39 protein-coding genes (1 of these 39 cut by a window edge) are annotated in these 45479 nt (G+C 73.8%); 20 read left to right on the top strand and 19 right to left on the bottom strand.

Annotated elements, in window-relative coordinates:
- Nucleotides 1–453 precede the first annotated feature (453 nt).
- On the top strand, nt 454–903 hold the full coding sequence (locus ACZ4TV_RS15800; protein WP_468134852.1) for a PTS sugar transporter subunit IIA: 450 nt from the start codon (nt 454–456) through the stop codon (nt 901–903).
- Nucleotides 904–977: 74 nt separating this feature from the next.
- Nucleotides 978–2648 carry a phosphoenolpyruvate--protein phosphotransferase gene (ptsP, locus tag ACZ4TV_RS15795; protein WP_468134850.1) on the top strand — a complete coding sequence of 557 codons (1671 nt, stop codon included), beginning with the start codon at nt 978–980 and terminating at the stop codon, nt 2646–2648.
- Nucleotides 2649–2706: 58 nt separating this feature from the next.
- Here ptsP and ACZ4TV_RS15790 read toward each other — a convergent pair whose 3' ends face one another.
- On the bottom strand, nt 2707–3627 hold the full coding sequence (locus ACZ4TV_RS15790; RefSeq protein ID WP_468134848.1) for a hypothetical protein: 921 nt from the start codon (nt 3625–3627) through the stop codon (nt 2707–2709).
- Between the two features lie 74 nt (nt 3628–3701).
- On the bottom strand, nt 3702–5678 hold the full coding sequence (locus ACZ4TV_RS15785; protein WP_468134846.1) for an acetoacetate--CoA ligase: 1977 nt from the start codon (nt 5676–5678) through the stop codon (nt 3702–3704).
- A gap of 241 nt (nt 5679–5919) precedes the next feature.
- Between ACZ4TV_RS15785 and ACZ4TV_RS15780 the strand changes: the two genes are divergently transcribed.
- Entirely contained in the window at nt 5920–8271 is a 2352-nt protein-coding gene (locus tag ACZ4TV_RS15780) for a glycoside hydrolase family 31 protein (protein ID WP_468134844.1), read from the top strand.
- Between the two features lie 132 nt (nt 8272–8403).
- Here ACZ4TV_RS15780 and ACZ4TV_RS15775 read toward each other — a convergent pair whose 3' ends face one another.
- Complete coding sequence (locus ACZ4TV_RS15775; RefSeq protein ID WP_468134842.1) at nt 8404–8913, bottom strand: NUDIX domain-containing protein; 510 nt, start codon at nt 8911–8913, stop codon at nt 8404–8406.
- A gap of 29 nt (nt 8914–8942) precedes the next feature.
- Between ACZ4TV_RS15775 and ACZ4TV_RS15770 the strand changes: the two genes are divergently transcribed.
- From ACZ4TV_RS15770 to ACZ4TV_RS15755, 4 genes are all read left to right on the top strand, one after another.
- Entirely contained in the window at nt 8943–9623 is a 681-nt protein-coding gene (locus ACZ4TV_RS15770; RefSeq protein WP_468134840.1) for a M15 family metallopeptidase, read from the top strand.
- A 13-nt stretch (nt 9624–9636) separates the two neighbouring features.
- Nucleotides 9637–9975 carry an Mpo1-like protein gene (locus ACZ4TV_RS15765; protein WP_468134838.1) on the top strand — a complete coding sequence of 113 codons (339 nt, stop codon included), beginning with the start codon at nt 9637–9639 and terminating at the stop codon, nt 9973–9975.
- 62 nt (nt 9976–10037) lie between these two features.
- The gene (locus ACZ4TV_RS15760) at nt 10038–10493 is read left to right on the top strand and encodes a Zn-ribbon domain-containing OB-fold protein (RefSeq protein ID WP_468134836.1); all 456 of its coding nucleotides are present in this window, start codon (nt 10038–10040) and stop codon (nt 10491–10493) included.
- Entirely contained in the window at nt 10490–11680 is a 1191-nt protein-coding gene (locus tag ACZ4TV_RS15755) for a lipid-transfer protein (RefSeq protein ID WP_468134834.1), read from the top strand. Before ACZ4TV_RS15760 ends, ACZ4TV_RS15755 begins: the two co-directional genes overlap by 4 nt.
- 200 nt (nt 11681–11880) lie before the next feature.
- Here ACZ4TV_RS15755 and ACZ4TV_RS15750 read toward each other — a convergent pair whose 3' ends face one another.
- From ACZ4TV_RS15750 to ACZ4TV_RS15735, 4 genes are all read right to left on the bottom strand, one after another.
- Nucleotides 11881–12513 (bottom strand): GTP-binding protein, encoded by a 633-nt coding sequence (locus tag ACZ4TV_RS15750; protein ID WP_468134832.1) that lies wholly within the window; start codon nt 12511–12513, stop codon nt 11881–11883.
- Nucleotides 12494–12901, bottom strand: coding sequence for a DUF742 domain-containing protein (locus ACZ4TV_RS15745; protein ID WP_468134866.1), 408 nt, complete (start codon nt 12899–12901; stop codon nt 12494–12496). The genes ACZ4TV_RS15750 and ACZ4TV_RS15745 overlap by 20 nt, the downstream gene beginning before the upstream one ends.
- Nucleotides 12902–12968: 67 nt before the next feature.
- On the bottom strand, nt 12969–13406 hold the full coding sequence (locus ACZ4TV_RS15740) for a roadblock/LC7 domain-containing protein (protein ID WP_030016314.1): 438 nt from the start codon (nt 13404–13406) through the stop codon (nt 12969–12971).
- Nucleotides 13403–16237 (bottom strand): sensor histidine kinase, encoded by a 2835-nt coding sequence (locus tag ACZ4TV_RS15735; protein ID WP_468134830.1) that lies wholly within the window; start codon nt 16235–16237, stop codon nt 13403–13405. Before ACZ4TV_RS15735 ends, ACZ4TV_RS15740 begins: the two co-directional genes overlap by 4 nt.
- A 402-nt stretch (nt 16238–16639) precedes the next feature.
- Here ACZ4TV_RS15735 and ACZ4TV_RS15730 point away from each other — a divergent pair, with 402 nt between their 5' ends.
- On the top strand, nt 16640–17140 hold the full coding sequence (locus tag ACZ4TV_RS15730) for a hypothetical protein (protein ID WP_468134828.1): 501 nt from the start codon (nt 16640–16642) through the stop codon (nt 17138–17140).
- A gap of 45 nt (nt 17141–17185) precedes the next feature.
- Here the strand turns inward: ACZ4TV_RS15730 and ACZ4TV_RS15725 are convergent, their stop codons facing one another.
- The 3 genes from ACZ4TV_RS15725 to ACZ4TV_RS15715 form a co-directional block, all read right to left on the bottom strand.
- A complete protein-coding gene (locus ACZ4TV_RS15725; RefSeq protein WP_468134826.1) occupies nt 17186–22093 on the bottom strand; it encodes a hypothetical protein in 4908 nt (1635 codons plus the stop codon).
- Nucleotides 22094–22165: 72 nt separating this feature from the next.
- On the bottom strand, nt 22166–23068 hold the full coding sequence (locus ACZ4TV_RS15720; RefSeq protein WP_468134824.1) for a hypothetical protein: 903 nt from the start codon (nt 23066–23068) through the stop codon (nt 22166–22168).
- Between the two features lie 214 nt (nt 23069–23282).
- Entirely contained in the window at nt 23283–24788 is a 1506-nt protein-coding gene (locus ACZ4TV_RS15715) for a hypothetical protein (protein WP_468134822.1), read from the bottom strand.
- 127 nt (nt 24789–24915) lie between these two features.
- Here ACZ4TV_RS15715 and ACZ4TV_RS15710 point away from each other — a divergent pair, with 127 nt between their 5' ends.
- The 5 genes from ACZ4TV_RS15710 (at nt 24916) to ACZ4TV_RS15690 (ending at nt 28511) form a co-directional block, all read left to right on the top strand.
- A complete protein-coding gene (locus tag ACZ4TV_RS15710; RefSeq protein WP_468134864.1) occupies nt 24916–25683 on the top strand; it encodes a LamB/YcsF family protein in 768 nt (255 codons plus the stop codon).
- Nucleotides 25680–26318, top strand: coding sequence for a 5-oxoprolinase subunit B family protein (locus ACZ4TV_RS15705; RefSeq protein WP_468134820.1), 639 nt, complete (start codon nt 25680–25682; stop codon nt 26316–26318). Before ACZ4TV_RS15710 ends, ACZ4TV_RS15705 begins: the two co-directional genes overlap by 4 nt.
- Nucleotides 26311–27189, top strand: coding sequence for a 5-oxoprolinase subunit C family protein (locus tag ACZ4TV_RS15700; RefSeq protein ID WP_468134818.1), 879 nt, complete (start codon nt 26311–26313; stop codon nt 27187–27189). Before ACZ4TV_RS15705 ends, ACZ4TV_RS15700 begins: the two co-directional genes overlap by 8 nt.
- Before the next feature lie 72 nt (nt 27190–27261).
- Entirely contained in the window at nt 27262–27834 is a 573-nt protein-coding gene (locus tag ACZ4TV_RS15695; RefSeq protein WP_468134816.1) for an RNA polymerase sigma factor, read from the top strand.
- Nucleotides 27831–28511, top strand: coding sequence for a hypothetical protein (locus tag ACZ4TV_RS15690; protein WP_468134814.1), 681 nt, complete (start codon nt 27831–27833; stop codon nt 28509–28511). Before ACZ4TV_RS15695 ends, ACZ4TV_RS15690 begins: the two co-directional genes overlap by 4 nt.
- 139 nt (nt 28512–28650) lie before the next feature.
- On the opposite strand, the gene ACZ4TV_RS15685 is transcribed toward ACZ4TV_RS15690, so the two are convergent.
- On the bottom strand, nt 28651–30048 hold the full coding sequence (locus ACZ4TV_RS15685; protein ID WP_468134812.1) for a HEAT repeat domain-containing protein: 1398 nt from the start codon (nt 30046–30048) through the stop codon (nt 28651–28653).
- A 336-nt stretch (nt 30049–30384) separates the two neighbouring features.
- Complete coding sequence (locus ACZ4TV_RS15680) at nt 30385–30807, bottom strand: ankyrin repeat domain-containing protein (protein WP_468134810.1); 423 nt, start codon at nt 30805–30807, stop codon at nt 30385–30387.
- Nucleotides 30808–31086: 279 nt separating this feature from the next.
- On the opposite strand from ACZ4TV_RS15680, the gene ACZ4TV_RS15675 reads away from it, so the two are divergent.
- Entirely contained in the window at nt 31087–31281 is a 195-nt protein-coding gene (locus tag ACZ4TV_RS15675; RefSeq protein ID WP_030706611.1) for a hypothetical protein, read from the top strand.
- 71 nt (nt 31282–31352) lie between these two features.
- Nucleotides 31353–32975: a hypothetical protein gene (locus ACZ4TV_RS15670; protein WP_468134808.1), complete on the top strand. Its 1623-nt coding sequence runs from the start codon at nt 31353–31355 to the stop codon at nt 32973–32975.
- A 270-nt stretch (nt 32976–33245) separates the two neighbouring features.
- On the opposite strand, the gene ACZ4TV_RS15665 is transcribed toward ACZ4TV_RS15670, so the two are convergent.
- A complete protein-coding gene (locus ACZ4TV_RS15665) occupies nt 33246–34748 on the bottom strand; it encodes an SCO1417 family PLP biosynthesis transcription factor (RefSeq protein ID WP_468134806.1) in 1503 nt (500 codons plus the stop codon).
- A gap of 238 nt (nt 34749–34986) precedes the next feature.
- Here ACZ4TV_RS15665 and ACZ4TV_RS15660 point away from each other — a divergent pair, with 238 nt between their 5' ends.
- The 3 genes from ACZ4TV_RS15660 (at nt 34987) to ACZ4TV_RS15650 (ending at nt 37939) form a co-directional block, all read left to right on the top strand.
- On the top strand, nt 34987–35757 hold the full coding sequence (locus ACZ4TV_RS15660; protein WP_468134804.1) for a glycerophosphodiester phosphodiesterase family protein: 771 nt from the start codon (nt 34987–34989) through the stop codon (nt 35755–35757).
- Nucleotides 35758–35827: 70 nt separating this feature from the next.
- A complete protein-coding gene (locus tag ACZ4TV_RS15655; RefSeq protein ID WP_468134802.1) occupies nt 35828–37240 on the top strand; it encodes an MFS transporter in 1413 nt (470 codons plus the stop codon).
- Between the two features lie 324 nt (nt 37241–37564).
- Nucleotides 37565–37939, top strand: a complete 375-nt coding sequence (locus ACZ4TV_RS15650; protein WP_007262928.1) for an RNA polymerase-binding protein RbpA — start codon at nt 37565–37567, stop codon at nt 37937–37939.
- A 96-nt stretch (nt 37940–38035) separates the two neighbouring features.
- Here ACZ4TV_RS15650 and fxsA read toward each other — a convergent pair whose 3' ends face one another.
- From fxsA to ACZ4TV_RS15630, 4 genes are all read right to left on the bottom strand, one after another.
- Nucleotides 38036–38632 carry an FxsA family membrane protein gene (gene fxsA, locus ACZ4TV_RS15645; protein ID WP_468134800.1) on the bottom strand — a complete coding sequence of 199 codons (597 nt, stop codon included), beginning with the start codon at nt 38630–38632 and terminating at the stop codon, nt 38036–38038.
- Between the two features lie 67 nt (nt 38633–38699).
- A complete protein-coding gene (locus tag ACZ4TV_RS15640) occupies nt 38700–39557 on the bottom strand; it encodes a polyprenol monophosphomannose synthase (RefSeq protein WP_468134798.1) in 858 nt (285 codons plus the stop codon).
- Nucleotides 39558–39861: 304 nt separating this feature from the next.
- Entirely contained in the window at nt 39862–41481 is a 1620-nt protein-coding gene (locus tag ACZ4TV_RS15635) for an amidohydrolase (protein ID WP_468134796.1), read from the bottom strand.
- A gap of 160 nt (nt 41482–41641) precedes the next feature.
- Nucleotides 41642–42082, bottom strand: coding sequence for an Lrp/AsnC family transcriptional regulator (locus ACZ4TV_RS15630; RefSeq protein ID WP_030011705.1), 441 nt, complete (start codon nt 42080–42082; stop codon nt 41642–41644).
- A gap of 217 nt (nt 42083–42299) precedes the next feature.
- Between ACZ4TV_RS15630 and ACZ4TV_RS15625 the strand changes: the two genes are divergently transcribed.
- Nucleotides 42300–42833 carry a hypothetical protein gene (locus ACZ4TV_RS15625; RefSeq protein WP_468134794.1) on the top strand — a complete coding sequence of 178 codons (534 nt, stop codon included), beginning with the start codon at nt 42300–42302 and terminating at the stop codon, nt 42831–42833.
- A 58-nt stretch (nt 42834–42891) separates the two neighbouring features.
- Here the strand turns inward: ACZ4TV_RS15625 and ACZ4TV_RS15620 are convergent, their stop codons facing one another.
- Together ACZ4TV_RS15620 and ACZ4TV_RS15615 are read right to left on the bottom strand one after the other, a co-directional pair.
- Complete coding sequence (locus ACZ4TV_RS15620) at nt 42892–43983, bottom strand: phosphotransferase family protein (RefSeq protein ID WP_468134792.1); 1092 nt, start codon at nt 43981–43983, stop codon at nt 42892–42894.
- A 15-nt stretch (nt 43984–43998) separates the two neighbouring features.
- Nucleotides 43999–45132: an Rv3169 family protein gene (locus ACZ4TV_RS15615; protein ID WP_468134790.1), complete on the bottom strand. Its 1134-nt coding sequence runs from the start codon at nt 45130–45132 to the stop codon at nt 43999–44001.
- A gap of 312 nt (nt 45133–45444) precedes the next feature.
- Here ACZ4TV_RS15615 and ACZ4TV_RS15610 point away from each other — a divergent pair, with 312 nt between their 5' ends.
- Nucleotides 45445–45479: the start of a hypothetical protein gene (locus tag ACZ4TV_RS15610; protein ID WP_351157425.1), read on the top strand. 106 nt of this gene lie beyond the right edge of the window; the window shows 35 of its 141 coding nt (coding positions 1–35); the start codon lies at nt 45445–45447; the stop codon falls past the right edge of the window.

Genomic DNA, 45479 nt, shown 5'->3' with positions numbered 1-45479 from the left:
TCCGACTCTATCAGACTCTTTCGTGTCCGACTTCCTCGGCGCTTTCCAGGTTTCCGCTTTCGCGTTTCCCTTTCCGGCGATTCCGACTCTATCAGCAACTTTCCGTCTGCCTGACCACTCACCGCATTACCGAAAAGGCCATACGGAAGAAGGGTTGGGATCAAGATCGATACTCAAGAGGGAGGTCCCGTCCATCGGCCGTTCGCGAGAAGTTCACACGATGCGTCCTGGCGGGAGTCACGACAGTACAACGCCGGGGGTGCCCAAGCAAATCGATTCAGCGTATGGTCTAGTCCACCGGTCTAGTCCACTAGTCTCCGTGCCGAAGGGCCAGCCCGGATCGGCACCAACATCGGGCGAACCCGAACATCTTGTGACTTATCCTTCTGACGAGTACGCCGTTCGCGACAGATAGTGACGGCGACACGAAGAGCTCCATCCCTGGGAGGCCCCATGACCAGCGTGACGTCCCCACTCGCCGGGCGCGCCATCGGACTCGCGGCAGTGCCCGATCCGGTGTTCTCCGGCGCGATGGTGGGACCCGGCACCGCTATCGACCCCGTGCGCGAGCCCTCGGAGGCGGTGTCCCCCGTCGATGGTGTGGTCGTCTCCCTGCACCCGCACGCGTATGTAGTCGTCGACGGCGAGGGCCACGGCGTACTCACGCACCTCGGGATCGACACGGTCCAGCTCAATGGCGAGGGCTTCGAGCTGCTCGTGAACAAGGGCGACACCGTGACCCGCGGCCAGGCCGTCATCCGCTGGAACCCCGCTGCGGTCGAGGTCGCCGGCAAGTCTCCGATCTGCCCCGTCGTGGCGCTCGAGGCGACGGCCGAGTCCCTCTCCGACCTCGTCGAGTCGGGCGATGTGAAGGCCGACGACGCGCTCTTCAGCTGGCAGTGACGCTTCCGCCCGCAGGGGCGAGTGGGACATCCATCGCGGCGGCTCGGCCCGCCGCTCAATCGGAGACGGGTGAAATGGAGACAACGCTGCGAGGCGTCGGCGTGAGCCACGGTGTGGCGATCGGCGAGGTGCGGCACATGGGTACGGCGGTTCTGGAGCCGCCGGCCAGGCAGATCACCGCGGACGAGGCGGAGCGCGAGCAGGGGCGCGCCCGTCAGGCCGTGAGTGCCGTGGCGGCCGATCTGATCGCGCGTGGCCAGCTGGCCGGCGGCGAGGCCCAGCACGTGCTCGAGGCCCAGGCGATGATCGCCGAGGACCCCGAGCTGATGGCGGACGTCGACCGGCGGATCGCGGTCGGCAGCACCGCCGAGCGTGGGGTGTACGACGCGTTCGCCGCCTACCGGGACCTGCTCGCGGGAGCCGGGGAGTACATGGCCGGCCGGGTGGCCGACCTGGACGACGTGCGCAACCGCATCGTCGCGCGGCTGCTCGGCGTGCCGATGCCCGGTGTGCCCGACAGCGACGAGCCGTACGTCCTGATCGCGCGGGACCTGGCCCCCGCCGACACGGCTCTGCTCGACCCGGCGCTCGTCCTCGGTTTCGTGACCGAGGAGGGCGGGCCGACCAGCCACAGCGCGATCCTCGCGCGGGCGCTGGGCGTGCCGGCGATCGTGGCGCTGCCGGGTGCCGGTGAGATCGCCGAGGGCACCCTGATCGCCGTGGACGGCAGCACGGGCGACCTGTTCGTCGAGCCCTCGCCGGAGAAGCGGGCCGAGCTGGCGGCCGCGGCCGCCGAGCGCAAGGCGGCTCTGGCCGCCTCGTCCGGCCCGGGTGCGACCTCCGACGGTCACAAGGTGCCGCTGCTGGCCAACATCGGCGGTCCCGCGGACGTGCCGGCGGCCGTCGAGGCGGGGGCCGAGGGTGTGGGTCTGTTCCGCACCGAGTTCCTGTTCCTGGACGACAGCAAGAAGGCGCCGTCCGAGGAGAAGCAGATCGAGTCCTACCGCAAGGTGCTCGAAGCCTTTCCCGAGGGTCGTGTCGTCGTGCGCGTGCTCGACGCCGGCGCCGACAAGCCGCTGGACTTCCTGACTCCGGCCGATGAGCCGAACCCGGCGCTGGGCGTCCGCGGGCTGCGCTCGCTCCTGGACCACCCGGACGTGCTGCGCACGCAGCTGACCGCGCTGGCGAAGGCGGCCGAGGGCCTGCCGGTCTACCTGGAGGTCATGGCCCCGATGGTGGCGGACCGGACGGACGCCCGGGCCTTCGCCGAGGCCTGCCGGGAGGCCGGGCTGCGGGCGAAGTTCGGAGCGATGGTGGAGATCCCCTCCGCCGCGCTGCGGGCACGTTCGATCCTGCAGGAGGTCGAGTTCCTGTCGCTGGGGACGAACGACCTCGCGCAGTACGCCTTCGCCGCCGACCGGCAGGTGGGCGCGGTCTCGCGGCTGCAGGACCCGTGGCAGCCCGCGCTGCTCGACCTCATCGCCATGTCGGCGGACGCCGCCAGGGCCGAGGGCAAGAGCTGCGGCGTCTGCGGTGAGGCTGCTTCCGATCCGCTGCTGGCCTGTGTGCTGGCGGGTCTGGGTGTCACCTCCCTGTCGATGGGTGCCGCTTCGATTCCTTACGTGCGGGCGACGCTCGCCAAGTACACGCTGGCCCAGTGCGAGCGCGCCGCGGCGGCCGCTCGTGCGGCGGACAGCGCGGAAGAGGCGCGCTTGGCCGCCCAGGCGGTGCTCTCCGGCGAGTAGCCGGGGGTGTGGTGTGGATCGAGGGGCCTTCGCCGGTGGCGAGGGCCCCTCGGTCTTTTCAGTGGTGCGGGCCCGGTGCGTCGACCTCGTACCCGGGGCAGTATTCGACGCCCGGTTCGGGGGCTACGGGGTCTCCGGTGTCGGCGTCGGTGCAGTAGGCGTTGAAGACGGCCGCGGCCGAGAGTGCGGTGAGGCGGCCGCGGTCCAGGCGCCAGCCGTGGACCCGGTCCCGGTGGCCCTCGGTGGTGCTGCGCACCACCAGTCCCCCGGGTCCGCCGAGGGCGAGGCCCGCGGCCAGGACCGTCACGAAGTCGAGGCGGTCGCGGCCCTCGATGCGGGGCGGGGTGTCCGGGTCGTCGGTGGAGTCGGCGTGAAGGACGGTGACGAGCTGCTGCGTCTCGGTCGGGATGCTGCAGACGAAGTGGTGGTGGCCCGGGCCGGCGCCGGCCACGAGCCGTTCGAGCGCGTCGGCGGCTCGGTCGAAGGAGGCCTGGCCGATGTCCTCGCCGCAGTCCGCGCAGTGGCCGACTTCGGCGAGGAGGCTGGTGGCGTACTCCCAGGTGGCCTGGCGGACGGCCTCGTCGACGAGGAGCGGGAGAAGCTCGTCGACGGGTTGGCCGGTGTAGGGCAGGACGGCGCCGCTGCCGGCCAGCTCCGCGGTGAAGCGGCTTCGCGTTTCGGCCGTGTCCGGGTCGAGGTCGTTCTCCCCGCAGTACTCGGCGTACTCCTCTGGATCGAAGAGGGCGACGGTGGTGTGGATGCCCTGGGCCGCGAGGGACCGGAGCAGGCCTTCGACGTGGCGGAGGTAGTCGGCGTAGTCGGCGTGGTGGTCGAAGGTGAAGCTGCGGTAGCCGCACATGGCCGCGAAGTCCCCGGCGTCGGCCAGCAGGCCGACGGTGCTGGGGACTTCGCGGCGCAGGATGCGGCGCCTGTCGGTGGTGCGGGTGCGGTGCGTACCGGTGTCGTTCTTGCGTGGCATGGCTGGCTCCCCCTGAGTGCTGCGATCACTTACTCACTCAGAGTAGTCGCGGCCACTGACAGTGACCGTAGGCCTCAGCCGCGGGTGCGGGCCAGCTCCTCGTAGAAGTGGAGGAGGTCGAGGTTGTCGACGGAGCCGGGGTTGACCGCCTTGGCCAGGGGGGCGCCCTGGAGGAGTCGCTTGACCGGGACCTCGATGCGCTTGCCGGTGAGGGTGTGCGGGATGCCCGGGACCTCGATGATCTCGTCGGGGACGTGCCGCGGGGAGAGTTCCTCGCGGATCGTCGCCTTGATCCGGGCGCGCAGGTCGTCGTCGAGGGTGGCGCCGGGGGCGAGGTGGACGAAGAGCGGCATCCAGTAGCCGCCGTTCGGCTCCTCCAGGCCGATGACCAGGGACTCCTTGATCTCGGGGAGGCGTTCGACGGCCTCGTAGATGTCGGCGGAGCCCATCCGGACGCCCTGGCGGTTGAGCGTCGAGTCGGAGCGGCCGTGGATGATCACCGAGCCGTGGTCGGTGATCGTGATCCAGTCCCCGTGGCGCCAGACCCCGGGGAACATCTCGAAGTAGCTGTCGCGGTAGCGGCTGCCGTCGGGGTCGTTCCAGAAGTGGATCGGCATGGACGGCATGGGGTTGGTGACGACGAGCTCGCCGACCTCGCCGATGACCGGCTTGCCGGACGGGTCCCAGGACTGGAGGTCCGTACCGAGGCAGGCGGCCTGGAGCTCGCCGATGTGGACCGGGAGGGTGGGGACGGCGCCGGCGAAGCAGCTGCACACGTCGGTGCCGCCGCTGACCGAGGCGATCCAGAGGTCCTCCGCGACCTCCTCATGGAGCCAGCGGAAGCCGTCGGGCGGGAGCGGAGAGCCGGTGGTGGCCACGCACCTCACGGCGGAGAGGTCGAAGTCGCGGGCCGGGTGGACCCCGGCCTTGCGGCAGGCCATGACGTAGGCAGCGGAAGTGCCGTACAGGGTGGCGCCGGTGCGCTCGGCGATGCGCCACTGGGCGCCGGTGTCGGGGTGGCCGGGGCTGCCGTCGTAGAGGACGACGGTCGTACCGGTGAGCAGCCCGGAGATGAGGAAGTTCCACATCATCCAGCCGGTGGAGGTGTACCAGAAGAACCGGTCCTCGGGGCCGAGGTCGCAGTGCAGGCCGAGCTGCTTGAGGTGTTCGAGGAGGATGCCGCCCTGGGACTGGACGATGGCCTTGGGGAGGCCGGTCGTGCCGGAGGAGTAGAGGACCCAGAGGGGGTGGTCGAAGGGGACCGGCTCGAAGACGGGCTCGGTGGCCGCCGCGGTGAGGGCGGACCAGTCGAGGGCGCCCTCGGGGGCGGGCGTGCCGAGGAGGGGGATGTGCACGACGGCGCGCAGGGTGGGCAGCTCGGCGCGGAGCTCGGCGACGGTGTCGCGGCGGTCGTGCTCCTTGCCGCCGTAGCGGTAGCCGTCGACGGTGAACAGGACGACGGGCTCGACCTGCTGGAAGCGGTCGAGGACGCTGCGGGCGCCGAAGTCGGGGGCGCAGGAGGTCCAGACGCCGCCGACGGCGGCGGTGGCGAGGAGGGCGACGGCGGCTTCGGGGATGTTGGGGAGGTAGCCGCTGACGCGGTCGCCGGGGCGTACGCCGAGGGCGCGCAGTTCGGCGGCGAGCGACCCGACCTGGCGGCGGAGCTCGGCCCAGGTGACGGGGACGGGCTCGTGGGTCTCGTCCACGTACAGCAGGGCGGGGTCGTCGGCGCGGGCCGGGTCCTCCGCGGCGCGCAGGGCGTGCTCGGCGTAGTTGAGGGTGGCTCCGGTGAACCAGCGTGCGCCGGGCATGGACCGGTCGGCGAGGACGGACTCGTACGGGGTGGTGAACCGGACGTCGAACCACTCGGCGACGGCCTGCCAGAAGGTGTCGAGCTCGTCGACGGACCAGCGGTGCAGGGCGGGGTAGCCACCGTCGGCGGGGGCTGCGAAGCGGATCGAGGCCCAGGCCTGGAAGGCGGTGATCCGGGCCGCGGCGATCCGGTCGGGGCCCGGTGCCCAGAGGGGTTCCGGCTGCGTGGCTGAGGTCATGGATCGGCTCCCGGTCAAGTCTGCGGCTCGCGCTTCGTGTGCGTACGGTGCCATCGCGCGGGGGGTGTGCGCGCGGCGGCTCACAGGGACCATGCCATGTGATCGACCGCTGCACCAGGGCCGTCCTGGCCGGTGGGGATGCGTAGGGAGATCTCGCGGAGATCCGTCGGGGGTGCCGCTGCGGGTGAACGGCAGTTGAACGCCGCCCCTGCGGCCGGGGGCCGGTGGCAGGGTGAGCGGCATGGACGGTCGTGATCTGGTGCGTGCGGTGAAGGACATCGGTACGGAGCGCGGTCGGCGCGCCTGGCTGTCGGCCTGGCGCCACCGGCGCGCGGACGCGGTGGGGCTCCCGCGCCGGGGCGCGGAGCGGGCGCGTGTGCCGGGGCTGCTGACCGGTACGGAGCCCCGGCCGGGCGGGGGTGTGCTGCGGTTCGCGCGCTCGGAGCTGCTGGTACGGGTCATGGCGGGCGGGGCGGTGTTCTGGGGCTGGGACGGGGCAGGACCGGCGCCCTCGTACGCGGTGGTGGGCGGCGGGCCGGAACCGGATCCGCGGGCCGTGCTGGAGCCGGATACCGGGGGCGGCTGGCGGGTGGTGTCGGAGCGGGTGACGGTGGCGGTGTCCCGGCACGGGGCGGTGGAGGTGCGCACCCCGGGCGGGACGGTGCTGCGGCGGGAGGCGCCGCCGCGGTGGTGGGAGCCGGTGGATCCCCGGATGGGCGGGGCACGGTGGCTCCAGCGGAGCGAGGTGCCCGCGGACGCGCGGTTCTTCGGGCTGGGCGGGCGGGCCGCGGGGCCGAGGCTGCGCGACGGTGCGTACCGGTTGTGGAACACGGACCCGAAGGGCGGTTTCGCGCCGGGTGTCGATCCGCTGTACCTCACGATGCCGGTGCAGATGGTGGTCGCGGACGCCGGGACGCACCTGGTGTTCCACGACAACTCCTGGGACGGCCGGGTGGTGCTGCGCGAGGGTGAGGAGGGCGCGGGTTCGGGGGCGGACCGTCCGGGGGCGAGTGAGCTGCGCGTGGAGGGCGGGCCGCTGCGGTGCTGGGTGCTGGTGGGGACGCCGGCGCGGGTGCTGCAGGGCTGGTCGGGGCTGACGGGCGCGGCCGCGGTGCCGCCGGAGTGGGCCCTGGGGTACCAGCACGCGCGGTGGGGGTTCGGGAGCGCGGAGGAGGTGCGGCGGGTGGTCGCGGAGTACGGGTCGCGCGGGCTCGCGCTGTCGGCCGTACATCTGGACATCGACCACTACGACGGGCACCGGGTGTTCACGGTGGACGAGGGGCGGTTCCCCGATCTGCCGGGGCTGGCGCGGGAGTTGCGGCAGCAGGGGGTGCGGCTCGTCTCGATCGTGGATCCGGCGGTGAAGGCGGGCGACGCGGTGCACGCGTCGGGGCTGGCGGTGGGGACGGGGGGCGCCTTCGTGCGGGACGCGCGGGGCCGGGAGGTGCGCGGTGAGGTGTGGCCGGGCGAGTGCGCGTACCCGGACTTCACCGATCCGGCGGTGCGGGAGTGGTGGGGCGGGCTGTACGAGGAGCGGCTCGCGCGGGGTTTCGCCGGTTTCTGGCACGACATGAACGAGCCGGTGTCCTTCACGCCGTTCGGGGATGCCACGCTGCCGCGGTCGGCGCGGCACGCGCTGGACGGGGCGGGGGGTGACCACCGCGAGGGGCACAACGTGTACGCGCTCGGGATGGCGCGGGCGGGGTGGGAGGGGCTGGTGCGGTTGCGGCCCACCGAGCGGCCGTTCCTGTTCTCCCGGTCGGGGTGGGCGGGGATGCAGAGGTACGGGGGCAGTTGGTCGGGGGACGTGGAGACCAGCTGGGAGGGGCTGCGGGCCTCGCTGGCGCTGGTCCTGGGGCTCGGGCTGTGCGGGGTTCCGTACTCGGGCCCGGACGTCGGCGGCTTCGGCGGTTCCCCGTCGCCGGAGTTGTACGTGCGGTGGCTGCAACTGGGGGCGTACCTCCCGCTGTTCCGGACGCACTCGGCGATCTGGGCGGGGCGGCGGGAACCGTGGGAGTTCGGGGCCGAGGCGGAGGAGCAGGCGCGGGCGGTGATGGCGGAGCGGGAGCGGCTGCGGCCGTATTTCGTGACGCTGGCCCATCTGGCGCGGCGGACGGGCGCCCCGTACGTGCGGCCGGTGTGGTGGGGGGCTCCGGAGGACCGGCGGCTGCGGGACTGCGAGGACGCGTTCCTGCTGGGGGATGCGCTGCTGGTCGCCCCGGTGCTGGAGTGCGGGGCGGACCGGCGGGCGGTACGGCTGCCACGGGGCCGGTGGTACGACACCGCGACCGGGGCGGCGTACGAGGGTCCGGGCCAGATCCTGCTGGACGCTCCGCGGGGCCGGATCCCGGTGCTGGCGCGGGCGGGCGCGCTCCTGCCGGTGCGCTCGGCCGCGGGTGACGGGGTGGCGCTGGAGGTTTGGGCGCCGGCGCGGGGGCGTACGGGCGGCGGGGTGGTGATCCGGGATCCGGGGCCGGGCTTCGAGCCGGGGGAGGTCGAGCGGTACACCGTGCGGTGGGTCGGCGACGCGGTGGTGGTGGAGGACGAGGCCGGGGCCGCGGTGGAGGGTGTGGTGGTGCGGGGGCTGGGCTGAGTGGGTACGTTCGGCTGCACGAACGGGGCCCCGCCCCGGACCCCGCGCCTCAAACGCCGGCGCGGCTGAAGATGGGGGCTCTGCCCCCGGGCCCCCGCTCCTCAAACGCCGGAGGGGCTGGGAGGGGCGGCGTCAGCTGTACTTGCCCGCGAACCAGGAGGCGACCGCTCGGGTGTGGAGGGGGAAGGCCAGTTGCTCCGGGGCGCGCAGGATGTGCCAGCCCGTGGTTTCGTCCGTCGGCCGTGAAGCGGGGAGGTCGGCGGCCGGGCGGGGTGGGAGGAGGCCGAAGACGAGGAGGTGGCCTGCGGGGGAGCTCATCGCGTCGGCCAGGGTGACCTGCGAGGAGGGGACCGTGATGCCGGTTTCCTCGCGGAGTTCGCGGACGGCCGCGTCGCGCCAGTCCTCGCCGAAGTCGATGAAGCCGCCGGGGAGGGCGATGCCGCCGAGGGCCGGTTCGATGGTGCGGGTGATCACCACGAGGCCGGTGCCGTCCGCGTCCTCGACGGGCAGGAGGGTGACGGCCACCGGCAGCGGGTTGCGGTAGGCCGTCGCTCCACAGGCGGCGCAGGTGCGGGGCCACGTATGAGTGGAGTATGGCGTTCCGCAGGTGGAGCAGTGCGAGTCCTTCAGCTGTGCCGGCATCCGGCGATGGTATGCCAAGGGGTATGCGGATGACGGCTGTTGTGGGTCTGCTCGCGGTGCTGGCCGGCGGGGCGGCGGCTCCGCCCGGGTTCGTGGTCCTGCGCGAGGTGGATCCCAGCATCGGGCAGGACATGCGGTACGCCGGTGCGCGGAACTTCACCGGCGGGGTGGTGGACGGGTACGAGGAGCCGCAGTGCCTGCTGGCCCGGCCCGCCGCCGAGGCGTTGCGGCGGGCGCAGCGGCAGCTGCTGCGGCGCGGCTATTCGCTGCGGGTGTACGACTGCTACCGGCCGCAGCGGGCGGTCGACCGGTTCGTGCGGTGGGCGCGGGAGGAGGACGGGCCCGAGGACCGGGAGGCGAAGGCGGAGTTCTATCCGCACGTGGAGCGCGGTCGGCTCATTCCCGACGGGTACATCGCGGAGAGGTCCGGGCACAGCCGTGGGAGCACGGTCGACGTGACCCTGGAGGAACTCCCGGGCCGGGAAGTCGACATGGGGACCGCCTTCGACTTCTTCGATCCGCTCTCGCACACCGATGATCCGCGGGTCGTGGGAGCCGCCCGCGCCAACCGGCAGTTGCTGAAGCGGGTGCTGGCCGGGCAGGGGTTCGTGAATCTTCCCGAGGAGTGGTGGCACTTCACCTACAAACCCGAGGCGTATCCCGATTTCTACTTCGACTTCCCCGTCGCTGTCGCCTCCGTCCGGCCGTGAGTACCGTGCCCGCATGACTTTCAGCTCGTACGAGGAATTCTGGCCGTACTACGTCGCGATGCACTCCCGCGCCGCCACCCGCTGGGTCCACCTCACCGGCACCCTCACCGGTCTGGCCGTGGCCGCCTACGGCCTGGCGCGCGGGCGCAAGCGCTACCTCGCCGCGCTTCCCCTCATCGGGTACGGGACCGCCTGGCCCGCCCACTTCGTGATCGAGGGGAACAATCCGGCCACCTTCGGCAATCCGGGGTGGTCGCTGCGCGGGGACGCCCAGATGATCCGGATGATGCTGGCCGGACGGGACGCGGAGCTGGGCGAGATCGCCAGGAAGTGGCTCGCCGAGAACGGGTGACCCGGCCGCCCGCCCGTGACAGACTTCTGACGAACCGTCAGTTCTTTGGCATGGGAGGGGTCTTGGCACACACACGTACGCCCGTGGTGAGCGGGTGGTTCACCGGCGGGGCGTCGGTCGGCGGCTTCCGGCTGCTCGGCACCCGGTGCTCGGCCTGCACCGCGGTGTTCTTCCCGCGCGAGGACGCGTACTGCCGCAATCCGCACTGTCCCGGCGGTGGCGAGCTCGCCGAGGTGCCGCTGTCCCCGCGCGGCCGGGTCTGGTCCTACACCGACGGGCGCTACCGGCCGCCCGCGCCGTACGTGTCCGACCCGGCCGCGCCCTGGGAGCCGTACACGCTGGTCGCGGTGGAGCTGGAGGCCGAGGGGATGGTCGTGCTGGGGCAGGCGGCGCCGGGGGTGGGGATCGCCGATCTGGCGGTCGGGATGGAGGTCGAGGTGGTGGGCGGCGTGCTGAACGAGGACGCCGGGACCGTCTGGACCACCTGGCAGTTCAAGCCGGTGGGAGGGGCGCGGTGAGCGCCGACATCGCCGTCCTCGGGGCCGGGATGCATCCCTGGGGCAAGTGGGGCCGCAGCTTCGTCGAGTACGGGCGGGTCGCCGCGCGGGCGGCGCTGGCCGACGCCGGGCTGGACTGGACGGACGTGCGGTCGATCGTCGGGGCCGACACGGTGCGCTCCGGATACCCGGGCTACGTGGCCGGCGCCACCTTCGCCCGGGCCCTCGGCTGGCAGGGCGCACGGGTGACCAGCGTGTACGCGGCCTGCGCGTCCGGGGCCCAGGCGATCGGGGCGGCCCGCGCGCAGATCCTGGCGGGCCTGGCCGACGTGGTCCTCGTGGTCGGCGCGGACGCGGCGCCCAAGGGGTTCTTCGCACCGGCCGGAGGCGACCGGCCGGACGATCCGGACTGGCTGCGCTTCCGCGTGCTGGGCGCCACCAACCCGGCGTACTTCGCGCTGTACGCCCGTCGCCGGATGGCCCTCCACGGGGACACCCCGGAGGACTTCGCGCAGGTCAAAGTGAAGAACGCGGCGGCCGGGGTGCTCAATCCGTACGCCCGCTACCGCAAGGGCGTCAGCGCCGAGGAGGTCGCGGCTTCGGCCGTCGTCGCCGATCCGCTGCGGCTGCTCGACATCTGCGCCACCTCTGACGGGGGCGCGGCGCTGGTGCTGAGCAGCATGGACTTCGCGCGCTCGCGCGGGGTCGCCGATCCGGTGCGGATCCGGGCCGTGTCGACGGTGACGCCCACCTATCCGCGGACGGTGCTGGACCTGCCGGACATCGCCACCGACTCGGCGGTGGCCGTGGAGCCGGCGGCCGGCTCCTTCCGGTCATCGATCGCGCGCGCCGCCTACGAGGAGGCGGGGATCGGCCCGGACGACCTCTCGCTCGCCGAGGTGTACGACCTCTCCACCGCCCTCGAACTGGAGTGGTACGAGGACATCGGCCTGTGCGGGGAGGGCGAGGGGGCCAAGCTCGTACGCGAGGGGGCGACCGCCCTCGGCGGACGGATCCCGGTCAACGCCAGCGGCGGGCTGGCCTCCTTCGGGGAGGCGGTCCCGGCGCAGGCCATCGCGCAGGTGTGCGAGCTGACGTGGCAGTTGCGCGGTACGGCCGGGGACCGGCAGGTGCCCGGTGCGCGGGTCGGGATCACCGCCAATCAGGGGCTGTTCGGGCACGGGTCGGCCGTCGTCGCCGTGCGCTGAACAGCTCCTGCTGTCGGAACGCTTGACGGCCTCCGGCGGCAGGTTCACACTCGCTCCACAGTCCCCCGCCGCGACCGGGACCCCTCATCCCCCCGTGAGAGCTGCGGCCCGTACCCCAGTCGGCGGGGGTACGGGCCGCCTCCATGTCGGGCCCGGCTCCCATGTCAGACCCGGCTCCCGTCTCAGACCCGGCTCCCCTCTCAGGCCCCGGCCTCCGCCGTGAGGCTCAGGCGCCGGGCGCGCGCCAGGGACATCGCGTGCTCCACGACCCCGACCAGCACGTCCTTCACGGATTCCCGGTCCCGTGCGTCGCACAGCAGCACGGGCACCTCGGGATCGAGGTCGAGTGCCGTGCGTACGGTCACCACGGGGTGCCGGTCCGCGCCGTCGAAGCAGTTGACCGCGACCACGAACGGGATCGCGCGCCGCTCGAAGTAGTCGATGGCGGCGAAACAGTCCGCGAGGCGGCGGGTGTCCGCGAGGACGACGGCGCCGAGCGAGCCCTGGGCCAGCTCGTCCCACAGGAACCAGAAGCGGTCCTGTCCGGGCGTGCCGAACAGGTACAGCACCAGGTCCTCGCGGAGCGTGATGCGCCCGAAGTCCATGGCCACGGTCGTGGTGTTCTTGCCCTCCACTCCCCCGGTGTCGTCGACACCGACGCCCGGCTCGGAGAGCCGTTCCTCGGTCCGGAGCGGTCTGATCTCGCTCACCGCACTGACCAGGGTGGTTTTGCCCACCCCGAAGCCGCCCGCGACCAGGATCTTCAAGGTCAGCGGTTCGACCGGCGACACCGCGTGCATGGCACCGGTGCGGCTAAAGCGCCCGAAGGCCATCGATCACCTCACGCAGAATGGATTCATCGGGCAGTTCGGCCGGTGGCACCGGCCGGGTCACATGGACCAGTTCCTCGTCGACCAGGTCGCCGATGAGGACGCGGACGACCCCGACCGCGAGGTCGAGATCGGCCGCGAGTTCGGCGACCGACTGCGGTCGGCCCCGGCACAGCCCGAGGATGTGGGCGTGTTCCGGGGAGAGGGTCATGTCCCAGACCGGATCGTCGGCCGCCGGTTCGGCGACGACGAGCGCGATCAGGTCGAGGCGGTGCTGACCCGCGTGGCTGGTCCGGCCGCGGGTCATGGCGTACGGGCGGACGACGGGGCCCGCGTCGTCGTCGAACCAGTGCGCGTGGTCGGGCGCGGGGTCGAAGGGGTCGGGGGGCATGCCGGCGGACGTGCCGGCGGACGTGTCGGCGGGGTGGTCCTGGCCTGAATCGCTCATGCCGTACGACTCACCCTCCGGCTGGCAGCCCGGTGCGTGGGGCGGTCGCCAGGTGGTCGCCCACTCGCTTGACCATCAACGTCATCTCGTACGCGACCTGTCCGACGTCGGAGTCGGCATCGGCCAGTACGGCCAGGCAGCTGCCGTCGCCCGCGGCCATGACGAAGAGGAAGGCCTCGTCGAGCTCGACCACGGTCTGGCGGACCCGGCCGGAGTCGAAGTGGCGGCCGACACCCTTGGCCAGGCTGTGGAAGCCGGAGGCCACGGCCGCCAGGTGCTCGCTGTCCTCGCGGGTCAGGTCCTTGGAGCTGCCGGTGGGCAGGCCGTCGCCGGAGAGGACCACCGCCTTGCGGATGGATCCGACCCGGTCGACGAGCTCGTCGAGGAGCCAGTTGAGCGGGCCGGAGCCGCGGCCCCTGGTGTCGTTGCCGGTCTGCGGTGCGGTCATCGACCGTCCCCTTCGTTCTCGTATCCGCGACCGCCGGCGGCGGATGTGCCTGCCTCGGTCTCGGACTGCTGCGGTGCGTGCTGGTTGCGGCCCGCCGTCCAGCCACGCTGGAGTGCGGACATGCGCGTACGTACGTCTTCCGCGTCCCGGTCGGCCACCTGGTCAGCGGTGGCTTGGGCGGGGGCGGCGGACGGGGCGTTCTTGAGCTGGGGCGCCAGGCTGGCCTGACGGACCCGGCGGGGCAGCCCGCCGGTACCCGGGCCGGTTGCGGCGGCGTCCGTGTCACCGGATCCGGCCGTGGAGGCGGGGGCGGGCTGCGGGACCACGGAGACCGGGCGGGGTTCCACTCGGCGGCCGTGCTCGGCGACCAGGGTCGGGGTGGGTCGGCGGCGCGGCAGCGGTACGGCTCCCGGGGAGCGGGGGCCGTCGGGGCGCGAGCTCCCCACGCGCTGGGTGTCCACGCGCTGGGACTCCGGGCGCTGGGTCTCCAAGCGCTGCGTCTCCAGCCGGACGGGGCCGGTGGGCGCGAGGGACTCGCGGTCGCGGTCGCTCGTGCGGGCGCCGCTGAGCTCCGCGTGCCGGTCGGTGTGCGGCCGGTCCGCGGGACGCAGGCCCAGCAGGGCGCTGCGCGGGGTGCCGTTGGGCGGGGTCTCGTCGTCGAGCGTCGCCATGGCCGGGCGGCCCGGGGCGCCGGCCCGGCCCGTGATCGCGGTGGCGGCGTCCAGGACGGCGGGGTCTTCGAGGGCGTCCAGCGCGTGCAGGCCGTCCAGGCCGCGGCCGACGAGCGGAGCCTCCAGCTCGACCGGGCCGCGCAGGTCGGCGGCGGCCAGCGGGCGGCCGGACGCGGCACGCTCCACGGCGGCGGCCGCGGGCCGCTCGGAGGGCCCCCTGCCGACCTGGCCGGGCTTCGCGGGCCGTCCGGGCCTGGCGGCCCGGGGGCCGTCCAGCCGGACGCCCGTGCCGTCGGTCTCGGGGGCCTCGGTGAGCAGGGCCACCGGGAGGAAGACGACCGCGGTGGTGCCCCCGTACGGGCTGGGCTGGAGGACGACCTTGACGCTGTGACGCTGCGCGAGGCGGCTGACGACGAACAGGCCGAGGCGGTCGGTGTCGGAGAGTTCGAACTCGGGGGTCTCGGCGAGCCGGAGGTTCGCGTCGAGCAGGGCCTCCGGGGTCATGCCGAGGCCGCGGTCGTGGATCTCCAGGGTGAAACCGTTCGCCACGCGCTCGCCGTGCACCTGGACCGCGGTGTGCGGCGGCGAGAACACGGTGGCGTTCTCCAGGAGTTCGGCGATGAGGTGGGTGATGTCGGCGACGGCGGGGCCGACGATGCCGAGGCGGGTGAGCCGGCGCACCTCGATGCGTTCGTAGTCCTCGACCTCGGCGACGGCGGCCCGTACGACGTCCATCAGCTGGACGGGCTTGCGCCACTGGCGGGAGGGCGCGGCGCCGGAGAGGATCACCAGACCCTCGGCGTGGCGGCGCATGCGGGTGGTCATGTGGTCGAGGCGGAAGAGGTCGGCCAGCTCCTCGGTGTCCTCGGTACGGCGTTCCATGGTGTCGAGGAGGGTCAGCTGGCGGTGCAGCAGCACCTGGTTGCGGCGGGCCAGGTTGACGAACACCTCGGAGACACCGCGGCGCAGGTCGGCCTGCTTGACGGCGGCCTCGACGGCGGCGCGCTGGAGGGTGTTGAGGGCCTGGCCGACCTGGCCGACCTCGTCCTTCTCGTACTCGAGGTGGGGTGCCTCGGTCTCCACGTCCACCTGTTCTCCGGCGGCGAGGCGGCGCATCACGCTCGGCAGCCGGACGCCGGAGGCCTCGTGGGCCTCCTTGCGCAGCCGGGACAGGTCGCGGACCAGGTCGCGGCCGATGCGGACGGAGAGGATCAGGGACACGATCAGGGCGATGAAGCCGAGGATGCCGGCGGCGGCGGCCTGGATCATGACGTCCATGGCGACGGGCTCGATGCGCTGCTGGTAGCGGTCGCCGGCGTCGGTGTTCATGGCCGCCAGGTCCTCCAGGACCTTGGCCGCGGCCTCGTCCCACTGGGCGGCGGTGACGCTGCGCGGCTTGTTGACCGCGCCGCCGGCGATGAACCGCTCCTCGGCGTCGCGCAGGGGCTTGGTCCCGGGGTCCTTCCAGTACTGCTCGAAGCGCTCCCGGTCGTCGGCGGGCAGGGTCACGAGGTTGAACTCGTAGAGCAGCGTGCGGTTGGCGGCGAAGTCGGAGACGTGGCGGACGTCGGACGCGGTGACGTTGCGCGCGGCGAGGGCGGAGGCGACGACGGCGTCCTCGCGGGAGAGCAGCTCGCGGGCACGGCTGATGCCGACGAGGGCGCGGCCCTCCTTGTCGACCTCCACGTTGTCCAGGCCGTGGAGGTTCATGAGGAAGTCGTAGCAGGGGTCGACGAGCCGGTTGTAGAGCTCCAGGGCCTGGCTGGGGTCGAGGGCGTTCTGGTCGACGGAGCGGCGCATGGAGCCGATGCCGTGGAAGGCGCTGACGATCGAGCGCAGGCGCTGGGCACTCTGACCGCTGAGCTGCTCGATGACCTTGGGGTCGCGGGCGCTCACGCTGATCTGCTCGACGGCCTGGTCGGTCTCGGCGCGGCTCTTGGCGAGTTCGGCGGTGGCGGCGGCGGCCCGGGGGTCGCCGAGGACGACGAGGGTCTGGCGCCGTTCCTTCTGGATGACGCGGACGACGTCCTCGACGGGGTAGCCGACCTTGTCGATGACGTAGGCCACGTCGAAGAGCTGGACGGCCTGACGGCCGGTGATGACCGTGGCGAAGCCCCAGAGGGCGGTCAGGGAGACGAGCGGCACAAGGAGCAACGCCACGATCTTCCGGCGGATGGATTTCCCGCGAAAGCGCATGGCCTCCCCAGCCTCCCCCAGGTCAACCCCGTTACCGGGGGTCGGTGTTCCGTCATTTAAACGGCGTGAGCCTACTACTGCTGTGGGGCAGGTTCGAAGGCGTGTCCGGACGTTTTCGGCCTGACCCCTGGACGAAGATCACCAGTTGTCCGATACTTCCGGTCAAGAGCGGCCCGATATGTGGCAGATGACACTTGGTGGGGCGTCAGTTCCCGCACCCTGATGGATGGCTGGAATTATTCGTTCCGCGATCGTTCGGTGCCGGAGAAGGTATCCGCGATTCGGGAATCTCCCGACGCCGCCGAACGTCTTCTGTTCGAGGGGGCACGTCGGGGTAGACGTGGTGGGTAGACGTGGTGGGTAGACATGACCGACGGCATGACGGACCGCGCGGTGGGGAGGGAGCGGACCATGAGCGGATACGAGGGCGGCGGCGCGGGTGCGGAGGCCCGTGCCGGTGGCCGGGCGGCGGGGCGGGGGCTGTGGGTGGAGGAGCCGGCCCGCCGGCGCCGGATGCCGGACCCGGTGCGGACGTCCGCGGTGCGGGCGGTGTTGATCGTGTCCGTGACCCTGACCCAGGCGACGATCACGTTCTTCCTCACGCTGACCGGTTCCTGGCTCGCCTTCCCGATGGCGCTCGGCGCGGTCGCGGGGACGATCGTGGCCACGTGGGGCGTGCTGGACGTGTTGATCACCCGGCAGGCGTGGAACCAGCGGTACGGGGTCCTGTCGGAGCCGAGCAGCACGGCGCGGGCCCGCCGCCGTGAGGCCCGCCAGGCCGCCAGGGCCGCCCGTACGGCGCGCAAGGCCGCCCCGGCCCGAATACCGCGCGAGGACGGCCCCCTCGCGGGGTTCGGCCGCCGCTGACGGAGCCCGGGAGGCGCCCCGGCGCCGGGCGGTGCGAGGGGCGTGTCAGGAGGGGGCGGTGGTGCTGCGGCGGAACATGCGCGTCGCCGTGATTTCGCCGTGGATGGTCTCCTCCTCCGGGGACTGCTGCGGGAGGCCCGGGCGGAGGTGTTCTTCGACGCTGATGTACTTCAGGCCCGCCCTCAGGTCGGCGTCATTGCGCAGGCGGATCACCAGCGGGAATTCGGCGAGGGCCGTGGTGTCGAACAGGCCGGTCGTGTAGAGCAGTTGGACGCCGAGCGCGTCGGAGACGGCCCGCTGGAGCTCCAGCAGGTACGTGGCGTTCGCGCGGCCGATCGGGTTGTCGAGGAACAGCGTGCCCGCGTGGCGGTGCTTGTCGCGGCCCCGGTCGTTGCTGCGCAGCGCCGCCATCGTGCAGTACAGCGCGATCGCGGCGGTCAGGAGCTGCCCGCCGGAGAACACGTCGCCCATCTGCCCGACCGGTACCCGCTCGGCGCGCAGGACCGCGTCCGGCTTGAGGATCTCCACGGAGATGCCCTTGGGTTCGAGGGCCGCCTGGACGCCCCTCAGCAGCAGGGACATGCCGTCGCGGCGGCCTTCGCCGAAGGAGGCGGTGCTGTTCTTCTTCACGGCCGCGCGGGTCGCCTCGTCGATGACCTCGCCGAGCCGCTCGGTGAGGGTCGCCTGGTCGGGCTCCTCGAAGCGGATCCGGAGGAACTCCTGGCCCGACCACTCCCCCAGGCCCTCCGGGAGCTGCGAGAGGCGCTGTGCGGAGCGGAGGGTGGCCAGGGCCGATTCGACGAGGCCGCGCAGGCGGTCGACGATGCTGTCGCGGTTGCGCTCCAGCTGCGCCAGTTCGTCGGTGAGGACGCGCAGCCGGGGGGCGAAGGCCGCGGCCCAGGCCGCCGCGTGCTCGGGCAGTGCGGAGGCGGGCAGTTCGCGGATCTGCTGGCGGGCGGGGGTGCGTACCTGCTCGTAGCGGGTGGCGTTGGCGTGCCGGACGAGGATGTCGCTCGCCTCGCGCACCGCGGACTCGGCGGCCGAGAGGTCGGCCGCGCAGCCGCGCAGGGAGCGGCGGGCCTCGGTGGCCGACTGGCGGGCCTCCTCCAGGGTGCCCGGGTGGGCCACCGGCTCCTGCTCGTCGTCCTGGTGGCCGTGGTCGCGGAGCAGGTCCCGCAGCAGCGCCGCGGTCTCGTCGAAGCCGCCCGCGCCGTCCTCGGCGGTGCGGTGGGCGCGCAGCAGGTCCGCGTGGGCGGCCCGGGCGCTCTCCACGGCCGCGGTGTGGGCGGCGAGCTGGGCCGTGGCCGTGCGCAGCAGGGCCTGGGCGTGTTCCACGTGCTCGGGGATCAGTTCCTCGGGCAGTTCGGTGTGCGCCTCGCCCTCGGTGGGGGCGTGCCGTTCGGCCTCGCCGCGCAGGCGGCCGAGCTGCTCGCTGGCGGTGGACGCCCGGGTCTCCAGCATCTGCACGAGGGACTCGGCGCGGGCGGCCGCGGCCTGCCGGGAGGGGCCGTCGGCGCCGTCGGTGCCTTCGAGGAGCTGGGCGGCGCGGGTACGGACCTTGTTGGTGAGGCGGTCGAGTTCGGCGAGGGCGGCGCTCTCGTCGCTTTCGGCGCGGGCCTGTTCGGCACGCAGGTCGGCGCCGACGCCGACCTTCTCGTAGAGCTGGGAGGCCGCGCGGTAGGCCTCGCGGAGGTCGGGGAGGGGTGCGCGCGGGCCCTCGTCGCCCTCGGGCAGCTGGTCGGGGGCGCCGGCGATCTCGGCGCGTTCGGCGCGCAGGGCGCGGGCGGTGCGGCGGGCGTCGTCGGCGGCGCGCTGGGCGGCGCGGCGGTCCTCGTCGGCGGCGCGGGCCCGGTCCAGGCAGACCTCGGCGCGGGCCTCGGACTCGGCGGCTTCGTCGGCGAGTTCGCGCAGCCGCGCCTGCCAGCCGGCGCGCTCGCGCAGCCGGAAGGCGAGGCCGGCGAGGGCGTCGGCGGCGCGGCGGGCGCGCTGGGCGGCGTCCTGGCGCTCCTCGCGGACCCGGGCGGCGTCGGCGGCGGCCTCGTCGGCCTCGGCGCGTACGGTACGGGCCTCCGCGAGCTCGGCGTCGGCCTCCTCGGCGAACGCCCGGGCGGCCGCGGCCTGCTGCGCGAGTTCGGCGAGGCGGCATGGCGGGCAGCCGGTGCGCCAGGAGGCGAGGCGGGCGGCCAGCTCCCGGTCGCCGGCGAGGCGGGCGGCCAGGTCGCGGATCTCGGTGTCGCGGGCGGTGGCGCGGGTGCGCAGCGCCCGGCGCTCCTCGTCGGCGGCGTGCTCGTCGTGCATGGCCGGGTTCGGCGAAACGATGAAAATACCGGACACGGCCGAATCGCCGTCCACGGGCGCGGCCGGGGCCAGCAGGGCGGCGGCCGTGCCGACGGCGACGGTGGAGCGGGGCAGCAGGGCGGCGCCGGAGAGGACCTCGCGGGCCCTGCTGTGGGTGTCGGGGTCGGTGATGACGACGCCGTCGACGAGTTCGGGGCGGGCGGCGAGGACGGCGGCGTGGTCGGCGGGGTCCACGGACTGGGCGAGGTAGCGCCAGCCGGGGAGGGCGGGGATGCCGTGTTCGCCGAGGTACTCGACGGTGGCGAGGACGTCGGGGCCGGGCGGCAGCAGGCCGCCGTCGCCGAGCGCGCCGAGGATGCGGGCGTCGTCGGCGGCGGCGGTGCGCAGCTCGAACAGCTGGCGTTCGGCCGCCGTGACTCCGTCGGTCAGCAGGTGGTGGAGGTCCTCGGCGTTCCGGTCGAGGTCCTCGGCGGTGAGCCGGCCGGCGGTGGCGGAGGCGGCTTGGGCTGCGCCCGGGGCTGCGGCTGCGCCCCGGCCTGCGGCGGAGCCGGGTGCGCCCGGCGCGTTGCCCGCGCGGGCCGCCGTGCCCTGCGGACCGCCGGGATCGGCGCCTTCGGCGGAGCCGGGGGCGGTGGTGGCGCCGCCGGGCGCGCGGTGGTCCGTACCGGACCCGGCCTGGCCTTCGGCCGGGAGTCCTGCGAGACCGGCAGCAGTGCCGCGGCCGCCGGCCGGCGCGTGCGAGTGCGTACCCGACCCGGTCCGGCCGGCGGGGGCCGCGCTGCGGGGGTGCGGAAGGGCCGGGGCCGGGGCCGACGGGAGGCCCAGCAGCTCGGCGAGGCGCGGGGAGGAGGCGAGGGAGGTGGCGGCGCGGTGCTCCGCGTCGTGGGCGGCTTCGGCGGCGTCGGCGGCGTCCGCGGCCCGGGCGGCGGTCAGTTCGGCGCGGGACTCCGCGGCGGCGGCCTCGCGGGCCGCTTCGGCGGTGGCGCGGGCGGCTTCCCGGGACTCGTCCCAGGCGGCCACGGCGGTCTTCTCGGCGTCGGTGGCGGCCAGCGCCGCGCGGGCCGGGTCGGCGTCGGGCGCGGAGTCGTCGAGCCAGCCGGCGCGGACGGCCTCGGCGGTCTCCTGCTGGACCTCGGCGAGGCGCGAGCGGAGGTGTTCGGCCTCGCTGCGGGCGCGCTGGGCGGCCGTGGCGGCGGCGGTGGCGTCGCGGTGGGCGGCCTCGCCGGTGGCCTGGAGGGCGGCGGAACGCTCCTCCTCCTCGTTGGCGAGCCGCTCGCCGTGCTCGGCGGCGGTGTGCAGGGCCCGTACGAGTTCGCCGGCGGCCGTGGCCCGGGCGGCCAGTGCCGGGGCCGCGTCCCGCTCGGCTTCCCGGATCGCGGCGGCGACGCGGGCGGAGCGGTCGGCGGCGGCGCGGTGGCGCAGTACGGTCTCGGCGGCCTGCCAGGCGGAGTGCAGCGTGCGGGCTTCGAGGAGTTCGCGGCGCTGGGCGGCGGCGGCCTTGTCGGCGACGGTCAGCGCCAGGGATGCGTGCCGGTAGGCGAGTTCGGCCGAGATCGCCGCGCTGCGGGTGCGGGCGGCTTCGGCGGCGGTCACCTCGTGGGCGGCGCCGGTGACCCGCTGGGCGAGGTCGGCGGCCCGGCCGCGCTCCTCGGCGGCGCGGGCGGACAGCCGCCGGGCGAGGGTGCGCGTACGGCGTTCCGCCCCCGCGTGGACGTCGCGCAGCCGGGAGCGGGTCGCGGTGGCCTCGACGATCCGGGTGAGCAGGTCCACCGAGCCGGCGGTGAAGTCGCGTTCGGCCATCAGCTCGGCGCGGCGGCCGAGCTTGTTGCCGAAGCCGTGGACGAGGTCGGCGAGGCCGTCCGTGTCGCGGGTGTCGGTGACGGCGCGCAGCAGGAGGTCGGTGAAGTCGGAGTCCTTCTTGACCGCGAAGAGGCCGGCGGCCTCGCCCTCGTCGGCGTTCATCTCGCGCTGGTAGCGGAAGAGTTCGGGGTCGAGGCCGAGTTCGGTGAGGTGCTCGTTCCAGCGGTCGTGGATCTCCTCGAAGTACACCTCGAGGTGCGGGTACGCCTTGCCCGCCTCGGTGAGGGCGTCGCGGAAGCCCTTCATGGTGCGGCGGCGGCCCTGGGCGCCGGAGGCGCCTTCGACGGGCGGGCGCACGGCGGTGGCCTCGGCGACGGGCAGGTTGTCGAGGCTGAGGCCGGGGCCGGGGCGGAAGGAGTACCAGGCCTCGGCGAACTTGCGGGGATCGTTGGAGACCTGGCGGCCGCGCCATTCGCTGACCTTGCCGACGACCACGCACTCGCCGGTCTGGGTGTGCTGCCACTCCAGGGCGACGTGGCCGCAGTCGTCGGCGAGCAGGAACTTGCGCAGTACGCCGGAGCTGGCGCCGCCGAGGGTGTTGCGGTGGCCCGGGAGCATCACCGAGAAGATCAGCTTGAGGAGGACGGACTTGCCGCCGCCGTTCTCCAGGAAGAGCACGCCGGCGGGCGCGGGGCGGCGCGGCGGGCCGGTGGGCTCGTCCTCGAAGAACTCCGCCTGGGTCGGCGCCGGGTGGGGCACCGGCTCGCCGACTCCGCGCAGGTCGAGCACGGTGTCGGCGTAGCGCGCACCGGCGGGCCCGATGGAGTAGAGGCGGATCCGGGACAGCTCGTACATGGCGGCGGCTCGTGGTTTCTCGTGGGTCGTACGGAGGGCGGGGCGGGTGGGGGCGCGCGGGGCGGGCGGGGCTCAGGCGTGGAAGGGGAGCCCGGCGTCGGCGGCCAGGTCCAGGTCGTCGCCCTCGGGCGGCGGCAGGAGGGTGGCGGAGCCGTCGCTGACGGGGACCACGCCGAGTTCGAGGAGCTCGGCCATGGCCGCGCTGCCCGCCATGTCACGGACCTGGAGTTGGTAACGGGGGGTGGTGCGGTACGTGCCCCCGGCCTCGTCGCCGGTGCGCTGGAGGAAGCCGGAGTCGGTGAGGAAGGCGGCGGCCTTGCCGACGATGCCGGTGGTGGAACCGGCGAGGCGGCGGGCGTCCTTGGTGGCGCCGGTCGCGCTGCGGCGGGCGTAGACGCGCCAGGCGGCCTCCAGGCCGGGGGCGTCGGAGGCCGGGTCGGTGTTCTCGCCGAGCTCCTCGGCGCGCTCCTCCAGGCGGCGGCAGGTCTGCCGGACGAAGGCGTCGACTCCGTTGACGGTGATGCGGCCGATGTAGCCGTCGTCGGCGAGGTCCTCGGGGCGGGGGTAGGCCAGGGCGGCGACGGCGAGGTGGGCGAGGCCGTGCAGGAAGCGGTCGGCGGAGTCGGCGGCGGTGCGGCGGGCGTAGTCGCCCATCCGGACGGCGAAGACGGAGTCCTCCCCGGCGGCCACGGCCATGCCGGCGCGCGGGGACACCTCCAGGACGACGAGGCCGAGGCCGGTGGCGACGGCGTCGGCGAGGCGGCCGAAGGCGGGGTCCTCGCGGTAGCGGCGGAGCAGCTCGGTGTACTCGGCGTCACGGGCGGGGAGCAGCTTGGGCTGCAGCCCGAAGGCGACGAGCCGGGCCGCGTCGGCGGCGTCCGCCGGGGTCACGGGGGCGGCGGCCTGCGCCGCCGGGGCGGCCGGGGCCGTCTGCGGCTCGCTCCACGCGGGGGGCTCGGCGTGGTGGTCGCTCACGGGTGGGTCTCCTCGGCGGTACGGGTGTTCCTGGTACGGGTGTTCCTGGTACGGGTGGGGGTGATGTGCGGTGCGGGGGCTGCCGGGGCTGCGGGGGCCCGGCCTGTGGGCCCGGCGGGGCCTGCCGAGCCGCCCTTCCCTGCGGACCGCTTCCTGGGGCTCCGCCCCGGACCCCGCGCCTCACACGCCGGCGAGGCCGGATGCGCGGGCCCGTTCACGACGCCTCCGCGCGGGCGGCGGCCATGGCGGTGGCGTCCAGGAGGGCGGTGCCGACGATGAGGTCGGCGCCGCCGAACTCCGGGTCCTCGAGCTGGGTACCGTCGTCCACCGCGAAGAGCAGGCGCTCCTCGCCCTGGCGGTACGCCGTGCCGACGGCCGGGCTCGCCGCGTGGACGGCCAGCAGCGCCACCAGGTACGGCAGGTCCGGATCGCTGCGGCGGGCCTCGGCGAGGAGGCCGGACAGCCGGCGCGGGGCGTCGTGCGGAAGGTCCAGGAGGTCCATCGCGGCGGCGAGCTGCTCCTCGCTGAAGCGGCTGTCGTCCGGGGTGGCGATCAGGTCCGGCTCCGGCATCTCCGCGCCGAGGTGTTCGCGTTCCACGGGCGGGGTGAGCAGGATCTCGACCAGGTCGGCCACCCGCACCGAGACCGGGGTGCGCAGCCCCGCGCCGGAGGCGAAGAAGGCGTCGGTCACCCGGCTCGCCTGCTCCAGGGGGAGCGGCAGGAGCGGGGCCACGAGCTGGCCGTACAGGTCGATGCCGGAGCGCGGCGCCGGGGCGGCGAAGGCCTGGCGGTCCTGCTCGGCGCGGAACAGCGGGCCGGCGTCCAGCAGGCGGGACTGGAGCTGGGTGTGGCGGCGGATGCAGTCCTTGACGATGTCCACGAGTTCGGCGGCGCGGCGCTTGTTCTCCGGCTCCTCCGCCTCGTCGCGCGCCTTGCGGATGTTCGTCAGGATCGCGTTCTCGTGGCGGTAGCGGTCGGCGACGTGGTCGAGGGCCTCCTCGATCATGTCGGGCACGGACTGCAGCCAGTCCACCGCCCGGACGTTGCGCCGGGTGGCGTCCAGGGTCCGGCGCAGGGTCTCGGCGTACTGGACGGTCCGGTAGCGGGCCTGTTCGGCGGCCAGTTGGGCGTCGGCCAGCCGCCCGCGGCTGATCAGCACCTCCAGCTTGACCTCGGCGGCGATCTGGGCGCTGGTGACGTCGGTGTCGAGGGCGCCTACGAGGACGTTGACGGCCTCGTCGGTGGTGCGCAGGTAGACGGCGCCGCCGTGGCCGGGGACCTCTTCGATCAGCTTGAAGTCGTAGTCCCGGCGGACGTAGACGCCGTCCGGGCCGAAGGTGCCGTAGATCGCGCGGAAGCCGCGGTCCACGCTGCCGACGTTGATCAGGTTCTCCAGCACCCAGCGGGCCACCCGCTCGTGCTCGGCGGCCGGGCGGGACGGTGCCTGGGCCGCGACGCGCGGCAGCAGCCTGGCCACTATCTGCTCGTGGTCGGCGCCCGTGTCGAAGTCCATGTTGAGCGTGACCAGGTCGATCGCGGCCAGCGCGACCTCCGCCATCGCGTAGACCCCGTACTCGCCCGCCAGATTGGCCTTGCGTACGTCGAGGTCGTGCAGCGGGGCGGTGCAGGCGAGGGCGCGCAGCCGGCGGGCCAGGCCCTCGTCGGCGGCCGGGCCCGGCGCCGGGGACGGAAGGGTCTTCGCCGGGGCGGGGAGAGTCACGGACAAAGACTAGGCGCTGTCACTGACAACATCCCAAACGGCATGGTTCGGCCGGATCGTCCCCGGCTTCGTCCCCGGCCGCCTGCTCTACGCTCGGCGCATGGCTTCCATGATCGCATCCGATCGCGTGATCGACCTCAACGCCGACCTCGGCGAGGGCTTCGGGCGCTGGACGCTCACCGACGACGAGGCCCTGCTCTCCGTCGTGACGAGCGCCAATGTGGCCTGCGGCTTCCACGCCGGGGACCCGTCCATTATGCGCCGGGTCTGCGAGCTGGCCGCCGAGCGGGGCGTACGGATCGGGGCGCAGGTCTCCTACCGCGATCTGGCCGGCTTCGGACGGCGCTCCATGGACGTGCCGCCCGGCGAACTGGCGGACGAGGTGGCCTATCAGATCGGCGCGCTGGAGGTGTTCGCGCGGGCGGCCGGCTCCCGGGTGTCGTACGTGAAACCGCACGGCGCGCTCTACAACCGGACCGTGCACGACGCCGCCCAGGCCGCCGCCGTGGTCGCCGGCGTCCGGCTGGCGGCCGGGTCCGGTGCCACGGGGGGCCTGCCCGTGCTGGGGCTGCCCGGTTCGCTGCTCCTCGCGGCCGCCGAGGCGGCCGGGCTGGCGCCCGTACCGGAGGCCTTCGCCGATCGCGCCTACACGCCGGCCGGGACGCTGGTGCCGCGCGGCGAGCCGGGGGCGGTGGTGCACGACCCGGACGCCGTGGTGGCGCGGGCCGTGCGGATGGCGGCCGAGGGGACGGTGGCGGCGGTCGACGGGTCGCCCGTCCTGGTGGCCGCGCGCTCGCTGTGCCTGCACGGGGACACCCCGGGGGCGGCCGGGCTCGCCCGCCGGGTGCGGGAGGCGCTGGACGCGGCCGGCGTCCGGGTGGAGGCCTTCGCGTGAGGACCCTCGTGGTGGGCGGCGAGGCGCTGCTGATCGAGCTGGACTCGGCCGCCGAGGTGGCCGCGCTCCACGCCGAACTGCTGCGGCGGCGGGACGCCGGCGAGCTGGGCACCGTACGGGACCTCGTGCCGGCGGCGCGGACCGTACTGCTGGACGGGGTACGGGATCCTGCCGGGCTGGGCGCGCGGATCGCGCGGTGGGAGGTGCCCCCGCTCGCGGAGACGGAGGGACCGCTGGTCACCGTGCCGGTGCGGTACGACGGCCCGGACCTGGCGGAGGTGGCCCGGCGGTGGGGAGTCGCCCCGCGGGAGGTCCCCGGGATCGTCGGCGGCATCGTCTTCCGGGTGGCGTTCTGCGGCTTCGCGCCGGGCTTCGGCTATCTGACGGGGCTTCCGGAACGCCTCCACCTGCCCCGCCGGGACACTCCCCGTACGGCCGTCCCGGCGGGCTCGCTGGCCCTCGCTGGCGAGTACGCGGGGGTGTACCCGCGCTCCTCGCCCGGGGGCTGGCAGCTGATCGGGTCCACGGACGAGGTGCTCTGGGACCCGGAGCGGGAACCGGCGGCGCTCTTCGCGCCGGGGGTCCGCGTGCGTTTCAGGGAGCACGGCCGCTTCACGGAGGCCGGGCGTGAGTGACCTGCTGGTGGTGCGGCCGGGGGCGCTGACCACGGTCCAGGACGGGGGGCGCCCGGGTTACGCGCACCTGGGGGTCCCGCGCTCGGGAGCGCTGGACACGGCGGCGTACGCGCTGGCCAACCGGCTGCTGGGCAATCCGCCGGACGCGGCGGTGCTGGAGACGACCGTGGACGGGGTCGGGCTGCGGGCCCGCGTCGCGGTGACGGTGGCGGTCACGGGCGCGCCCTGTTCCGTACGAGCGGCAGGGCGTCCGGTGGCCTGGGGAGCCGCGGTCAGGCTGCCGGCCGGGGCGGAGCTGGAGGTGGGCCGGGCGGAGTCGGGACTGCGCAGCTACGTCGCGGTGCGGGGAGGCCTGGGCGTCCCGCCGGTCCTGGGCAGTCGCTCGACGGACCTGCTGTCGGGCCTGGGGCCGCCGGTCCTCTCGGCCGGGATGCTGCTGCCGGTGGGCCCCGCCGGGGCGGACCCGGCTCCCGGGTCGGACGCGTGCCCGCTGCCCGGGGCGCCGTCGGAACTGCTGCTCCCGCTGCGGCTGGGCCCGCGGGCGGACTGGTTCACCGAGGCTTCGCTCGCGGGGCTGTGGCGTTCGGCGTTCCGGGTGTCGGCCGGCTCCAACCGCATCGGCCTGCGCATGGAGGCGGGCCCGCCGCTGGTCCGCGCCCGGGCGGGGGAGCTGCCGAGCGAGGGCATGGTGCTGGGCGCGGTCCAGGTCCCCCCGGACGGGCTGCCGGTGGTGTTCCTGGCCGACCACCCGGTGACGGGGGGCTACCCGGTGGTGGGCGTGGTCCCGCCGGGCCCGGCCCTGGACGCGGCGGCGCAGGCCCGGCCGGGTGCGCCGGTCAGGTTCGTGCCCGCCCGGCCGGGCCCCCGATGAAACGTTCGCGGGGGCTGCGGCCAAGTACGGGATGAGGGGGCCGACCGGGCCCCGTACGCAGGGGAGGGCCGGGTGCGCAGCCCACGACAGGAGACCGGACCGCCGGATCTCACCACGCCCGAGGGGTTCGGGGCGTTCTACGAGGATCACATCGACGCCGTGCTCGGCTTCGTCACCCGCCGGGTCGCCGACCCGCACCTGGCGGCGGATCTGACGGCGGACATCTTCCTCGCCGCCATGGGATCGGCCACCGGTTATCGGCCCGACCGGGGAGTGCCGATCGCCTGGCTGTACGGAATCGCCCGCAATGTCCTGGCGGGCCACGCCCGGGGCCTCGCTCGCGAGAGCGGCGCGCTGGCGCGGCTCAGCGGCCGCCGCCTCCTCGACGACGAGGACGTGGCCGCGCTGGAGGAACGCATCGACGCCCAGCGCGCCTTCCGCTCCCTGTCCGAGCGGCATGCGGCCCTGTCGGAGCCGCTCCGGTCCGCGCTCGACCTGGTCGTCGTCGACGGCCTCACCCCCGCCGAGGCCGCCCAGGCGCTCGGCGTCACCCAGGCGACGGTCCGCGTCCGCCTGCACCGCGCCCGGCGGGCCCTGAGCGGCTCGGGCCCCGTCACCGAACGCCAGTTGGAGGTAGCCCGATGAGCGCCAGGCCCAGCGGTTTCGAGGACCGGCTCAAGGCGGCGCTGCTGGCCCGGCTTCCGGACGACCCGGCGCCGGCGCCCAGCCGCGCCCGCCGCTACGGCATCCCCCTCGCGGTGGGCGTCGCCACCGCCACGGTCGTCGCCGTCATGGCCCTGCCCGGCAGCGCCCGCGACGGCTCACTGCCCGCCGACGGGCCCGCCCGGAAGCCGAGCCCGTCGGCCACGGACGCGCCCGAGATCAAGAGGGATCCGGACGGCTCGCTCCGGTTCAAGCTGCCCGAGCACGGCCAGATCCCGGCGCTCGCGGAACGGCTGAAGGCCCTGGGGGTCCAGGTCGCACTGGTCCCGTCGCGGCCACGGTCCCAGTGCTCAGAGGTCGGCGGCGGGTACCGGGGTCCACAGGCGGACCCGGAGGCCGAGATCATGCAGCACAGCGATGACGACTTCGTGATCAAGGTCAACGCCAAGACGGTCCCACCGGGCTACACGCTCACGTTCGGGTGGTCGGACCACTATCCGCTGGGTCGGCAGGGAATCGGCTTCGGAGTAATCGAGAGCTCCAAGGTCCCGTCCTGCTCGATCGACTACTCCGAGGGCCTGGAGGAACTGCTGAAGGCGGCATCGGGCGCTCCGGCCCCCACCCCGCCCACCGGCGCACCAGCCACCCCGGCACCGTAGTCCGGTCCTTCCGTCCCGTTCCGTCTCCTTCCCTCTCCTTCCGTCCGTCTCCTTCCGTCCCACCGCGGGCACAGCACTCGGCCCGGCACCTCACGTCAGGGGGGCCGGGCCGAGTGCGTTTCGTAGCGGGGCCGACGGGCTACACCGCCGACTCCGGCGTGATCCGGCTCCGCACGGCGGACTGTACGTCCTCCTCCTCCGCCGGGTCCGCGGCCAGGCGGCGCAGCCGGGGCGCCACTCGCGCGTCGGCGGTTTCGGCGTGGTGGGCGGCCACCTCGCGGGTGGTCTCCTCGCAGTCCCAGAGGCATTCGACCGCGAAGCCCGCGGCGAAGGTGGGGTCCGTGCTGGCGAGGGCCCGCGCGGCCCGGCCGCGCAGGTGGGAGGAGGCCGTCTCGCGGTAGATGTGGCGCAGTACGGGCGCCGCGCAGCCGATGGCGAGGCGGCCTGCTCCGTCCACCAGGGCGTACAGCCGCCGGGTGTCCGGGCCGGAGCCGCGGACGGTGGAGCGCAGGGCGCCCAGGACGAGGCCCGCGTCCTCGGCTCCGCCCCGGGCCGCCAGGGTGGCCGCGGCGGCCGCACCCAGGGCGTCGGGCCGGTGGATCCAGCGCCGGGCCCGTTCGACGGCCTCGGGGCCGCACATGCGCTCGTAGGCGGCCACGGCGGGCTCGTCGGCGGCGGCTTCGATGAGGTCCAGTACGGCCGGGTTGTCCGGTTCGGCGAGGACCAGGTGGTGCAAGGCCGTGGCGCGGGCCGCCTCGCCGCAGGCACCGGCGGCGGCCGCCAGAATGGCGGAGCGGTCCTCGGGTGCGGCCACGGCGGCCAGACATCGCGCGGCGGGCACGTGCAGGGGCGTGCCGCGGCGCAGGCCGTCGGCGGCCCAGTCGAAGACGGCCTGGACCCCCCAGCCGGGCCGGGGCCCGCTCGGGGTGAGCTGGCGCTGCCAGCGGTCGAAGGAGCCCTGCTGGCGGGCGGCGCGCAGGCGCTCCCCGTACTGCGGGGACTCCTCCCACAGGCACCACGGGCGCGGCTCGTAGGCGTCGCGGACGGCGGCGGCCAGCCGCGCCTCGCCCTCCGCGGTGGCGGGGAAGCGGGCGATGACGGGCGCGGCCAGGGACCGCAGCCCTTCGTCGTCGTCGCGCAGGGCGAGCTCGTCGAGGGCCCAGGCCCAGTTCGCCCCCGAGGCGGCGTACCGGCGCAGCAGCATGAGCGCGTCGTCGCGGCCGTACGAGGCCAGGTGGCCCAGGACGGACAGGGCGAGGCCCGTGCGGTGGTCCTCCTCGTCGACGAGGTCGTCGGCGCTGAAGAGGTGGGCTTCGATCTCGCCCAGGGGACCGGCGAGGTCCAGGTACAGCCGGGCGTAGTACAAGGAGCGGTTCTCGACCTGCCAGTCCTGGCGCGGGTCGCGGAGCACGCACTGGTTGAGGGCCTGGAGGGCCTCCGCCCTGGGCGCCGCGAGTGCGTGCAGCGTGCCGTCGCCGCGGCCCCGCTGGAGGAGCCCGAGCAGGGTGCCGCTCGGCGCTATGACTGGTTCGAACATGGGAATGGCCTCAAATCAAGCTGGGGACGCAACCGGGAATCGGGATTCACAGGGCCGCGTAACAGCATGTGAGGACGTCCGCCGTCATGTTCCGCTCGATGTAGACCATTGCCTTCTCACTCTCGTCGGTGCTTCGTGACCATGGCGGCCGGGCCGGCCGGACCGGGACACACGTCGTGTCCCGCCCGCTCCTGCCCGCCCCCCGTGCTCGCGAATCGAATCCGACGCCATGATGACCCAGCCGGTTTGTGCGCCGCGACCACATTTACGGCCGCCGTGACCAAGCTGTGAGGTCGGGAACCGACCAGGCCCGGCCAGATCCCCGGCAAAAGCGGACTACTTGGCTCCGAAAAGTTCCAGCAGGTCGGACTTGGCGAACATGCGCGCCGTGTCCACGGCGGAGGGGGTTCCGGCGTTCGGGTCGGCCCCTCCGGCGAGCAGCGCGCGGATGACGGCCTCCTCGCCCTTGAAGACGGCGCCGGCGAGCGGGGTCTGGCCGCGGTCGTTGGCGCGGTCGGCCTCTGCGCCGCGGGCCAGCAGGGCCGACACGGTGTCGGCGTGGCCGTGGTAGGCGGCGAGCATGACGAGGGTGTCGCCGCGGTCGTTGGTGAGGTTCGCCGGGACTCCGGCGTCGAGGTAGGCGGTGAGCGTCTCGGTCTCACCCTGGCGGGCGAGGTCGAAGATCTTGGTGGCCAGTTCGATGACGTCCTCGTCGGGGACGTCCTGGGCACCGGAGCCTGCTGCGGCGTGCTCGCTCATCGTTCGTACCGCCTTTCACTTCGCTCTGCGGGCAGGGGGGCGCACGGTGCTGCGTCCGTACGGGTGAATCGCCAGAGTAGCGCCCGGGCCTGCACATGTACGGGTCGGGCCGAGGCGAGGATCACCTCGACCCCTGACGCGCCGGACGCGCCAGCCGGGCTGAGCCGGTCAAGTGAAAAACTCGCGCATTCACCCGTATGCACCTTTTATCGCATTGATACTTCCTGTGAGCCTGGAAGAACTGATGGTGACTGTCCCCACCAACCAGGAGAACCTCTCATGGTCCTGTCCATCTCAGGCGTGGTCCTGCTCGGCATCATCTGCTTCCTCTTCTTCAAGAAGGACGGGATGAAGCTGTCGCACGCGTTCGTCTGCTCGCTCTTCGGCTTCTTCCTCGCCGGCTCCGCCATCGCTCCGAGCATCACGGCCAGTACGGCCAGCCTCGCGAGCCTGCTCGGCGGGATCAAGCTCTAGCCCGGCCGGCGGGCAGCGACATCCAGCAACACCCGAAACACCCGTCACACCCACAACTCCAGGAGACGCCCGTGGCCCGGCGCCCACTTCCCCGCATCCTTCAGCGCGGCACCGCGTCGCTGGCCCGGGGCCGCGACCTCGCTCGCACGGCCGCCGACAGTGCCACGGACGTCCTCCATCCGCTCCTCACCATCGGACGCGGCCTGCGCATCCTGGCCTCGGCCGGGCGGCGCAAATGGGCCGAGACGCCCAAGGACAAGCGTGGTCCCGCGCTGTTCCTGGGAGCCGCCTGCGTCCTCGTGGTGGTGCTCGTCCCCTACGGTCCCCTCCTCGCCCTGATTACCCTCATGGCGGCGGCGGGCTGGCAGGGGCGCGACCGCACCCAGGTGAAGACCGGGCCCAGCGATGCCGAGTCCGAACGGCTCGGCTCCCTCTACGAAGCCCTCGTGCCGTACTTCTCCATCCCGGAGGACCCAAGTCCGCTCTTCGCCCACGGCGGGGACTGGGACAAGGCCTTCAGCGGCTACGAGTTCGACGAGGCGGGCCGCGTCACCCGGCTCCACATCCGCTACCCGGCCTACTTCACCGATGGCGAGGCCGCCTCACGGGCCCGGATCGAGGCACTGCTGCACGCCAAGTCCGGGCGCGGACGGGAGTATCTCTTCGACTGGGACGAGGAGGGCAACCAGCTCGACCTGAGGGTGCTGGCGGCGCTGCCGACGGGCATCGCCGCCCAGCCGTTCGTCACCTCGCCCGGCGAGACCGTGCTCGGCTTCACCGACGCCGGCAGCGTGCAGCGCACCCTGCCCGTCCTGGAGAGCGACGAGCCCCGCGACGTGCCGCCGGTGATCTGGCGCACCGGGCCCCGCGCCACCGAGCCCCACCTGCTCGCCGTCGGCCAGCCCGGCAGCGGCACCTCCACCCTGCTCCGCTCCATCGCCCTGCAGGCCCTGCGGCACGGGGGCGACGTACTGGTCGTCGACGGCGGCGGCAGCGGCGAGTACTCCTGCCTCTGCGGCCGCAAGGGCGTCCTCGCCGTGGAATGCGGCGCCACCGGGGCACTGGCCACCCTGGAGTGGGCCGCGCAGGAGACCGAGCGGCGGCTCATCGCCACCCACCGGGCCCGGGAAGCCGGCCGGCCGGCTCCCGAGGACACCCGGCGGCCGCTGTGGATCCTGCTGGACCAGCCGAGCGTGCTGGCCCACCTCGCGGTCGCCGAAGGGGGCCCCGACCCGCTGACCCAGTTGCAGGTGCCGCTGCGCCACGGGCGGACCGCGCACGTCACGGTGGTGGTCGCCGAGCAGTTCGACCACCTGGAACTGCTCCACGACGCCGTCTGGCAGCACACCCGCGCCCGGATCGTGCTCGGGCCCGCCGCGATCCAGCAGATCGCCGACGTACTGGGGCTGGCGCCGCACACCACCGCGCCGGCCCTGGTGCCGCCGGGCCGCGGGTACGCCCGGCTGGGCACGGGTCCCGTGCACCGGCTGCAGGTGCCCGCCACCCCGGACCCGTACGACGAGGCCGCGCACCCGGCGCACCGCCAGGCCGTGCTGGAGCTGCTGCCGGAGCGCGCGGGCGGCGGCGGGCCTGGTCACGTCACGCTGACGGAACCGCTCCGCGGGCTCCCACCGGCACAAGGACCGGCCCTCGACGCTTTGGACATCCCGGAGGTGGCGGCCGAGGCTCCCTGAGCGGTTCCGCCGGGGCCCGTCCCGGGTCGGGTTGGCCGCTCGGGGCGGTGGGGCTGGTTCCGCCGGGGCCGCCCGCGCCGAGGGCTGGTACGGCCAGGGCCGGGCGCGCGCCGGGGCGTCTCCTCGGGCGCCGAACGTGGCGAGGGGTCGGAGCGTGCGGCGGTGTTGCGTTCGACGCCCTGCGGGGACGCCCCGGCACACACCCGGCCCCGTCGGACCCGGCGGGTGGCGGCCTGATCCGGAGTCTCCGGCGGGGTGAGGGGGTGTCCCCTACGCCACGAACGTGCGCGGCGGCTCCGCCCCGCTACCGGCCGCGCCCGTGCCGACCAGTTGGGCCGCCGCCGCCAGTCGGGACGCGGCTTCCTCGGCCACCGGCCCGCCCACCGTGAACGGCAGCCGGACGTACCCCTCGAAGGCCCCGTCCACGCCGAACCGCGGCCCCGAGGGCACCCGTACGCCGACCCGCTCGCCCACCTCGGCCAGCCGGGAGCCGGACAGCCCGCCCGCGCGGGCCCACAGGGTCAGCCCGCCGCGGGGAACCTCGAACTCCCAGTCCGGCAGCTCCCGACGCACGGCCGCGACCAGCGCGTCGCGGTTCTCCCGGGCCTGGTCGCGGCGGATCGCCACGGCCTCCTGCCAGCCGCCGGTCCGCATCAGCCAGTTCACCGCGAGCTGCTCCAGCACCGGCGTACCCAGGTCGGCGTAGGCGCGGGCGGCGACCAGGCTGCGGATGACGTCGGGGGCGGCTCGGACCCAGCCGATCCGCATGCCCGCCCAGAAGGCCTTGCTGGCGGAGCCCACGGTGATGACCGTGCTGCCGGCCGGGTCGAAGGAGCAGACCGGGCGGGGCATCTCCAGCTCCGGGTCCAGCTGCAGTTCCACCATGGTCTCGTCGGCGATCAGGACCGTGCCGGCCGACCGGGCGGCCTCCACCATGGCGCGGCGCTGGTCCTCGGAGGCCAGGGCCCCGGTCGGGTTGTGGAAGTCGGCGACGACGTAGGCGAGGCGCGGGGCCGAGTCGCGCAGGACCTGGCGCCAGACGTCCATGTCCCAGCCGCCCAGCCCGCCGGCCATCGCGACGGGGACGAGGCGGGCCCCGGCGGCGCGCATGAGCTGGAGGATGTTGGCGTAGGAGGGGGACTCGACGGCGATCCGCTCCCCGCGCCCCGCGAAGAGGCTGCAGATGGCGTCGATGGCACCCATCGCCCCGGTGGTGACCATGATCTGCTCGGGCATGGTGGGGATGCCCTGCTCGGTGTAGCGGTCGGCGAGCATCCGGCGCAGCGCGGGCAGCCCTGCCGGGTAGTCCCCGTGCGTGTGCGCGTACGGCGGCAGCTCCTCCAGGGCGCCCTGGACGGCCTTGGTGAGCCAGGGCTCGGGAGCCGGGAGCGCGGCGCAGCCGAGGTCGATCATCGAGCCGAGGGCCTCGGGGGGCAGCGGCTCCAGGCCCCGGGCGGGCAGCGGATTGCCGGCCGGGACGGAGGTCCAGCTGCCGGCGCCCCGGCGGGATTCCAGGAAGCCCTCGCCGCGCAGGGCCTCGTACGCGGCGGCGACGGTGGTGCGGCTGAGGGAGAGGGCGACGGCCAGCTCCCGCTCGGCGGGGAGCCGGGCGGCGACCGGGATACGGCCTTCGAGGACGAGCAGCCGGATCCCGTCGGCCAGAGTGCGGTACGCGGGCAGTTTGCGGGCGCCGGGCACGGCGGGCCGCTCCTGCTGCGAGGTGATGAGACGGGCGAGCTGAGCGGCACCGACCGCTGAGGTCCATTCGGCCATGGCGTCCGGTCCACCTTCGTCGGATTGGCCTCGACGACATCGGTCGGAGGCGGGGATTGGATTGGTCCCTGGGGCACAGACTGTCACGTGCCAGTCCACTCGCACCAGTGGGTGTGGGCCCGGCGGGCCGCGCCGGGCCTCCGGACGGGCCCCGGCGCGGCTCGGGCTCGGCCGCGGTCCCGTCCGCCGTGCACCTCGCGTACCACCGTTCCCTCGCGCCACGGGGGATACTGCCGACGTGACGCACGTACGCCTTCGCCATCCGTATCTGGACCACCCGGCTCCGATTCCTTTCGCGCACCGGGGAGGTGCCGCGGACGGGCTGGAGAACACCGCCGCCGCCTTCCGCAGGGCCGCCGGGGCGGGCTACCGGTACTTCGAGACCGATGTGCACGCCACCGCCGACGGGAAACTCGTCGCCTTCCACGACGCCACGCTCGACCGGGTCACCGACGGCCGGGGCCGGATCGCCGAGCTTCCCTGGAAGAAGGTCCGCGAAGCCCGTGTGGCGGGCACCGAGCCCCTGCCGCTCTTCGAGGAACTGCTGGAGGAGTTCCCGGACGCCCGCTGGAACATCGACATCAAGGCCGAGTCGGCGCTGCACCCGCTGGTCAACCTGATCGCGCGGACCGGCATCTGGGACCGGGTCTGCGTGGGCTCCTTCTCGGAGAGCCGGGTGGCCCGCGCCCACAGGATCGCCGGCCCCCGGCTGGCGACCTCGTACGGCGTACGCGGGGTGGTCGGCCTGCGGCTGCGCTCGTACGCGATCCCGGCGGCGCTGCGCGTGGGGGCGGTGGCGGCCCAGGTTCCGGAGATCCAGTCGGGCATCCGCGTGGTGGACCGGCGCTTCGTGCGGACCGCGCACGAGCGGGGTCTCCAGGTCCACGTGTGGACCGTGAACGAACCGGAACGCATGGAGGCTCTCCTCGACCTGGGAGTCGATGGCATCATGACCGACCGGATCGACATCTTGCGCACGGTGCTGGACCGGCGCGGCGCCTGGGCCTGACACGCTCCTCGGCCGCCGCGCGGGCGCGGCGGCCGCTGCGGTACGGGGACCAGCTAGGGGGGCACACCGGGTGAGTGCGGAAGACAGCAGAACGGCCGAGGACGCGGAACCAGGGGCGGAGGACGGCAAAGGGGCCGCGGCCGCCGTCCCGGCCGCGACAGCCGCGACGGCCGCGCGCAAGCGCGAGCAGCGGGGCTGGTACTTCTACGACTTCGCCGTCTCGGTGTATTCGGCGAGCGTGCTCACCGTGTTCCTCGGGCCGTACCTGACCTCGGTGGCCAAGGCCGCCGCCGACGCCGAGGGCTTCGTGCACCCACTGGGCATCCCGGTACGGGCCGGGTCCTTCTTCGCCTACTCGGTCTCGGCCTCGGTGATCCTGGCCGTGCTGCTGATGCCGCTGGTGGGCGCCGTGGCCGACCGGACCGGGCGCAAGAAGCCGCTGCTGGCGGTGGCCGCGTACACGGGCGCCGTGGCGACGGTGGGGATGTTCTTCCTGGGGGGAGAGCGCTATCTGCTCGGCGGGCTGCTGCTGGTGGTGGCGAACGCCTCGCTGTCCGTCTCGATGGTGCTCTACAACGCCTACCTGCCGCAGATCTCCACGCCGGACGAGCGGGACACCGTCTCCTCGCGGGGCTGGGCCTTCGGCTACACCGCGGGCTCCCTGATGCTGGTGGTGAACCTGGTGCTCTTCCAGGGCCACGACTCCTTCGGCCTCACGGAGGGCGAGGCGGTACGGATCTGTCTGGCCTCGGCGGGCCTGTGGTGGGGCGCCTTCGCGCTGATCCCGCTGCGCAGGCTGCGGGACCGGGCCGTGGTCCGGGAACCGGGGGCGGCGCCGGCCGTCAACGGCTGGAAGCAGCTCGTCGCCACCCTGAAGGACATGCGGCGCTATCCGCTGACCCTCTCCTTCCTGCTGGCGTACCTGATCTACAACGACGGCGTGCAGACGGTGATCTCCCAGGCCTCCATCTACGGCTCCGAGGAGCTGGAGCTGGAGCAGTCCACCTTGATCGGGGCGGTGCTGCTGGTGCAGGTCCTCGCGGTGGCGGGCGCCCTGGGGATGGGACGGCTGGCCCGCGTCCACGGCGCCAAGCGGACGATCCTGGGCTCGCTGGCGGCGTGGGCGGTGACCCTGGCGGCCGGCTACTTCCTGCCCGCCCGGACCCCGCTGTGGTTCTTCGCGCTCGCCGCGATGATCGGGCTGGTGCTGGGCGGCAGCCAGGCGCTGTCGCGCTCGCTGTTCTCGCACCTGGTGCCGGCAGGCAAGGAGGCCGAGTACTTCTCGGCCTACGAGATGAGCGACCGCGGCCTGAGCTGGGTGGGGCCGCTCGTCTTCGGCCTGACCTACCAGGTCACGGGGAGCTACCGGGACGCGATCATCTCGCTGGTGGTCTTCTTCGCACTGGGTTTCGTGCTCCTCGCGCGAGTGCCGGTGCGGCGCGCGGTGGAAGCGGCAGGCAATCCTGTACCGGAGCGGATTTGAGCGCCGGTCCGCGCGTGCGTCCGGCCCGGATCCGCGAACGAATTCCGAACGAATTCCGAACGAATTTAGACGTTGAAGCAAAGGGCCGGTAGTGTACGCCTTTGGCCTGCCAGGCGGACCGTTACTGCGCGCGTAAGAAGTATAGACGTTGGGTGACATCTGCTGCCAGATGTGACAAAACGGGCACTGGTGGGTACAACAAGGGGCGGCACGACGGGCGACGCACGACCCGGAGCGGGAATCTATACCGCCGACCGGACGTTGACCGGATGACGACGACAGCGACACCTGTCCTGTGGGCGACAAGCCCGGGAGGCACGATTCATGAGTGAGCGAGCTCTCCGCGGTACGCGCCTCGTGGTTACCAGCTACGAGACGGACCGCGGCATCGATCTGGCCCCGCGCCAGGCGGTGGAGTACGCATGCCAGAACGGACATCGATTTGAGATGCCGTTCTCGGTTGAGGCAGAAATTCCGCCGGAGTGGGAGTGCAAGGCGTGCGGCGCCATGGCACTCCTGGTGGACGGGGATGGGCCCGAAGAGAAGAAGGGCAAGCCTGCGCGAACGCACTGGGACATGCTCATGGAGCGACGCACCCGCGAGGAGCTCGAGGAAGTGCTGGCCGAAAGGCTGGCGGTCCTGCGTTCCGGCGCCATGAACATTGCCGTGCATCCGCGGGACAGCCGCAAGTCCGCCTAGCAGCCGGACGACACACAAGCCGAGGGGCCCCGCCACAGTGTGGCGGGGCCCCTCGGCTTGTGTCCGGGTCCGGGCCTTCTCCTACGGGGCCTTCTCCTACGGGGCCAGCGGCGGGCGGTGGGTCGTGTCCGGCCCGCCGTCGTGCTGCCCGGGCCGGTCCTCGCGAACGACCTCGCCCTGGACGATCTTGCCGTCGGGGTGGTGGATGCGTGCCTGCTGGAAGGCGTCGCCGAAGGTGCCGGCGGGAGCCGAGGCCATCTTCCGCTCCAGCGAGCGGGCCGCCCTGCGGCCGATCCAGGCCCGCACGGGCGGGAGCAGGAGCAACAGGCCCGCCACGTCGGAGAGCAGGCCCGGCATCATCAGGAGCAGACCGGCCGCCATGGTGAGGCCGTTGCCCCGGCCGGGCTGCTGCGGGGTGGGCTGCTGCCCCCGCTGAGCCTGCTGGAAGGTGTTCGCCATGTTCCTGAAGGCGCGCCGCCCGGCCCGCTTGATCACCACCGCGCCCAGGACCATCGCACCCGCGAGCAGCGCGGCCACGGCCAGCCCGCCGGCCGCGTCCGCGACCACGCTGAGCAGCCAGATCTCCAGGATCAGCCAGGCGGCGACCGCCAGGGGGAGGAAGGTTCGGGCGGGCGAGCGCCGCCGCGGGGCCCTCGAAGTGCCCTGTCCCAGTGATCCAGTGCCGGTCGTCATACCCACCAGTGTGCCTGGGGCCGCGTAAAAGTGTCCTCAGCCGGAGGGACCGGACACCCCCTAGGGGTCAGGCCCGACCGCCCGGCTTGCCGCCACCCGGCTTGGCGTCGCCCGGCTTGGCGTCGCCCGGCTTGGCGTCGCCCGGCTTGGCGTCGTGCTTGCCGAGGGCCTTGCCCATCAGCTTGGCGGCCTGGGCCTTGATGCCCCACTGGGTGACCCGCCACAGGGCCTCGACCACGATGTCCTTGCTCATCTTGCTGTCGCCGAACTCGCGCTCGACGAACGTGATGGGCACCTCCACCACGCGGAAACCCTTCTGCACGGCCCTGCGCGCCAGGTCGACCTGGAAGCAGTAGCCCGCGGAGGCCACCTCGTCCAGGCCCAGGCCCTCCAGGGTCTCGCGGCGGAAGGCACGGTAGCCGCCGGTCACGTCGCGGATCGGGACGTCCAGCATCAGCCGGGAGTACGTCGAACCGCCGCGCGAGAGGAACTCGCGGCTCTTGGGCCAGTTGACGACGCGGCCGCCCGGGACCCACCGGGAACCCAGGACGAGGTCGGCTCCGGCCAGGGCGGTGAGCAGGCGGGGCAGTTCCTCCGGCTGGTGCGAGCCGTCGGCGTCCATCTCGACGATCACGCCGTAGCCGGCCTCCAGGGCCCAGACGAAGCCCGCCAGGTAGGCGGCGCCGAGCCCTTCCTTTCCCTTGCGGTGCAGGACGTGCACGTGGTCGTCGCCGATGGCGAGCTCGTCGGCGAGCTTGCCGGTGCCGTCGGGGCTGTTGTCGTCCGCGACCAGGATGTGGGCCTCGGGCACCGCCGCGCGGACGCGGCCGACGATCAGCCCGATGTTCTCCGCCTCGTTGTAGGTCGGAATGATCACCAAGGCTGTACCGAGCGGCCCGTAGGTCCGCTGTCCGCCGTCGCTCACTGAGTCCCCTTTGTGCTCTCGCACGTCCTGTACGTCTGGTCGCAGAGGATGACTTTAGAACAGTGGTCGGGGCCGGCGGTCCTTCGGGCCGGTCAGACGCCCGCTGGCTGCGGGCCGCCGTGACCGTTGTCTACTGGACCGCCAGGCCCCGACCTGGGGCCACCCGCCGCCCGGCGAAACCTTCCCTCGCCCCCGAGGCGCGGGCGCGCTGAGCAGACGGATCCGTCCGGCACGGACGTCCTGTGGTGGACCCGGCCGAACTTATCCGGGTCCGACCGCCCGCACCGAACCCAGGCCCACCGGATCACCCCTGTGGGCGTACGAATACCTCCCGCCCGCCGACCACGGTGGCGAGGCACACCGGCAGTTCGGATCCGGGGGTCAGGTCGGGCAGTCCGGGGGTGCCCGAGCGGGGGTCGGTGGACCAGCGCGCGACCCGGTCGTCAGGGGCCTGGACGACCAGTTCGCCGGTCTGCCAGACCGCGTAGTCGGCCGGGGCGCCGGGTACGAGGACGCCCGCGTCGTCGCGGCCCAGCGCCCGCCAACCGCCCCGGGTGTGGGCGGTGAAGGCGGCCCGTACGGAGATGCGGTGCCCGGGCGTCCGGTGGAAGGCGGCCGCGCGGACGGTCCCCCAGGGGTCGAGCGGGGTGACGGGGGCGTCCGAGCCGAAGGCCAGCGGGACACCGGCCTTGAGCATGGCCGCGTACGGGTTGAGGGTGCGGGCGCGCTCGACTCCGAGCCGGTCGGCGTACATGCCCTCCTCGCCGCCCCAAGCCGCGTCGAAGGCGGGCTGCACGGAGGCGGTGAGGCCCAGCTCCGCGAAGGCGGCGATGGCGGCGGGCGTCATCATCTCGGCGTGTTCGACCCGGTGCCGGGCGGCGCGGACGCGGGCCAGGCCGACCTTCTCGGCGGCCGCCCGGACGCCCTCCACGACGGCGGTGATCGCGGCGTCGCCGATGGCGTGGAAACCGGCCTGGAGGCCCTCCTCCGTACAGGCGGTCACGTGCTCCGTGACGGCGCGCACGTCGAGGTAGCCCGTGCCGGTGTGCGGGGCGTCGGCGTACGGGGCGTGCAGGCAGGCGGTGTGCGAGCCGAGGGCGCCGTCGACGAAGAGGTCACCGGCGGCTCCGACGGCCCCCAGCTCCCTGGCCAGCTCCAGGTCCCGGTCGGCCCAGTAGCCGAAGACGCGCGGGCCGGGCCGCTCGGCGGCCAGGGCGAGCAGGCCGGTGAAGTCCTCGGCGGAGGAGATGTCGGGCCCGCCGCACTCGTGCACGGAGCCGATGCCGAGGGAGGCGGCCCGGTCGAGGGCTGCCCGCTGGGCCTCGGCGCGCTGGGCGGGGGTGACGGCGGCGAGCGCGGCCCGCCGTACGGCGTGGTGGTCGTCACCGGTCAACGGCAGGTCGCCCTCGGGCCGCACGCCCGGGACGAGGCCGAGCAGGGCCGTCGTGACCACGGCCGAGTGCACGTCGACGCGGCTGAGGTAGAGCGGGCGGCCGCCGGCGGCCTCGTCGAGCTCGGCGCGGCGCGGCGCGCGCCGCTCGGGCCAGCGGGCGGCGTCCCAGCCGTGCCCGAGGAGCACCCGGTCGGCCGGACGGCTCGCGGCGTAGGCGCGTACGAGGTCCAGCGCGGCGGACAGGGAGCGCGCGCCGGTGAGGTCCAGCCCGGTCAGGGCCAGGCCTGCGGAGGTGGTGTGGACGTGGGCGTCGGTAAAGGCGGGCGTGACGAGCGCCCCGCCAAGGTCGACGACCTCGTCCACGCCCTGCGCGAAGGCGTCGGCCGCGCCCTCGGAACCGACCCAGGCGATGTGGCCGCGCTCGACGACCATCGCGGTGGCGAAGGGGTCCGCGGGGCTGTGGACCTCGCCCCCGCGGAGGAGGACGGTGCGGGTGGGGTCGGTGGGGGCGGGTGTCGCGCGCTCGGTCATGGGACAAGTCTCGCGTGTGCGCCGGGCCCGGGTGGACACGGGTGGGGGCGGGCCCCGGCAGGGCAGCTCTCTCCGGCTCCGCCCCTGCGCCCGGAAGCGGAGCGGGCCCCGGACCCCCGGACCCCCGGGGCCGAGCGGTGCGAGGGGCCGTGGACAGGGATCAGACGCGGGGCGGGCGTGCCTCGTACGGGGTGGAGAGGACGACCGTCGTACGCGTGGAGACGTGGGCGAGGGCGCGCAGCCGGCCCAGGAGGTCTTCCAGCTCCAGGGGGGTGGCGACGCGGACCTTGAGGATGTAGTTCTCGTCGCCGGCGACGCTGTGGCAGGCCTCGATCTCGGGGACGCCGGCCAGCCGGTCGGCGATGTCGTCCGGGGCGCTCGGGTCGAAGGGCTTGACCGAGATGAACGCCGTCAGCGGCAGGCCGACGGCCTCCGGATCCACCACGGCCGCATAGCCGCGGATCACCCCGCGCTGTTCCAGGCGGCGTACTCGCTGATGGACTGCCGACGTGGACAGTCCCGTGGCCTTGCCCAGATCCGTGTAGCTCATCCGCCCGTCCCGCACGAGCAGATCCACGATCTGACGGTCCAGCTCCTCCATTGCGCTCATAGCCGCTCAACTTAAGGCCCAAGGGCACTCCAGGCCCAGTGCTGTCCACCCACTGGCGGCATCTGCGGCAGGCATGTGACCAAGGCCACAGGGGTATGCAAGTGCGGGGCGGTCTGTTGTGGTTACTCGTGACGCTCGACGGGAAGTGGTTGCTGTGGCCGAGGCCGCAGAACCTGCCCGCCCGGCCCACCCAAGGGGGAGTACATCCATGCTGAACACCAAGCGCGCCGGCCGCACCGAACCGGAGTCACTGGAACCGCTCGATTCCGGGGACGGCACGTTCGCCGAGGACGCCGAGGACGGCGGGGGCGGCGGGGGCGGCGGGGGCGGCGGGGGCGGCGGGAACACCGAGTACGGCGAATACCTCGAGGACAGCGAGGGGTTCGAGATCCACCACGCGATCTGCCCCGACTGCGGCCAGTCGATCGCCCTCGTCGCGGACGAGGAGTACCTGCCGCAGCACGCACTCTGCCTGACCCCGTGGAACCCCTTCGGGCTCACCGTGTGCGCGGGCACCGGGCGGCCCGCCACGGACGCACTGCCCACGGTGGGGATGATCCAGCCGGTGGAGGCGCAGGAGGTCGAGTCCGTGATGCTCGCGACCCTGCCGCAGGGGCTGGACTGGCGGACGCAGCCGTTCTCGCACGTCGGCGGTCCGGGCTCGCGTCCGGTCCGCGTGGTGAGCCCCGTCCTGCCGCAGCCGCAGGCACAGACGCGACAGCAGCACGCGCAGGCGGCCTGACGGTCGCCCGGGCGCTCCGCTTCCCTCGCTAGTCCTACGCCGCTACGCCGCTACGCCGCTACCAGTACGTTCCCTGCACCATGGCGGCCAGGCTGGCGTGGTGCAGGATCAGGCTGTCGGGGTCGGCCGGGATCTCGACCTCGCCGAAGTGCGCCTGCCGGTAGGCGATGCGCAGCATCACGATCCCGTGCCGCAGGGCGGCGTAGAGAGTGTGGAACTCCATGTTCCGCGGGGTGTGGCCGGTGAGTTCGGCGTACCGGCGCTCCACGTCCTCGCGGCGCAGGAAGTCCGGCAGGCCGGGCTGGCCGAAGCCGACGGTGAGGTCCTGGAAGAACCGGTGGAGGTAGACGGTCCAGCCGAGGTCCACCTCGCGCGGGGCGTACGCCGCCATCTCCCAGTCCAGGACGGCCACCGGCGTGAAGCCGTCGTAGATGACGTTGCCGATGCGGGCGTCGCCCCAGTTGAGGACGGCGGGGCCCTCGTCCGCCGGCCACAGCTCCTCGAGCCGGGCGAACGCCCGCTCGATGAGCGGGGACGGGGCGAGTCCGCCCACCACCCAGGAGTAGTAGGCGCGTTGGGCGTCCACGTGCCGGCGCAGGGGGGTGCCCTCGCTATCGGGCAGGAGGAACTCGGCTTCCTTGGCCGGGAACTGGTCGTGCAGGCGGGCCAGGAGCGAGATGGTGGCCTCCTGGAGTTCGGCGCGTTCGGCGTCGGTCGCGGCGTGCAGCCAGTTGCCCTCGTAGGTGTAGGGCATGACGTCGGGCGGGACCCGGCCCTCCGCGCGGGCCATCACGAAGAACGGCGCCCCCAGCGGCCCCGGGTCCTCCTCCAGCCACTGCACGGGCGGGACGGGCAGGTCCGTGTGCTCGGCGACCAGGCGCATCACGCGGTGCTGGCGCGGCATGTCGTACGCCGGGAAGACGGTGTAGGCGGCCGGGTCGGCGGCGAGCCGCAGCGCGCAGGCGCGGAGCGGGGTGTCGGGGTGCTCTATGTCGAAGAGCAGGGTCTCGCTGGACATCCCGTTGGATCCGGGGACGGAGATGTTGGTGACCTTCGCGCCGGGGAGCCGGGCGTCCAGCCAGGCGGCGAGGCGCCGGCCGAGCTCTTCGGGCTCTCGGGTGGAGGTGCGCGGGCGTGGTGCGGTTGCCATGGGTGAGCCCCTTCCCTACTGGGCGACGGAGGAGTAGTCGGTGAAACCGCTCGGGTCGTGGCGGCCGAAGCTGCCGTGCTCGAAGATGCCGTGGCCGGTCTGCCCGTCGAGGGTGAAGCGCGCCGAGTGGTCGGTGACCCCGTAGGCCGCCATCGGGTGGGCCGCGGGGTCGGAGAGGTCGTAGACGCGGCGGTCGGTCCAGCCGCGGCCCTGCCAGGTGCCGTGCTGCCAGTCACCGGCGGGCGGGTAGCCGGCGCCGACGGCGAGCGGGGAGGAGTTCAGTACCTCCACGACCAGTTCGAGGGGCTTGCGGGACGGGTCGGTGAGGTGGACGACGGCGCTCTCGGGGTGCCGGCTGCCGGGCCGGTAGCGGATGTCGGTGTGCGGCCAGCCCAGTTGGACGTCGTGGCGGCCGCTGCCCTCGGGGAAGACCTGCACGGCCTCGCTGAGGGTGCGGTGGCCGTCGGCGTCCTCCTGGGCGATGACCATGACGAAGCGGTCCTCGAAGCGGACCGGGATCCAGAGCCAGTGGAAACCCTCGGGGCGGTGCTCCTCGGCGGCGCGGCCACCGTCCTCGCCGGGGATCGGGCGCACGCCCCAGCTCCGGTCGCGGGTGCCGGTCCACTCCCCCGGCGTGAGGGTGAACTCCTCTCCCTTGGCGCGGATGGTGCCGGTGACGTTGCCGGCCTGGACGAAGCGGCGGCCCTCCAGCATGAGCCGGTCGCCGCGGCGCTGGACGTGGTGGGGCTCCCATACGGCGGGGAACTCCGCGGTCCAGGTGACGTCGTACGAGAGCCCGTGCGGGTCGGCCGGGTCGGGGGCGCAGCGCAGCGTGAGCTGCTGGAGCGGGACGTCGACGGTGATGGACAGGGGTCCCACCGAGAGGTTCATCCGATCGTCGGTGAGGGCGTCGGAGGCGCGGACGGCGAGGAGCTCGTCGCCGACGCGGAGGGTGGCGTAGGCGTCGATGACCCCGGCGTTGGGGTAGACGCCGAGGCCGAGGATGAGGACGGCGCGGCCGGCGTGGTCGAAGACGTGGAAGATGCAGCGGTCGTAGGCGTTGCGGTCGCCGCTGACGAGGTGCTTCATCGACAAGGGGGCCTGATGGACGGGGTACTCGTCGAGGGCGACGGGCCGGTCGGCGGGCATGGCGGACCTCCTGGGCGGGCGGGCGGCTTCGGGGCGGCTCGAGCGAATATGACGGTACGTCAGAAACCGCGCCCGGGACCAGACGTCGGGCACGCTCCGGCACACCGGCCCGCCGCGCTGAGGGCGCGGGGCCCGCGCCCCCGGGGACGCCTCGAACGGATACCCGGACCCCGGGGGTGATTACCCGCCCCTTCGCTTCCGCGTTGGCCGTGCATGACCATGCTTCAGGCTTCAACGGGCCGAAGGCGCCGGCCGACGCCGCCGGGTGGCGAAGAATCGGTTCAGCACCCGCGTGAGCAACAGAGCCAGGCGATGCCTGATCCGCCGATCTACCGCGATCTGTTGGC

This window comes from Streptomyces sp. NPDC028910 (genome assembly GCF_055564955.1).
Note: the sequence above shows the minus strand (reverse complement) of the source record. Positions and strands in the feature narration are given on the sequence as shown.

Bases quoted from the DNA above. Each gene is read 5' to 3' on its own strand.
- ACZ4TV_RS15690 (WP_468134814.1), top strand. From the start codon at position 27,831: ATGAGCGCCAGGCCCAGCGGTTTCGAGGACCGGCTCAAGGCGGCGCTG.
- ACZ4TV_RS15665 (WP_468134806.1), bottom strand. From the start codon at position 34,748: ATGGCCGAATGGACCTCAGCGGTCGGTGCCGCTCAGCTCGCCCGTCTC.
- fxsA (WP_468134800.1), bottom strand. From the start codon at position 38,632: ATGACGACCGGCACTGGATCACTGGGACAGGGCACTTCGAGGGCCCCG.
- ACZ4TV_RS15790 (WP_468134848.1), bottom strand. From the start codon at position 3,627: ATGCCACGCAAGAACGACACCGGTACGCACCGCACCCGCACCACCGAC.
- ACZ4TV_RS15625 (WP_468134794.1), top strand. From the start codon at position 42,300: ATGCTGAACACCAAGCGCGCCGGCCGCACCGAACCGGAGTCACTGGAA.
- ACZ4TV_RS15775 (WP_468134842.1), bottom strand. From the start codon at position 8,913: ATGCCGGCACAGCTGAAGGACTCGCACTGCTCCACCTGCGGAACGCCA.
- ACZ4TV_RS15745 (WP_468134866.1), bottom strand. From the start codon at position 12,901: ATGCCCCCCGACCCCTTCGACCCCGCGCCCGACCACGCGCACTGGTTC.
- ACZ4TV_RS15765 (WP_468134838.1), top strand. From the start codon at position 9,637: ATGACTTTCAGCTCGTACGAGGAATTCTGGCCGTACTACGTCGCGATG.
- ACZ4TV_RS15800 (WP_468134852.1), top strand. From the start codon at position 454: ATGACCAGCGTGACGTCCCCACTCGCCGGGCGCGCCATCGGACTCGCG.
- ACZ4TV_RS15730 (WP_468134828.1), top strand. From the start codon at position 16,640: ATGACCGACGGCATGACGGACCGCGCGGTGGGGAGGGAGCGGACCATG.
- ACZ4TV_RS15750 (WP_468134832.1), bottom strand. From the start codon at position 12,513: ATGGCCTTCGGGCGCTTTAGCCGCACCGGTGCCATGCACGCGGTGTCG.
- ACZ4TV_RS15675 (WP_030706611.1), top strand. From the start codon at position 31,087: ATGGTCCTGTCCATCTCAGGCGTGGTCCTGCTCGGCATCATCTGCTTC.
- ACZ4TV_RS15650 (WP_007262928.1), top strand. From the start codon at position 37,565: ATGAGTGAGCGAGCTCTCCGCGGTACGCGCCTCGTGGTTACCAGCTAC.
- ACZ4TV_RS15770 (WP_468134840.1), top strand. From the start codon at position 8,943: ATGACGGCTGTTGTGGGTCTGCTCGCGGTGCTGGCCGGCGGGGCGGCG.
- ACZ4TV_RS15615 (WP_468134790.1), bottom strand. From the start codon at position 45,132: ATGCCCGCCGACCGGCCCGTCGCCCTCGACGAGTACCCCGTCCATCAG.
- ACZ4TV_RS15785 (WP_468134846.1), bottom strand. From the start codon at position 5,678: ATGACCTCAGCCACGCAGCCGGAACCCCTCTGGGCACCGGGCCCCGAC.
- ACZ4TV_RS15635 (WP_468134796.1), bottom strand. From the start codon at position 41,481: ATGACCGAGCGCGCGACACCCGCCCCCACCGACCCCACCCGCACCGTC.
- ACZ4TV_RS15725 (WP_468134826.1), bottom strand. From the start codon at position 22,093: ATGTACGAGCTGTCCCGGATCCGCCTCTACTCCATCGGGCCCGCCGGT.
- ACZ4TV_RS15620 (WP_468134792.1), bottom strand. From the start codon at position 43,983: ATGGCAACCGCACCACGCCCGCGCACCTCCACCCGAGAGCCCGAAGAG.
- ACZ4TV_RS15630 (WP_030011705.1), bottom strand. From the start codon at position 42,082: ATGGAGGAGCTGGACCGTCAGATCGTGGATCTGCTCGTGCGGGACGGG.
- ACZ4TV_RS15685 (WP_468134812.1), bottom strand. From the start codon at position 30,048: ATGTTCGAACCAGTCATAGCGCCGAGCGGCACCCTGCTCGGGCTCCTC.
- ACZ4TV_RS15740 (WP_030016314.1), bottom strand. From the start codon at position 13,406: ATGACCGCACCGCAGACCGGCAACGACACCAGGGGCCGCGGCTCCGGC.
- ACZ4TV_RS15680 (WP_468134810.1), bottom strand. From the start codon at position 30,807: ATGAGCGAGCACGCCGCAGCAGGCTCCGGTGCCCAGGACGTCCCCGAC.
- ACZ4TV_RS15780 (WP_468134844.1), top strand. From the start codon at position 5,920: ATGGACGGTCGTGATCTGGTGCGTGCGGTGAAGGACATCGGTACGGAG.
- ptsP (WP_468134850.1), top strand. From the start codon at position 978: ATGGAGACAACGCTGCGAGGCGTCGGCGTGAGCCACGGTGTGGCGATC.